The organism is Paraburkholderia sp. TE9906 (genome assembly GCF_056279605.1).
Genome location: NZ_JBWCCT010000006.1, coordinates 402,365 through 458,377, shown reverse-complemented (window position 1 = coordinate 458,377; position 56,013 = coordinate 402,365). Strand labels below are relative to the sequence as shown.

General features: G+C 64.2%; 53 protein-coding genes (1 of these 53 running past the window's edge). 21 read left to right on the top strand and 32 right to left on the bottom strand.

Annotated elements, in window-relative coordinates; genetic code table 11:
- The 5 genes from arsH to ACZ9H4_RS18950 all read right to left on the bottom strand — a co-directional run.
- Positions 1–585, bottom strand: partial view of an arsenical resistance protein ArsH gene (arsH, locus tag ACZ9H4_RS18970; RefSeq protein WP_408323998.1) — the 5' portion only. 180 nt of this gene lie to the left of the window's left edge; 585 of the gene's 765 nt are visible here — the first part of the coding sequence; it begins with the start codon at positions 583–585; its stop codon lies off the left edge, out of view.
- Positions 585–1,007 carry an arsenate reductase (glutaredoxin) gene (gene arsC, locus ACZ9H4_RS18965; RefSeq protein WP_408153083.1) on the bottom strand — a complete coding sequence of 141 codons (423 nt, stop codon included), beginning with the start codon at positions 1,005–1,007 and terminating at the stop codon, positions 585–587. Before arsC ends, arsH begins: the two co-directional genes overlap by 1 nt.
- A 12-nt stretch (positions 1,008–1,019) precedes the next feature.
- Positions 1,020–2,090 carry an ACR3 family arsenite efflux transporter gene (gene arsB / locus ACZ9H4_RS18960; RefSeq protein ID WP_408142629.1) on the bottom strand — a complete coding sequence of 357 codons (1,071 nt, stop codon included), beginning with the start codon at positions 2,088–2,090 and terminating at the stop codon, positions 1,020–1,022.
- 74 nt (positions 2,091–2,164) lie between these two features.
- Positions 2,165–2,497, bottom strand: coding sequence for an ArsR/SmtB family transcription factor (locus ACZ9H4_RS18955; RefSeq protein ID WP_408142631.1), 333 nt, complete (start codon positions 2,495–2,497; stop codon positions 2,165–2,167).
- Between the two features lie 293 nt (positions 2,498–2,790).
- Complete coding sequence (locus ACZ9H4_RS18950; RefSeq protein WP_476120241.1) at positions 2,791–5,058, bottom strand: SdiA-regulated domain-containing protein; 2,268 nt, start codon at positions 5,056–5,058, stop codon at positions 2,791–2,793.
- A 170-nt stretch (positions 5,059–5,228) separates the two neighbouring features.
- Between ACZ9H4_RS18950 and ACZ9H4_RS18945 the strand changes: the two genes are divergently transcribed.
- Positions 5,229–6,410, top strand: a complete 1,182-nt coding sequence (locus ACZ9H4_RS18945) for a serine hydrolase domain-containing protein (RefSeq protein WP_476120239.1) — start codon at positions 5,229–5,231, stop codon at positions 6,408–6,410.
- Between the two features lie 28 nt (positions 6,411–6,438).
- Here the strand turns inward: ACZ9H4_RS18945 and ACZ9H4_RS18940 are convergent, their stop codons facing one another.
- Positions 6,439–6,864 (bottom strand): cupin domain-containing protein, encoded by a 426-nt coding sequence (locus ACZ9H4_RS18940; protein WP_408153089.1) that lies wholly within the window; start codon positions 6,862–6,864, stop codon positions 6,439–6,441.
- A 77-nt stretch (positions 6,865–6,941) separates the two neighbouring features.
- Positions 6,942–7,769 carry an AraC family transcriptional regulator gene (locus ACZ9H4_RS18935; RefSeq protein WP_408142636.1) on the bottom strand — a complete coding sequence of 276 codons (828 nt, stop codon included), beginning with the start codon at positions 7,767–7,769 and terminating at the stop codon, positions 6,942–6,944.
- Between the two features lie 285 nt (positions 7,770–8,054).
- On the opposite strand from ACZ9H4_RS18935, the gene ACZ9H4_RS18930 reads away from it, so the two are divergent.
- The 5 genes from ACZ9H4_RS18930 to ACZ9H4_RS18910 all read left to right on the top strand — a co-directional run bounded on the left by ACZ9H4_RS18930 (position 8,055) and on the right by ACZ9H4_RS18910 (position 11,000).
- A complete protein-coding gene (locus ACZ9H4_RS18930; RefSeq protein WP_408142638.1) occupies positions 8,055–8,243 on the top strand; it encodes a hypothetical protein in 189 nt (62 codons plus the stop codon).
- A gap of 420 nt (positions 8,244–8,663) precedes the next feature.
- Positions 8,664–9,410, top strand: coding sequence for a GntR family transcriptional regulator (locus ACZ9H4_RS18925; protein WP_408142640.1), 747 nt, complete (start codon positions 8,664–8,666; stop codon positions 9,408–9,410).
- 17 nt (positions 9,411–9,427) lie between these two features.
- Entirely contained in the window at positions 9,428–10,300 is an 873-nt protein-coding gene (locus ACZ9H4_RS18920) for a sulfite exporter TauE/SafE family protein (RefSeq protein ID WP_408324007.1), read from the top strand.
- Positions 10,297–10,629: a DUF1634 domain-containing protein gene (locus ACZ9H4_RS18915; RefSeq protein WP_408142644.1), complete on the top strand. Its 333-nt coding sequence runs from the start codon at positions 10,297–10,299 to the stop codon at positions 10,627–10,629. Before ACZ9H4_RS18920 ends, ACZ9H4_RS18915 begins: the two co-directional genes overlap by 4 nt.
- Positions 10,630–10,733: 104 nt before the next feature.
- On the top strand, positions 10,734–11,000 hold the full coding sequence (locus ACZ9H4_RS18910) for a hypothetical protein (protein ID WP_408142646.1): 267 nt from the start codon (positions 10,734–10,736) through the stop codon (positions 10,998–11,000).
- Between the two features lie 81 nt (positions 11,001–11,081).
- Here the strand turns inward: ACZ9H4_RS18910 and ACZ9H4_RS18905 are convergent, their stop codons facing one another.
- From ACZ9H4_RS18905 to ACZ9H4_RS18880, 6 genes are all read right to left on the bottom strand, one after another.
- Positions 11,082–12,431, bottom strand: a complete 1,350-nt coding sequence (locus tag ACZ9H4_RS18905) for an ATP-binding protein (protein ID WP_408324009.1) — start codon at positions 12,429–12,431, stop codon at positions 11,082–11,084.
- Entirely contained in the window at positions 12,431–13,141 is a 711-nt protein-coding gene (locus tag ACZ9H4_RS18900; protein ID WP_476120234.1) for a response regulator, read from the bottom strand. The genes ACZ9H4_RS18905 and ACZ9H4_RS18900 overlap by 1 nt, the downstream gene beginning before the upstream one ends.
- 16 nt (positions 13,142–13,157) lie before the next feature.
- On the bottom strand, positions 13,158–16,313 hold the full coding sequence (locus ACZ9H4_RS18895) for an efflux RND transporter permease subunit (protein WP_476120232.1): 3,156 nt from the start codon (positions 16,311–16,313) through the stop codon (positions 13,158–13,160).
- A complete protein-coding gene (locus ACZ9H4_RS18890) occupies positions 16,310–17,377 on the bottom strand; it encodes an efflux RND transporter periplasmic adaptor subunit (RefSeq protein WP_476120230.1) in 1,068 nt (355 codons plus the stop codon). The genes ACZ9H4_RS18895 and ACZ9H4_RS18890 overlap by 4 nt, the downstream gene beginning before the upstream one ends.
- Positions 17,378–17,510: 133 nt before the next feature.
- On the bottom strand, positions 17,511–19,082 hold the full coding sequence (locus ACZ9H4_RS18885; RefSeq protein ID WP_408142655.1) for an efflux transporter outer membrane subunit: 1,572 nt from the start codon (positions 19,080–19,082) through the stop codon (positions 17,511–17,513).
- A 265-nt stretch (positions 19,083–19,347) separates the two neighbouring features.
- Positions 19,348–19,641 (bottom strand): EF-hand domain-containing protein, encoded by a 294-nt coding sequence (locus ACZ9H4_RS18880; RefSeq protein ID WP_408324019.1) that lies wholly within the window; start codon positions 19,639–19,641, stop codon positions 19,348–19,350.
- A 486-nt stretch (positions 19,642–20,127) separates the two neighbouring features.
- Here ACZ9H4_RS18880 and ACZ9H4_RS18875 point away from each other — a divergent pair, with 486 nt between their 5' ends.
- Both ACZ9H4_RS18875 and ACZ9H4_RS18870 read left to right on the top strand, forming a co-directional pair.
- Entirely contained in the window at positions 20,128–20,469 is a 342-nt protein-coding gene (locus ACZ9H4_RS18875; RefSeq protein WP_408153104.1) for a hypothetical protein, read from the top strand.
- Positions 20,470–20,530: 61 nt separating this feature from the next.
- Positions 20,531–20,920, top strand: coding sequence for a hypothetical protein (locus tag ACZ9H4_RS18870; RefSeq protein WP_476120227.1), 390 nt, complete (start codon positions 20,531–20,533; stop codon positions 20,918–20,920).
- Between the two features lie 63 nt (positions 20,921–20,983).
- Here the strand turns inward: ACZ9H4_RS18870 and ACZ9H4_RS18865 are convergent, their stop codons facing one another.
- Together ACZ9H4_RS18865 and ACZ9H4_RS18860 are read right to left on the bottom strand one after the other, a co-directional pair.
- Positions 20,984–22,231, bottom strand: a complete 1,248-nt coding sequence (locus ACZ9H4_RS18865) for an arsenic transporter (protein WP_476120225.1) — start codon at positions 22,229–22,231, stop codon at positions 20,984–20,986.
- A 112-nt stretch (positions 22,232–22,343) separates the two neighbouring features.
- On the bottom strand, positions 22,344–23,369 hold the full coding sequence (locus tag ACZ9H4_RS18860; protein ID WP_476120223.1) for a GGDEF domain-containing protein: 1,026 nt from the start codon (positions 23,367–23,369) through the stop codon (positions 22,344–22,346).
- A gap of 187 nt (positions 23,370–23,556) precedes the next feature.
- Between ACZ9H4_RS18860 and ACZ9H4_RS18855 the strand changes: the two genes are divergently transcribed.
- From ACZ9H4_RS18855 to dinB, 4 genes are all read left to right on the top strand, one after another.
- Positions 23,557–24,114, top strand: a complete 558-nt coding sequence (locus ACZ9H4_RS18855) for a cytochrome b (RefSeq protein ID WP_476120221.1) — start codon at positions 23,557–23,559, stop codon at positions 24,112–24,114.
- Positions 24,115–24,248: 134 nt separating this feature from the next.
- Positions 24,249–24,839: a YceI family protein gene (locus ACZ9H4_RS18850; protein WP_408153113.1), complete on the top strand. Its 591-nt coding sequence runs from the start codon at positions 24,249–24,251 to the stop codon at positions 24,837–24,839.
- A 49-nt stretch (positions 24,840–24,888) separates the two neighbouring features.
- Complete coding sequence (locus ACZ9H4_RS18845; RefSeq protein WP_408324024.1) at positions 24,889–25,467, top strand: YceI family protein; 579 nt, start codon at positions 24,889–24,891, stop codon at positions 25,465–25,467.
- Positions 25,468–25,644: 177 nt separating this feature from the next.
- Positions 25,645–26,811 carry a DNA polymerase IV gene (gene dinB, locus ACZ9H4_RS18840; protein WP_476120218.1) on the top strand — a complete coding sequence of 389 codons (1,167 nt, stop codon included), beginning with the start codon at positions 25,645–25,647 and terminating at the stop codon, positions 26,809–26,811.
- On the opposite strand, the gene ACZ9H4_RS18835 is transcribed toward dinB, so the two are convergent.
- The 6 genes from ACZ9H4_RS18835 to ACZ9H4_RS18810 all read right to left on the bottom strand — a co-directional run bounded on the left by ACZ9H4_RS18835 (position 26,778) and on the right by ACZ9H4_RS18810 (position 35,883).
- Positions 26,778–28,238: a heavy metal sensor histidine kinase gene (locus ACZ9H4_RS18835; RefSeq protein WP_476120216.1), complete on the bottom strand. Its 1,461-nt coding sequence runs from the start codon at positions 28,236–28,238 to the stop codon at positions 26,778–26,780. The two genes, dinB and ACZ9H4_RS18835, sit on opposite strands and share 34 nt — an antisense overlap.
- Positions 28,235–28,921 carry a heavy metal response regulator transcription factor gene (locus ACZ9H4_RS18830; RefSeq protein ID WP_042328199.1) on the bottom strand — a complete coding sequence of 229 codons (687 nt, stop codon included), beginning with the start codon at positions 28,919–28,921 and terminating at the stop codon, positions 28,235–28,237. Before ACZ9H4_RS18830 ends, ACZ9H4_RS18835 begins: the two co-directional genes overlap by 4 nt.
- A 79-nt stretch (positions 28,922–29,000) precedes the next feature.
- Positions 29,001–30,515 (bottom strand): efflux transporter outer membrane subunit, encoded by a 1,515-nt coding sequence (locus ACZ9H4_RS18825; protein WP_476120213.1) that lies wholly within the window; start codon positions 30,513–30,515, stop codon positions 29,001–29,003.
- On the bottom strand, positions 30,512–31,735 hold the full coding sequence (locus tag ACZ9H4_RS18820) for an efflux RND transporter periplasmic adaptor subunit (RefSeq protein WP_408324028.1): 1,224 nt from the start codon (positions 31,733–31,735) through the stop codon (positions 30,512–30,514). The genes ACZ9H4_RS18825 and ACZ9H4_RS18820 overlap by 4 nt, the downstream gene beginning before the upstream one ends.
- Before the next feature lie 29 nt (positions 31,736–31,764).
- Complete coding sequence (locus ACZ9H4_RS18815) at positions 31,765–35,061, bottom strand: efflux RND transporter permease subunit (RefSeq protein WP_476120211.1); 3,297 nt, start codon at positions 35,059–35,061, stop codon at positions 31,765–31,767.
- A 387-nt stretch (positions 35,062–35,448) separates the two neighbouring features.
- Positions 35,449–35,883, bottom strand: coding sequence for a VOC family protein (locus tag ACZ9H4_RS18810; protein WP_408142683.1), 435 nt, complete (start codon positions 35,881–35,883; stop codon positions 35,449–35,451).
- 163 nt (positions 35,884–36,046) lie between these two features.
- Between ACZ9H4_RS18810 and ACZ9H4_RS18805 the strand changes: the two genes are divergently transcribed.
- The 3 genes from ACZ9H4_RS18805 to ACZ9H4_RS18795 all read left to right on the top strand — a co-directional run bounded on the left by ACZ9H4_RS18805 (position 36,047) and on the right by ACZ9H4_RS18795 (position 38,182).
- The gene (locus ACZ9H4_RS18805; protein WP_408142685.1) at positions 36,047–36,931 is read left to right on the top strand and encodes a LysR family transcriptional regulator; all 885 of its coding nucleotides are present in this window, start codon (positions 36,047–36,049) and stop codon (positions 36,929–36,931) included.
- Between the two features lie 182 nt (positions 36,932–37,113).
- Positions 37,114–37,752 carry a LysE family translocator gene (locus tag ACZ9H4_RS18800; protein ID WP_408324032.1) on the top strand — a complete coding sequence of 213 codons (639 nt, stop codon included), beginning with the start codon at positions 37,114–37,116 and terminating at the stop codon, positions 37,750–37,752.
- 70 nt (positions 37,753–37,822) lie between these two features.
- Positions 37,823–38,182, top strand: a complete 360-nt coding sequence (locus tag ACZ9H4_RS18795) for a hypothetical protein (RefSeq protein ID WP_408142688.1) — start codon at positions 37,823–37,825, stop codon at positions 38,180–38,182.
- Between the two features lie 18 nt (positions 38,183–38,200).
- Here the strand turns inward: ACZ9H4_RS18795 and ACZ9H4_RS18790 are convergent, their stop codons facing one another.
- Positions 38,201–39,913: a SulP family inorganic anion transporter gene (locus tag ACZ9H4_RS18790; RefSeq protein WP_476120207.1), complete on the bottom strand. Its 1,713-nt coding sequence runs from the start codon at positions 39,911–39,913 to the stop codon at positions 38,201–38,203.
- Positions 39,914–39,942: 29 nt separating this feature from the next.
- On the opposite strand from ACZ9H4_RS18790, the gene ACZ9H4_RS18785 reads away from it, so the two are divergent.
- Together ACZ9H4_RS18785 and ACZ9H4_RS18780 are read left to right on the top strand one after the other, a co-directional pair.
- The gene (locus ACZ9H4_RS18785; RefSeq protein WP_476120205.1) at positions 39,943–40,269 is read left to right on the top strand and encodes a hypothetical protein; all 327 of its coding nucleotides are present in this window, start codon (positions 39,943–39,945) and stop codon (positions 40,267–40,269) included.
- Between the two features lie 471 nt (positions 40,270–40,740).
- Positions 40,741–41,598, top strand: a complete 858-nt coding sequence (locus ACZ9H4_RS18780) for a PA4780 family RIO1-like protein kinase (protein ID WP_408142692.1) — start codon at positions 40,741–40,743, stop codon at positions 41,596–41,598.
- Positions 41,599–41,706: 108 nt separating this feature from the next.
- Here ACZ9H4_RS18780 and ACZ9H4_RS18775 read toward each other — a convergent pair whose 3' ends face one another.
- From ACZ9H4_RS18775 to ACZ9H4_RS18750, 6 genes are all read right to left on the bottom strand, one after another.
- A complete protein-coding gene (locus tag ACZ9H4_RS18775; RefSeq protein WP_408142694.1) occupies positions 41,707–42,759 on the bottom strand; it encodes a LacI family DNA-binding transcriptional regulator in 1,053 nt (350 codons plus the stop codon).
- Positions 42,760–42,807: 48 nt separating this feature from the next.
- Positions 42,808–44,013: an ABC transporter ATP-binding protein gene (locus ACZ9H4_RS18770; protein ID WP_476120203.1), complete on the bottom strand. Its 1,206-nt coding sequence runs from the start codon at positions 44,011–44,013 to the stop codon at positions 42,808–42,810.
- A 9-nt stretch (positions 44,014–44,022) separates the two neighbouring features.
- Entirely contained in the window at positions 44,023–44,937 is a 915-nt protein-coding gene (locus ACZ9H4_RS18765) for a carbohydrate ABC transporter permease (RefSeq protein WP_408153125.1), read from the bottom strand.
- Complete coding sequence (locus ACZ9H4_RS18760) at positions 44,937–45,902, bottom strand: carbohydrate ABC transporter permease (RefSeq protein ID WP_476120200.1); 966 nt, start codon at positions 45,900–45,902, stop codon at positions 44,937–44,939. The genes ACZ9H4_RS18765 and ACZ9H4_RS18760 overlap by 1 nt, the downstream gene beginning before the upstream one ends.
- A gap of 10 nt (positions 45,903–45,912) precedes the next feature.
- The gene (locus tag ACZ9H4_RS18755; protein WP_476120198.1) at positions 45,913–47,151 is read right to left on the bottom strand and encodes an ABC transporter substrate-binding protein; all 1,239 of its coding nucleotides are present in this window, start codon (positions 47,149–47,151) and stop codon (positions 45,913–45,915) included.
- A 75-nt stretch (positions 47,152–47,226) separates the two neighbouring features.
- Entirely contained in the window at positions 47,227–48,630 is a 1,404-nt protein-coding gene (locus ACZ9H4_RS18750; RefSeq protein WP_408142704.1) for a GH1 family beta-glucosidase, read from the bottom strand.
- A 701-nt stretch (positions 48,631–49,331) separates the two neighbouring features.
- Between ACZ9H4_RS18750 and ACZ9H4_RS18745 the strand changes: the two genes are divergently transcribed.
- The 3 genes from ACZ9H4_RS18745 (at position 49,332) to ACZ9H4_RS18735 (ending at position 51,021) form a co-directional block, all read left to right on the top strand.
- Positions 49,332–49,634, top strand: coding sequence for a VF_A0006 family four-cysteine protein (locus tag ACZ9H4_RS18745; RefSeq protein ID WP_476120196.1), 303 nt, complete (start codon positions 49,332–49,334; stop codon positions 49,632–49,634).
- 198 nt (positions 49,635–49,832) lie between these two features.
- Complete coding sequence (locus ACZ9H4_RS18740) at positions 49,833–50,480, top strand: glutathione S-transferase family protein (RefSeq protein WP_476120194.1); 648 nt, start codon at positions 49,833–49,835, stop codon at positions 50,478–50,480.
- Between the two features lie 157 nt (positions 50,481–50,637).
- A complete protein-coding gene (locus ACZ9H4_RS18735; protein WP_408153130.1) occupies positions 50,638–51,021 on the top strand; it encodes a hypothetical protein in 384 nt (127 codons plus the stop codon).
- A 210-nt stretch (positions 51,022–51,231) separates the two neighbouring features.
- Here ACZ9H4_RS18735 and ACZ9H4_RS18730 read toward each other — a convergent pair whose 3' ends face one another.
- Both ACZ9H4_RS18730 and ACZ9H4_RS18725 read right to left on the bottom strand, forming a co-directional pair.
- Positions 51,232–51,690: a hypothetical protein gene (locus ACZ9H4_RS18730; RefSeq protein ID WP_408142713.1), complete on the bottom strand. Its 459-nt coding sequence runs from the start codon at positions 51,688–51,690 to the stop codon at positions 51,232–51,234.
- 258 nt (positions 51,691–51,948) lie between these two features.
- Positions 51,949–52,398, bottom strand: a complete 450-nt coding sequence (locus tag ACZ9H4_RS18725; RefSeq protein WP_408142715.1) for an ester cyclase — start codon at positions 52,396–52,398, stop codon at positions 51,949–51,951.
- Between the two features lie 427 nt (positions 52,399–52,825).
- On the opposite strand from ACZ9H4_RS18725, the gene ACZ9H4_RS18720 reads away from it, so the two are divergent.
- Entirely contained in the window at positions 52,826–53,068 is a 243-nt protein-coding gene (locus ACZ9H4_RS18720) for a hypothetical protein (RefSeq protein ID WP_408324042.1), read from the top strand.
- A 212-nt stretch (positions 53,069–53,280) separates the two neighbouring features.
- Here the strand turns inward: ACZ9H4_RS18720 and ACZ9H4_RS18715 are convergent, their stop codons facing one another.
- Both ACZ9H4_RS18715 and ACZ9H4_RS18710 read right to left on the bottom strand, forming a co-directional pair.
- Entirely contained in the window at positions 53,281–54,495 is a 1,215-nt protein-coding gene (locus tag ACZ9H4_RS18715) for a DUF2252 domain-containing protein (RefSeq protein WP_476120191.1), read from the bottom strand.
- Between the two features lie 241 nt (positions 54,496–54,736).
- Positions 54,737–55,684: a tetratricopeptide repeat protein gene (locus ACZ9H4_RS18710; protein WP_476120189.1), complete on the bottom strand. Its 948-nt coding sequence runs from the start codon at positions 55,682–55,684 to the stop codon at positions 54,737–54,739.
- Positions 55,685–56,013: the final 329 nt, after the last annotated feature.

Genomic DNA, 56,013 nt, shown 5'->3' with positions numbered 1-56,013 from the left:
GTCGACGACGCGATCGTAATAGGCCGACGGCTTCATCCGGCCACTTTCGTCGAACTCCTGATACGCCTTCGCCACCGAAGACTGATTCGGGATGGTCACCATCCGCATCCATCGGCCGAGAATGCGTAGCGCGTTCACCGCGTTGAACGATTGCGATCCACCACACACCTGCATCACCGCGAGCGTACGGCCTTGCGTGGGCCGAACACCGCCGCTTTCGAGCGGTAGCCAATCGATCTGGTTCTTGAATACTGCCGTCAACGTTCCGTGACGCTCCGGGCTGCACCATACGTGCCCTTCCGACCACTCCGAGAGTTTGCGCAGCTCGACCACCTTCGGATGATCGGCCGGCACGCTATCCACGAGCGGCAAGCCATGCGGATCGAAGACACGTGTTTGCGCGCCGAGATGGCGCAGGATGCGTTCGGCTTCGAGCGTGAGGAGCCGGCTGTACGACGTAGGGCGCAACGAGCCATAGAGCAGCAGAATCCGCGGAGCGTGTGAAGACGCCGTACGCGGTTCGAGCTTCTGCAGATCCGGTGTGTCGAGGTGTGGAGTGCTGACGTTGGGAATGTCCTGCGTCATTAGAGAATCCTCCTTCCTTCGCTATCGACGACCTGCTCGCCGTCCTCCTTCGTGAACGCGCCCTGCTGCCCGGCGGGCAGAATATCGAGCACGACCTCGGAGGGCCGGCACAGACGCACGCCACGCGGCGTGACAACGAACGGGCGGTTGATGAGGATCGGGTATTGCACCATGGCATCGAGCAACTGCTCATCGCTCAGGGAGGGATCGCCCAGACCGAGGTCAAGGTACGGGGTGCCCTTTTCACGCAGCGCGGCGCGCACTGTGAGGCCGGCACGGGCGATCAGATCCTGTAGTGTGCCCCGCTCCGGCGGCGTTTTGAGGTATTCGATAACCTCCGGCTCGATACCGGCATTGCGGATCAAGGCCAACGTGTTGCGCGACGTGCCGCAATCCGGGTTGTGATAGATCGTGACGCTCATATCCTTTGTCCTCTAACGCTGTGTTCTGGCTTCGTACCAGTGCTGCGAGCGGTTGACGACGCCGACCACGAACAGCATCACCGGCACTTCGATCAGCACGCCGACCACCGTGGCCAGCGCCGCGCCTGAATGGAAGCCGAACAGGCTGATTGCGGTAGCGACCGCGAGTTCGAAAAAATTGCTCGCACCGATCAGACTGGATGGCCCCGCGACACAATGCGCGACACCGAGCCTGCGATTCAACAGGTACGCGAGGCCGGAATTGAAGAACACCTGAATCAGGATCGGTACCGCGAGCATGACGATGATGAGGGGCTGCCCGACAATCGCCTGTCCCTGAAAGGCAAAGAGCAGCACGAGCGTTGCGAGCAGCGCACTGATCGAATAAGCGCCGAGCCGTGAGACCACCCTGTGAAAATGTGCGTCACCCTTCGCCATCAGCATTCGCCGCAGCAGTTGCGCGAGCACGACCGGAATGACGATGTACAAGCCCACCGAGATAATCAACGTGTCCCACGGCACGCTGATAGCCGACAGGCCGAGTAGCAGCGCGACGAGCGGCGCGAAAGCGACGATCATGATGGAGTCGTTCAGCGCGACTTGCGACAGCGTGAAGTACGGATCGCCTTTGCAGAGCTGCGACCAGACGAACACCATCGCCGTGCAGGGGGCGGCGGCCAGCAGGATCAGGCCGGCGATATAGCTGTCCAGTTGATCGGCGGGAAGCCACGGCGCGAAAATATGGCGGATGAAGATCCAGCCGAGCAAGGCCATCGAAAACGGTTTGACGAACCAGTTCACGAACAGCGTGACACCAATGCCGCGCCACTGCCGCTTGACCTCGCTCATGGCGGCGAAGTCGATCTTGATCAGCATCGGGATGATCATTACCCAGATCAGCAGGCCGACAGGGAGATTGACCTGCGCCACTTCCATGCGACTGATCGCCTGAAAGAGCCAGGGAAGCACCTGCCCGAGCAGGATGCCTCCCACGATGCAAAGTGCCACCCAAAGCGTCAGGTAGCGCTCAAAAAAACCCATCACCGCACGTGTGCCGCCGCGGGCCGTCTCAATGCTGCTCATCGCATTCCTGTGCGGATCTCATAGCGGCGCATGTTCGCCAAGGTTTTCAGTTGTGGAGTGACAGGGTGTCTGCTTCATCGGATAGTTCCACTGCAATCGGCGAGGTTGCTCGCGGCACATGTCGCGCCGCTGCAGCAGTTCTCCGTCAGGAAACCAATCAGCCCTGTCATCGCATCGAAATTAGCTGTGTAGATGACGAATCGTCCGTCCTGACGCGGCTTCACCAGGTCCGCGTGCGACAGATCCTTCAGGTGGAACGACAAGCTCGAGGGGGAAAGCCCGACCTGCTGCGCGATCTCGCCAGCAGCCATCCCATCCGGACCGGCAACGACCAGCAAACGGAAAATCGCGAGCCGCGATTCATGGGCGAGCGCGCCTAGCGCGCGTACAACGAGATTCGAGTCCATGGGCGCTACGATAGCCCATTCGTCGTTATATTTCAATAAATGTTGAAATGACGATGGGGCGCAGATTTCAGGTCGTTGCAGGCGACGGCACGGTCTGAGCACTCGGTGCGACTTCTGACTCGTAGACCCTGCGCGTCATGTAGCGCATGACGTGGAAGCTTCTGCCTGATCGGGAATCCTCCGCGTCAGAAGACTTAACGCCACCGCGAACTCACGCGTAAAGATCATAAAAAAAACCGCCCGACATAATCGGACGGTTCTTCTCCCTACTCATGCCGCAAAGCGGCGAAAAATTACTGCCCGGGCGAACCAATCGACGCAGGTTTAAGCGGCTCGACTATGCCGCCGTGCACGCCAACCACTGCGTCGACATAGTTCGGCGCCGTTGTCGAAACGGTATCCCACACCGCGGACACCTTCGCATTGCCGCCGACGAAGACGGCACCCGCATGATTTCCGGCGGCAACGAGGCTCGCATCCGCACCCAAGGCCGTTGGAATCGCTTTCGTCGTGCCGTCTCCCTGCGCTGCAGCGAGCGGTGCGCCGTAGTTCATGGCAGCCGCGACATTACCGTTCGCGTCATAGACGATTACCGCATCGCCCTTACCCAAACCAATCGGGTTCGCCGCATCGTTATTGACGTTCAACATCGCCACGACCGGAACCGTGCCAGCGAGGCCCCAGGTTGTACGGAACGTATTGTCGTCCGTTCCGGGCACGCCCGGGACAACGACCAGATGTTCACCCGGTGCGAGCATCGTACCGGCGACGAAGGCGGCGCTATTGTTGGCATCGTTGACGTCGGCATGACTGTCGCCCCACTTCCAGCCGGTCAGATCGATTGCCGTGCTGCCGTAGTTATAGATTTCAAAGAAATCCTGGCCCCCGTCTGCGTTCGAGTTCACCTCCGAGATCAACACGGTCGGCGCCGGAGCACCTGCTGCTGCAGTCGTGAAGCTCTGCGTCGTGCCCGCATAGGCGTTGCCATACAGGTCGGTGATCACGCCGCTAGCCAGTTTTACGGTGTAGCGCGAACTATCCTGCAACGGCGTCGTCAAGGTGATGCTCACCCGAGTGCCGTTGAATTTGGCCTGGGTTGTGTCGTCAACGGACACATTGCGCGTATCGGAGCCGTTGCTGATCACGATGTTACCCGTGCCCGCCTGCACGACTTCGTCGAACGACAATGTCATGTGGTTGCCGATGATGCCTGTCGCGCCATCGACCGGCGCAGTGCTTGTCAATGTCGGGGCTGTGTGGTCGACGGTACCGATCGCCTTGAACGAGAATGTCGACAAGTCGGACACGGCAGAGGTATCGCCGCCAGCTGCCGTCTTGATCGCCCCCGTTGGATACGTGATGTGGTAGGTGGTGCCCGCAACCATGTAGAACTTCGGATGAACCTTCACCACGTTACCGCTGAACGTCACCTGGGATGCGTCGCTCACAGGAATCGAGCGCGTATCGTCGGCGCCGTTACTGAGAACGACATTACCCGCACCCGCCTTCACCGATTGATCGAAGGTCAGGTAGAGGTTGCTGCCAATACCGACATTGCTTGTGCTGGTGGTTGGCTTGAAGACGGTCAGGCCTGGCAGGCTCGGCCCCGCGGCCTGTTCACCGACCGCATAAATGGTGCCGTCCGAGTCCATCGTCACGCCCTCGTTCTGGGCAGTGGCGCTCATGTACAAGCTGCTCAGCAAATTGCCGCTACGATCCATCTTGACGATCTTGCCATCCGGCGCGCCGATGATGATGACGTCGTCGTAATCCGGAGCCTTGGTCGGTGCGATATTCGACAACGAGAAAACGTCGTTGAACGCGGAAAGGCCTGTCCTGGCCGCATCGAAAAGCACCGGTGGATTATCCGTCGACGGCAGGATGGGCGTGCCGTCCGATGCTGTCGCCGACCCGCCTGCGAAATTGATTGCGGCCTGGAAGATGCTGGTGGGCTGCGATTGGCGCACGGCAATGTAGCCGCCTGTTTTGGTATCGAACGTCACGCCCTCGATACCGACGTTGGCCACCGTCGTACCCAGTTTGACGGACTGTACGTCTGCCCGGCGCAATGTTCCGCCTGGCACGTAGGTGAACAGATCGACCTGACGCAGACGCTCTTCCACCAGGACGAACTTGCCGCCGCCGACATAGGTGATGCCTTCGGTGTCCTCGAAGTCGCCGGCATTGAGCGTCATGGAATCGATCACGTGACCATCGCTCTTTGCAACCTGCACGACTGCGGTCGCACCATCGCCGACGACAAACAGCGAATCGGTATCCTTGTCATAGGTCACGCCCGATGCCTCTGCGTTCAACAGATTGGTGCCGGACGTGGCGTATTGCAGAGGAAACATTGCCGTCTGCGTGTAGCTGTTCAAATCATAGGTGCTTTGCGGATCGCTGAATGCGAGCGCAGGAATTTTGCTATCTACTACGGGCACAGCATTGCCGCTATTGCCGCCATTATTGCCAGCAGTGGTGCTGCCATTGTCACCCCCGCCCCCGCCACATGCACTAAGACCGGCTGCGAGAATCGCAGAAATTAAGAGTTCTTTTTTCACGGTACGGTAATAAGTTGAAAGGTTTATAAGAATTCGCGACCATATCGGGCTTTTGTTGCATCTTCGTGATGGATTTGTTGCAGGCAGCCCTTTTCGGCATACGGGTAAATGGTGATCGCAACCAGGTCTCCCCTACTATGTCGGCTGGACCGATCACGACGGAGCCCTCTATGCCCACTACCCCAGCCTCGTCATTGCAGCCTTCCGCCGATGCCGCGCTCGCCGAGCGCGTCGATGCGGTGCTGTCCCGCGCGCTCGACGCGCAACGTCTCGTCGGCGCGGTCGTGCTGATCGCGCGCGACGGACAGCTCGTCTATCACCGCGCGGCGGGACTCGCCGACCGGGAATCACGTGCACCGATGCGCGAGGACACGCTGTTCAGGCTCGCGTCGGTGACGAAGCCGATCGTCTCGACGGCCGCCATGGTGCTCGTGGCGCAACGCAAACTGTCTCTCGACGATGACGTCACCCGCTGGCTGCCCAATTTCCGCCCGGCCCTGCCCGACGGCCGCGTACCGACGATCACGGTGCGACAGTTGCTGACGCATACGGCGGGCCTTGGCTACCGCTTTGCGGAAGCCGACGCGAACGGCCCCTATGCGCGCGCGGGGGTATCGGACGGGCTCGACGGCGCGGCCATCACGCTCGGCGAAAACGTGCGCCGGATCGCGGGCGTGCCGCTGCTGTATGCACCGGGGACGAGTTGGACCTATTCAGTCGCGCTCGACGTGACCGGCGCGCTGATCGAGGCTGTCAGTGGGATGCCCCTCGCGGACGCTGTCGATGCACTCGTGCTCCGTCCGCTCGGCGTTCGCGACACGGCGTTCGTCGCGCTCGATCCCGCGCGGCTCGCGACACCGTACGTGAACGATACGCCGCAGCCGCACCGGCTCGCCGAGAACGAGACCGCACGTGCAGTCGAAGGCATTGTCGGTGTCACGTACTCGCCGGCGCGCGCACTCGACGCGCAGGCTTTTGCGTCGGGCGGTGCGGGGATGGTAGGCCGCGCGAGCGACGTGCTGCATGTGCTGGACACGCTGCGCGCGGGCGGCGGTGCGCTGCTGCCTGCCGCCCTCGTGGACGAGATGGGCCGCGTGCAGACCGGCAACCTCGACTTGCCGGATCGGCCGGGCGTCGGCTTCGGGATCGGCTTTTCGGTGCTGCGCGATCCGCGCGCGGCGGCGTCGCCGGAATCGCCTGGCACGTGGCGCTGGGGCGGTGTGTACGGCCACTCGTGGTTCGTCGACCGCGCGCGCGGGCTGACCGTCGTGTCGCTGTCGAACACGCTCTATGAAGGCATGAACGGCCAATACACAATCGATCTGCGCGACGCCGTTTACGGCGCCGGTTGACGACGTCCTGATACCGTCGAAGGCGGCCTCAAATCCATTGATCGTTCTCGACGGTACGCTCGCTCGCCGCACCGTCGCCCGTGTTCACCACGCCTCGCGGTTCGATCAGCAGCAGCTTGACTTCGGCGTTGGCACGCGGCTTGTGCTCGACGCCCTTCGGCACCACCGCCATCTGCCCGGCGCGCAGCACGATCGAACCGTCGCCCGAAGGTCCGGCCCGGAAATCGATACACAACTCGCCTTCAAGAACGATGAACGTTTCGTCGGTATCGGCATGCCGGTGCCACGGGAACTCGCCTTCGACCTTCACAACCTTGAACTGATAGTCGTTCATTTCGGCGACGACCCGCGGTTGCCAGTGACCGTCGATCTGGGCGATCTTGCCCCTCAGATCGATGGTCCGGCACTGGCCACGGTCGACGGGCGCTGCGGGCTTGTTCGAGGATTGAGACATCGTTCTCTCCGTTCAAAGGTTGACGCGTTGAGAATACGCATGCTCCTTGCGGCCGTATTGAACGATCGTGGGCGTTTTCAGCCGCGCTCGATGCCGCCCGCGACCTGGAGCCAGCGCCCCGGCGTCAGCCCGAATGTCTTCGAGAAGTGTCGCGTCATGTGGCTTTGATCGGCAAAGCCGGCGCTCGCGGCGGCATGAGCGAGCGAGGTGCCGGCGAGCAGCATGCGGCGCACCGCATCGAGGCGCCGCATCGTCAGATAACGGTAGGGGCTCGTCCCGTAGAACGTGCGAAAGTCGTGCGACAGGCTCCAGCGATCGCGGCCCGTCGCCGCTTCGAGTTCGTCGAGCGTGACGACGCGCGCGCAGTTCACGTGCAGATAGTCGTGTGCGCGGCGCGCCGCGAGGAAGTCGCCTTTCGAGCGCCGTGCGGGCACCCCGGCAACGGCGGCAAGCGCGTGCGCCACTTCGGCGAGCGCATCGCTCTGTTCGAGAGGCTCGAGCGTATAGCCGACGTGTTGCAGCAACGTCGCGGTTGCTGCCGCAAGGCGCGGATCGGTCGTCACGCCGCCTTCGAGGAACGGCAGCGCACGTCCGCCGAGCACGTCCTGAAAGATGGCGGGCTCGATGTAGATCATCCGGTATTGAAACCCTTCGGCGGTGCCCGCCTCGCCATCATGAGGCTCGTCGGGATGCAGCACGAGCGTGTTGCCGGGCAGGCTGTTTCGCTGATCGCGCCGATAGTTGAAACGCTGGACGCCGGCGAGCGTGCGGCCAATCGCATAGGTGTCGTGGCGGTGCATGGCATATGCATGGCCGTGAAACCAGGCTTCGATGCGCTCGACGCCTTCTATCGGCTCGGCATGCTTGACCCAGTCGCTGGACAAAGCCGGTGTTTGTCGACTCATGACAAATGACCCTGGATGGCCTGACATGTTGCGGGCTCTTCGTTTTTAAATAACCAACAAAAGATCCTGACGTGTCGGAATCGAACCCACATGCCGCCTACCTCGAATCGCTGCCAAAGGAGAGACGATGTCACAATTTTCAACTTAAACAGCAGGTTACGGTGTGCGTCGTGTGCTCGATGCGAGTTTGGCACAGATCGTGAGTAGCCGTTTAGCGAGCGCAAATCACAGCCGCTCAACTCAAGCCCAGATCTGGTTACCAAACTACTTTAAAGGTGAATTGAAATGAACACACTCACTATTGTCGACCTGCATCAGGAGGAGGAACTCTCCCGTTCCGCTATGGCGCATGTTGTTGGCGGGCACGATGTGGAAAAGGAAAAAGCACTCGTGGAACTCTATCGTGTCATTGCCGGGATGGGCGTGGATACACCCGACCCGCCCGTCCACGTATCGATGAAGTTGCCGGGATAATTATCGACCTTTGACAAACGGCGCCGGTAGAAAGCATGGACACGAATCCACGTAGGAGATTGCCATAAGGGCTGGGTTACCGGCCCTTATGTTTTGGCCACTGCCCGCCTCGAATGCCGCTTCCCCGCGAGGACAAAGACGTTAGCGAGCCAAATCGTCCAGCGCGCGAGCCACAACCCTTATTCCCCCAATTCCACTCCCTCACATCGAAATTTGGGCGGCGGCACGCCAACTGCGCGACGAAACGTACGCGCGAAATGCGATGGGTCCGCAAAGCCCGCGCGCTGGCCAGTTTGCGCGGTCGTGAGGCGCGAGCCGACGATCCTCGAAGAACTCGATTTGACAGAAAACCCGCGCGGCGGTGAGGCGCCTTGACCATCCGGCTTGACGCCACGACATCATGACGTCATGATGTCTACTATGACCGCCGACCCACCGAACCAACTCCCCCTCTACGCGCAAGTCGAAGCGGCGCTCGCCGCGCGCATTGCCGACGGCACTTACCCGCCGGGCGCGCAGTTGCCCAACGAGGCAAGCCTGCTGGAGAGCTTCGGCATCAGCCGCACCACGCTGCAAAAAACCGTGCAGAACCTGATTGCGCGCGGCCTGATCGAAATTCGCCGCGGCAAAGGCACGTTCGTCACGCAACCACGGCTGACGCAGCCGCTCACCGAACTGAGCGGCTTCGTCGAAGACATGCGCGCGCATGGCCGCCGGCCCAGCGCGCGGCTGCTCGCCAAGCGCGTCGAACGCGCGGGCGAAGCCGTCGCCGAAAAGCTCGCGCTCAAGCCAGGCGCGCAGGTCGTGCACATCCAGCGCGTGCGCATCGCCGACGGCACGCCGCTCTCGTTCGACGAAACCTGGCTGCCGAAAGACATCGGCGAAAAGATCATCGAAAACGATCTGGAAGCCGAACCGATCTTCGCGCTGCTCGAAGAGAAGTACGGCGTTCCGCTGATCGAAGCGGAATACCGGCTCGAAGCGATCGCCGCTGACAAGGCCGTCGCGCGCGCGCTGGAAATCGCGCCTGGCAGTCCGATCTTTCTGATCGAGCGCACGTCGTATTGCGACGGCAACCGTCCGGTCGACTATGAAAAGCTGTACTACCGCGGCGATCAGATCCAGTTCGTCACCCGCCTCGCGCGGCGCAAGGCGGGGGCTCGATGAGCGGCGCGGCGGCGGCCATGGATCTGCATGACACGGTGTGGCTGTTCGCGGTGTCGCTCGGCGCGAGCGCGTTGGGCGGCATGCTCGGCATGGCGAGCGGCATCTTCATCGTGCCGATTCTGACGATGTTCGGCCATCTCGACATTCACGTGGCGATCGGCGCGAGCATCGTGTCGGTGATCGCCTGTTCGTGCGGCGGCGCCGCGCCCTTCCTGCGCGGGCGCCTGACCAACGTGCGGCTCGCCGTGCTGCTGGAAACGGCAACCACGCTCGGTGCATTGTCGGGCGTGCTGCTGAGCGGATTCGTGCCGGTGCCGCTGCTCTATTTCATCTTCGGCGTGGTCCTGATCCTGTCGGCGCAGCAGATGCTCGCGCGGCGCGCCGATCCGGCGCTCGCCGTGGCCGGCCCTCGCGACGGCGCCGCCCGCGTGTGGGGCGCGTCGCTGCGACTCGATTCGAGCTATCCGGACCGCGCGCTGGGACGCGACATCGCGTATCGCGTGCAGCGCATCCCGCTCGGTCTCTCGCTGATGTACGGCGCCGGCCTGATTTCGGCGCTGCTCGGCATCGGCAGCGGCGTGCTGAAGATTCCCGCGATGGACACCGCGCTGCGCCTGCCGATCAAGGTGTCGTCGGCCACCTCCAACTTCATGATCGGCGTGACGGCGACGGCCAGCGCCGGGGCCTACTTTCTGCGCGGCGAGATTGTGACCGCGATCGCGGGTCCGGTGGCGCTCGGTTCGGTCGTCGGCGCGGTGCTGGGCGCGCGGGTGCTGATGCGCGTGTCGAACGACAAGCTGCGCGTGCTGTTCGTCGCGATGCTCGCCGCGCTGGCCGTGCAGATGCTGCTCGAAGCATTCGGCATCCACCTGTTCGGAGCATCCGCATGAACCGCACGCACCACCCACGCCACCTTGAGCGGGCCGGCGCGCGGCTCGAACATTGGCTCGCGAGCCTGTTGCACTATGGCACGTGGATCGCCACTGGCACGATCGCCGCCGGCCTCGGGCTCACGCTGCGCACGCACGGCGGTACCGGGCCGGCCACCATCGGCGCGTCGGTCATGACAGCCGGTATCGCGCTTTTCATTCTGTTGCCGATAATGCGGCTTATATTGATGTTAGGGGTGTTCCTGCATCAACGCGACTACCGGTTCGGCGCGATTGCCGCGCTCGTGCTGGCGATCGTCGCCGCGGGATTGCTGGTCGGCGCGGCGTGATCCGCTGGGCGGCGCCTCGGGCGGGTATGATGCCGGGCGTGCCCTCATCGGAGCAGCGGGCGCCGCCGCTCCTTATGCAGCATTTCCTAGTCACGAGAACCATCATGCCTGCCCAACACGACGAAACGCCCACCGCCAGCACCACGCCGGGCACGGCCAAGCGCAAGACGATGTCCATCACCACGCGCAATCTGCTGATGATCGCCGTCGGCGTGGCGGTGTTCGCGATCGTGGCCACCGTGGTGCTGTACAGCACGATCATGTATGGCGACCAGATTCCCAATTTCGGCATCATCCTGATGATGACCGTGCCGGTCATCGCAGGTGTGGCGTTTCGGGTCGGACTGGATGCGTGGCTGGATCGCGGCTGAGCAGCGCGAGCCGGCAAGCGCGGTGACGGCAGCGGTGAGGTCGACACGCCGGTGAATCGCATCGCGTGGCGCGCCCCGCCGTCAAACGGACGCCACCGGCAGCACCACCCAAACCTCCAGCCCCCCGCCCTCGCGCGAATGAAACTGCAAGCCGCCGCCATGCAGCCGCGCAATCCGCTCGACGATCGACAATCCCAGCCCGGTGCCGCCGCTATGCGCGCGCGCATTGCGGCCGCGCTGAAACGGCGCCTTCAGTTGCTCCAGCTCCTGCGCCGAGAGCCCCTTGCCGCGGTCACCGACCGCGACCGTCACCGTCTCGGCGGTGGCCCAAGTGCGCACCGCAAGGCCACTACCGCCGTACACGATCGCGTTCTGCATCAGGTTCATCAACAGCCGCATCATGCTGATCGGCCGGTACGCGAGCGCCGGCAGCGTCGCGAGCGATAGCTCGAACTCGTGCCCGAGTCCCGCGAAATCGCCCGCGAGCCGTTCGATCAACGCATTCAGGTCGCCGGGTTGCGGCGCCTCGCGTTCGCCGCTGCCCGCGTAGTCCATGAACTGCTGCAGGATCGTTTCGATCTGGTCCAGATACGACTCGGCGGCGACCACGAAGCTGCTGTCGCTGCCGTGCGGCATCGCCATTGCCATCGAAAGGCGCAGCTTGGTGAGCGGCGTGCGGATGTCGTGCGAGATGCCCGCCAGCATCAACGAGCGCGTCGCCTCCGCTTCCTGTAACGCCTGGGTCATCTGATTGAACGCGCCGCTCACTGCCGCGATTTCGCTGGGGCCGTCGGTCGGCAATGGCGCAGGCATTTCGCCGGCGCTCACGCGGCCTGCGGCACGCGTCAATTCCTGAAGCGGTTCGTTCAGGTGCAACTGGATCGCGTAGCCGGCCAGCGCGGCCAGCACGCCCAGACCGAGCGACAGGAAAATCGCCGCTTCGAGTCCGTTGCCCTGCGCGTCCTCGGGAATCGGCAACGCGATCCAGTACGGCGTTTGCGGCGCGCCGGCGGGCGCGTGCATGCGAATCCACAGGCGCTGCCCGCCTTCGGTCTGCCAGCGCGCCGGCATGTCGGCGGGCAGATGCGCGCGCAGGCTGTCGAGAAACACGTTGCGCTGATAAGTGCGATACGCGCGCACGAGATTGCGCGGCGGCGCTTCGGCGGATTCGGGCGGCGGTTGCGTGCGCGCGTCCAGGCGTGCGGTCAGCGCGGCGCGCGTGGCGGGCGGCGTGGCGGCCAGCAGCTCGTCGAGCGTGCTCACGTAGGTCGCGAACACGGTAGCCGCGCGCTCCACGCGAGGCCGCTGCACGTAATGAAGCAGCACGCCGAGTGCGCACACCTGGCTCAGCATCACGAGCACGATCAGCAGCGCGATATTGCGCGCGAGCAGCGTGCGCGGCAGCATCCTTCGCAGCAGCGAGCGCGCCATCACTCGACGTCCGCGGCCAGCATGTAGCCGACGCCCCACACGGTCTTGATGAAACGCGGTTTCGAGGGATCGTCCTCGACGATCTGCCGCAGGCGCAGCACCTGCACGTCGATGCTGCGATCGAGCGCATCGTGGTCGCGGCCCCGCGCGCGCGCGAGCAGGTTGTCGCGGCTCACCGGCCGGTTCGGCGACGACGCGAGCGCGACCAGCAGCAGCATCTGCGCGGAGTGAATCTCCAGCGGCGCGCCCGCGCGCGCCAGTTCCTGCTTGCCGACATCGAGCGTGAAGTCGCCGAAGCGCACGCATTGCGACGTCACGGTGACCTCGCCCGACGCCATCTTCTGGCGGCGCAGCAAAGCGTTGATGCGCGCCACCAGTTCGCGCGGCAGGAACGGTTTGGCGAGGTAATCGTCGGCGCCGGTTTCGAGACCCACCACCCGGTCGAGCGGATCGCCTTTCGCGGTCAGCATCAGAATCGGCAAGCTCTGGCCCTGCTCGCGCAAACGCGCGCAGATTTGCAGGCCGTCTTCCTCGCCAATCATCAGATCGAGCACCAGCAGATCGAACGGCTCGCGCTCCAGATAGCGGTCCAGCCGCTTGCCGTCCTCGGCGACGCGCACGTCGAAGCCGTGCCCGCGCAAAAACCGCTGCAGCATGTTGCGCAATTCGATTTCGTCGTCGAGCACGATGATTTTGGCGGGGCGATCCATATGAAAGCTCCTCGGTTTAAGCGTCCGGCGGCATGTCGGGTGACATCCCGGATGACGTCCGCCGCGCCGCGTGCCGTTCGGAAAGGCGCTGCAGCAGCACGTAGAACGACGGAATGAACAGCACGGCGATGCAGGTCGACGCGAGCATGCCAGAAAATACCGCAATTCCCAGCGAGCGGCGCGCGCTCGCGCTGGCGCCGGTCGCGATCACGAGCGGCACCACGCCGAGAATGAAGGCGAACGAGGTCATCATGATCGGCCGGAAACGCAGCCGCGCCGCTTCCACCGCCGCCTCGGCGATGCCCACGCCCCGTCCGCGCAGATGCCGCGCGAATTCGACGATCAGAATCGCGTTCTTCGCCGACAGCGCGATCAGCAGCACGAGACCGATCTGCGTGTACAGGTTGTTGGCGGCGCCGAGCAACGCGAGCGTGCCGGCCGTGCCGAGCAAGGCGAGCGGCACCGCGAGCACCACGGCCACCGGCAGCAGCCAGCTCTCGTATTGCGCGGCCAGCACGCAGAACACCAGCAGCACGCCCACCGCGAATACCCAGTACGCCGAATTACCGACCAGCTTCTCCTGATACGACATCGCGGTCCATTCATAGCCGATGCCGGCCGGCAGGATGCGTGCGGCTTCCTGTTCGAATGCGGCGATCGCGTCGCCGGTGCTGAAGCCGGCCGCCGGATTGCCGTTGATCGCCGCGGCCGGCGCGAGGTTGTAAAGCGTCGCAATGGCCGGGCCGATGCTGGGACGCGCGTCGATGAAGGTGCCCAGTTCGATCATGTGGCCGCTGTTGCTGCGAATCTGCAGACGGCGGATGTCGTCGGTCTGACGGCGGAACGCGCCGTCGGCCTGCACGAACACGGGGAACGTGTGGTTGAACGCGGTGAACTGATTCACGTAGCTGGACCCGACATAGTCCTGCAACAGATCGAACACGTTGCCCACCGTCACTTGCAGCGACTCGGCCTTCGCCCGATCCAGCGTCAGTTCGACGGTCGGCACCGCGGCGCGGAACGGGCTGAACACGCGCTGCAATTCGGGGCGTTTCGCGACGCTCGCGATCAGCGCGTCGGTGGCTTCCTGCAAACGCCGATAGTTCTGCGTGCCGTCGGTGAGAAACACCTGAAGTTGCACGCCGCCGCTGTTGCCGAGACCCTGGATCGGCGGCGGCACGATCACCACCGAGCGGATATCGGGCAGCGTCGCCAGTTCGTTATTCATGCGCAAATACAGCGAGCGCAGGTCCTCGCCTTTGCCGCGCTTGCTCCAGTCGTCGAGCGTCACGTAGATCAGCGCGGAATTCGGCAGCGACGCGTTGTTGTCGAGCGGCGAGATGCCGCCGATCGACACGACGTGGCTCACGCCGGGAATGGCGCCGATGCGCTTTTCGATCTGTTTGCTCGCCTCGCGGGTGCGCTCGAGCGAGGCCGCGTCGGCCAGTTGCGCGGCAATCAGCACATAGCCCTGATCTTCGAGCGGAATGAAACTGGTCGGCACGCGCGTCAGCAGAAAGGCGGACGCCGCGCCGAGCACGAGCGCAATCGCGAGCGCGAGGCCGCAGCGCTGCACGAACCACGACACCACGCGCACATAGACGCTTTCGACGCGCGCATAGCCCCTGTCGAACACGCGATAGACCACGTTCGGCTTGCCGGGCCGCGCGTGCCGCAGCCAGCGCACGCTTTGCACCGGCTTGAGCGTGACCGCGTTGATCGCGCTGATCACGGTGGTCGCCACCACCACCAGTGCGAACGCCCGGTACATCTGGCCGGTGACGCCACCAAGAAACGCCGACGGCAGGAACACCGAAATCAGCACCAGCGTGATGCCGACGATCGGCCCGAGCAGTTCGTGCATCGCGTCGATCGCGGCCTGCTTCGGCGTCTTGCCCTGCTCGATGTGCTGCGTGATGCCTTCGACCACCACGATCGCGTCGTCGACCACGATGCCGATCGCCAGCACGATCGCGAACAGCGTCAGCAGATTGATCGAGAAACCGAGCAGGTAGATCGCGCCGAACGTGCCGATGATAGTCACGGGAATCGTCGTGGCGGGCACCAGCATCGCGCGCCAGTTCTGCAGAAACAGCAGGATCACCGCGAGCACCAGCAAGGCCGCCTCGAAAAGCGTCTTGTATACGTCCACCACCGATTGCCGCACGAAGGTGGTCGTGTCGAACGGCAGTTGGTAGCTGATGCCCTGCGGCATGTTCTTTGCAAGACGCGCCATGGTCGCCTTCACCGCATTGCCCACCTCCAGCGCATTTGCTTCGGGCAACTGATAGATGGCGATGCCCGCCGCGGGCCGGCCGTCGAGATTGAAGAACTGTCCGTAGCTGGACGAGCCGAGTTCACTGTGCCCCAAGTCGCGAATCCGCACGAAACGGCCGCCGTCGGTCGGATCGGCCTTGATGATGATGTTGTCGAATTCAGCCGGCGTGGAGAGCGCGCCCTGCATCGTCACCGTGAGCTGGAATGCCGCGCCGCCGGCGTTCGGCTCGGAGCCGAGCTGGCCCGCGCTCACGTCCCGGCTCTGGCTCTGGATCGCCTGCATCACGTCGGCGGCGCTCAGATTGCGCTGGCTCAGTTTGCGCGGATCGAGCCACACGCGCATGCTGTACTGGCCGGAGCCGAACACGGTCACGTCGCCGACGCCCGGCAAACGCGCGAGCGTGTCGCGCAGATTGATCACCGCGTAGTTGCTGAGAAACAGCGAGTCGTAGCGCGGGTCGGACGATTCGAGCGTGTAGAGCTGCAGGATCGCGGTCGAGCGTTTGCGCACGGTCACGCCCTGCTGCTGCACCGCTTGCGGCAATTGCGCGGTGGCGGCTTGCACGCGGTTCTGCACCAGCACCTGGGCCTTGTCGACATCGGTGCCGACGGCGAACGTGACCGTGAGCGTATAGGTGCCGTCGTTGGTGCTGGTCGACTGCATATACAGCGCGTTTTCCACGCCGTTGACCTGTGATTCGATCGGCAGCGCCACGCGGTTGATCAGCGTCGCGGCGCTCGCGCCGGGGAAGCGCGCGACCACTTGCACGGTGGGCGGCGTGATCGGCGGATATTGTGCGATCGGCAGATTGATGAGCGCGACCGCGCCCAGCAACATCACGATCAACGCGATCACATTGGCAAAGACCGGCCGCTCGACAAAGAAGCGGATCATGAGCGTCCCTGCGCGGCGGCGGCGATCACCTGCACCTTGACGCCGGGCGACACCGCCAGCGCGCCGCCGGTCACGACCCGGTCGTTGGCGTCGAGGCCCGCCGTAATCGCGCGCAGCGCGCCGAACAGCCCGCCCGCCGTTACCGTGCGCCGCTCGATCACGCCCGCGCCGTTGACGATCAGCACGAACGCGCCGGCCTGTTCGCGCAGCAACGCGGTGTCGGGCATGAGCAGCACGTCGTGCGGCGCACCGGCGGGGATATGCACTTCGACCGACATGCCCGGAATCAGATGCGCGTCCGGGTTCGCGATGTCGGCGCGCAGTCTGAGCGTACCGCTGTCGGCATCCACCCGCGTATCGACGAATTCGAGCGCGGCGTTCTCGCCTGGAGCGGCGGGCGCGCCGAGGACGTTGACGCGCACCATGCGCGGCGGCCGCGTGAAGAGGCCAATGCGGTTCGCGTCGCGCTCGTTCAGCGTGAAATTCACATAGACCGGCTGGATGCGATCGAGCGTGGCGAGCTTCGCGGAGTCCGACGCGCCGACCACGTTACCGGCGTCGAAAGCGCGTGCGCCGATGCGGCCCGCGAACGGCGCGCGTATTTCCGTGTAGCCGAGATTGATGCGCGACATGTCGCGCTTGGCTATCGCCTGGTCGCGCGTGGTCTGCGCTTTCTGCAAGGTCGACTCGGAGGTCGCGTTGTCGGACGTGAGCTGCTTCTGGCGCGTCAATTCCTGTTCGGCGTTATCGAGCGCGGCCTGGTCGTACACGAGTTGCGCGCGATAAGTATCCGGCTCGATGCGAAACAGCAACTGCCCTTCCTTCACATAGGCGCCGTCGGTGAAGCCGATTTCCTTCAGCGTGCCTTGCACGCGCGCCACCAGCGTGACCGTGGCGGATGGCGCGACCGTGCCGTTCAGATCGATCTGTTCGCGTACCTGGCGGGCGAGCGGCCGTGTCACGGTGACTTGCGGCAACGCAGTTTGGGACGTCGGTGCGTTACCGTCGCGGCAGGCGGCCAGGGTCATCGCGAGTGCGAGGCAGAGTGCGGCGGTGAGCCGCATGGCGGGTGCTGCGTTGGGTATCGTGGTGGGCCGCGCATGCGCTTTGCCCCTCGTGCCACGTTCCGTTTCAACCCTTGCCCTCCCATACGTCCCCACCACACCGTGATGCTCAATGTCGTCATTCGCCATGTTCTTATTTCCCATTCTCAGGCCGCCCTCCACTCGCGCGCGCGAGCGGCGAATTCGCGGGCGGATTCAACAGCCTCCCCCAGTTCGTGCGCCGCGCCATCTCTTCGGCAACCTGTTCGCTGACCACCTGCTGCCCCTGCGCGACCTCCCATCCGCCGCCGAGCGCTCGATACAGCGACACCGCCGCGAGCGCGGCGAGGCCCTGGTTCTGCGCGAGCGAATCGCCGTCGCGCAACGCAGAACGCGATGCGTCGAGCACCGTGTCGTACGTGACCGAACCCGAGCGATACTGCGCATTCGCCAGCTTCAACGCCCGTTGCGATGCATCGGCTGCACGCGCGGACGCGGCCAGCGCATCGAGCGTGGTGCGCAGCCCCGAGATCGCGTCTTCCACTTCTTTCTGCGCTTGCAGCACCGTGTTCTGATAATCGAACACGGCTTCCTGAAACGACGCGTCCTGAATCCGCACCGCGTTTTGCAACTGATTGCGATCGAGAATCGGCAACGTGATGCCCGCGGAAAAGAGGCCGATCGTCTTGCTGCCCCATTGCGTGAGACCAATGCCATGTTGTTCGCCCGACGTCAGTCCGAACAGCCCGGTCAACGACAACGACGGGTACAGCTTCGCCTTGGCCGCGCCGATCAGCGCCGATTGCGCGGCCGCATTGAGCGCGGCCTGGCGCACGTCGGGCCGGCGCCGCAGCAGATCGGCGGGAATGCCGACGTCGATCTGCGTCGGCGGCACCGGGATCGACGCGCTGCCCTTGAGCTGCGCGTCGACCGCGCTGGGCGGATCGGCGAGCAGCACCGCCAGCGTGTCGCGATCCTGCGCACGCGCCTTGATGAGCGGTGGAATCTGCGCCTCGGTTTCGGCCACCAGCGTGGCGGCCTGTTCGACATCGAGCTGGCTCGACGCGCCGCGCTTATAGCGCACCTGGGTCAGCGTGAGGCTCTGCTGCACCGACTTCAGATTCTCCCGCGCGACCGTGATGCGCTGTTCAAGCGCGCGCAGATCGATGTACGCGTTGGCGACATCGCCGAACAGCGACACCAGCGCGTTGTCGTACGCGGCTTCCGATACGCGCAACTGCGCCCGGTCCGATTCGATCTGCCGGCGATATTTGCCCCAGAAATCGATCTCCCAACCGGCATTCACGTGCAGATGCTCGGCCCACAGATGCGCCGGCGGAATTGGCCCGACGCCGCTCGTGTCGATATGGCTCGCACCCAACGAGACGCTGCCCGACTGCGGCAGCAGATTCTGCTCGCTGATCGCGAGCTGCGCGCGCGCCTTGAAGATGTGCAGGCCGGCCACTTGCAGCGTCAGGTTGCGTTCGTAGGCGCGCTGTTCGAGCGCGGTGAGCACGGGGTCGTTGAACGCGGTCCACCAGGCCGCCTGCGCGGCGGGCGCGGTCGGTACGCCGCCCGGCAAACTCTCCAGCCACTGGTTTTCGAGCGTCACGTCCGGCTGTTTGAAATCCGGGCCGACGCTCACGCAACCGGTCAGCGCCGCACCGAGCGAGACGATCAGCGACGCGCTGACGATGCGCAGGCGGCGGGACGTGGCAAGTTTCATCGCGCGTTTTTGCAGGCTTCAAGGTGCGGCTGATGGTTCGACAGCATGGCGCGCAGCGCGCGCGGCACAGCGCAAGACGAAGCAGAACAGAACAAGACAAGGGCAAACGGCGGCGCCAGGTGAGCGGCGCGACGCGCCAGCCGTAAACTTCGCACGCTGACGGCCCGAGCGAATTAAGCGGATCGAGCGGCTAAGGCGGCTAAGGCGGCTCCGCACGCACGCTGCACCGCGCCATCCTCTACGATCCCGCCAATGCCCGCGCGGCTCAGTGCGCTGCCCCGCGTTCCTGCATGAATGCCGCGATTTGCGGCAACGTGACGTAGCCCGCCTTCTGTGTGTCGATTTCGTCGAAATGCTGCGCGACCCTCGGCATGCCCGCTTCGGCCTGCGCCCTGGTGAGCCTGCCGTCGTGCGTGGTGTTGGCGTTTGAAAAGCGCGTTTGCAACTGCTGCGCCATGCGCTCCATACGCTGCGGGTTCGCACCTTGCGGCGCGGCGCTCTGCGCAAACGTGACGGTGGAGGCGCAGCACAGCAGCATGGCGGCGAGCAACTTTTTCATGACCGACTCCTTCGACTGAGGTTGTGCCATCTTGCGTCGCCTGCCGATGCCGCGAGCCGTTTCGATGACAGGCCGAATTCTTGTGGATGCGCCCCCGGCTGGCAATTGCAGAATCATGTCGAGTTATGTCATGGGTTTTCGCGAGCGCCCGGGCGGACTTTCATGCGGCCATCGCGCGTACCTTCGCTCGGGCTTCCCGACAACGCACAGCACGTGCTTCAAGCAGACGAATACGAGGCCGCGCACCTGATCGCAGGCGGTCTCGTCGTGACATCGAATGAAATGAGTTTGTCGTGCCGTTTTTGCGCGCGCGTTGCGTATCTTTCGTCTGCCGGCGCAGCAGACCTTCGCAAGCGCCGCATGCGCCGCCGGCACCCTTAGCGCCACCAGCGCATTCACGGAACGGCCGGGCTTCCACGCGAATCCGGCCCATTCGAGCCGCCGCTTCGTCGGAAGCGGCGCGGCTCCACGCCTCAGGAGTACCAAGTGACTATTCGTCTCGTCTGTGCCTCTACTTTTACCGCCCTCGGTCTTGCCTGTTCGTCGACGGCATTCGCGAGGGTCGTCGTGTATATGCCCGCGGCCGTGGTCTACGCGCCGCCGCCGCGGCCGGTCTATTACGCTGTGCCGGTCAGTCCGGTGTATGTGACGGCGCCGCCTCCGGTTGCCGCGCCTGTGGCGGTGCCCGTCACGGCGGCTGTCACGGTGCCGCCGCTCAAGCCCGCGCCGATGACCACCACGGTCGTCGTGCCCCCGCCCACCACCTATGCGGTCGCGCCAGCTCCCGCCGTCAGCTACGCGCAACCGGTCGTGATGATGCCGCGCTGAGCGTGTGCCAGGTGTGCCCGGTCCAATGTATGGACTACTGCGAAAGACTGCTGGCACCCGCATGGAACAGGCGGTCCACCAACCCGCTGACAAATCGTTGCGACGGGAGGAGAGCCGCCACCGGCGTATGCCGCACGGGCTGGAATGGCACTTGCTGAGCTTCCAGACACCGTCGGCCATATCGGCATTCTTTTGGACACATCAGATGGGACATCAAGACATAGACAAGGAAATTGCGCACCTCGAAGTCGTCTTCGGGTTGATCTCGACGCGCGACCGCTTTCCGCTGTCGTACTGGCATCAGCGTCTACGCGCGCTGCACCGCGAGTCGATGATGCCGTCGCAACGGTTGCGCATCGCCCGGCTCGAAGCGACGCTGCGCCTGCTGAGGGAGGAGGAGGAAACGACCCGCACCGAGCGGCAGCGAGATTCGACCGCGACGCAGCGGTGACGCGCACGCCGAGGAGCGACGAACCTGCAATGCTCGGCCCGAACCGCCCGGCCGGTCAGCCGCTCAGAAGAGAAGCCGCGCGCCGAGCGCCAGCACGAGCGCCGGCACCATCACGAGCACGCCGACCTTCAGAAACTTGATAAAGCTCACGTCCTCGCCTTCCCGGCGAATCGCGTTGAGCCAGAGGATCGTCGCGAGCGACCCGGTGATCGACAGGTTCGGGCCGAGATCGACACCGATCAGGAGCGCGTCGATCACCCGCTCCGGGCTCTGCGCCTGAAGCACCGTCGAACTGGCGATCAGCCCGGCTGGCAGATTGTTCATCAGGTTGCTGCCGAACGCGATGATCGCGCCGGCCCAACCCGCCGTCGCGAGTTCGTTGTGTTCGGTCGCGCGCCGCAGCGTCGTGGCCAGCGCCGTGATGACGCCGGTGTGATCGAGCATCTCGACCAGCACGAACAGCGCGGCGACCAGCGGCAGCACGCTCCACGAGATTTCGCGGATCATCGGCAGCGGCGACTTGCGCTCCAGGATCAGCACGACCAGCGCAGTCAGCGCGCCGAGGATCGCAGTGGGCATGCCGAGCGGGACATCGTAGGCGGAGACCGTCAGCAGCACACCCGCCGTCACCGCGATGCCGGCCAGCGCGACGCGTCCGCTCGACGACAGTTCGACGGCCTCGAGATTCGCCTCGCAGATGCCGGCGAGCGCATCGCGCTGGGTCCAGCGCAACATCACATAAGTCGCGACGATCGACAGCACCGACGGCAGCGTGAAGCGCATCATCCACGCGCCGAGCGCGGGCGTGTGATTGCCGTACAGCACGATATTGGCCGGATTCGAAATCGGCAGCACGAAGCTTGCCGCGTTGGCGACGAACGCACAGACGAACAGCAAGGGCAGCGGCGGCGTCTTCGCTTTTTTGGCCGCGGCGAACACGGCCGGCGTGAGCACGACCGCCGTGGCGTCGTTCGACAGAAACGCGGTGATCACCACGCCGACCAGGTACACCAGCACGAACAGCCTGCGCGGCGAACCCTGCGCGTGGTTGACCGCCAGCACCGCGACCCAGTCGAACAGACCTTCGCGGCGGCCCACCTCCGACAGCAGCATCATGCCGAACAGGAACAGGTAGACGTCGGTGCCTTTGCCGATCGCCTCGAACGCGAGGTGCACCGGCAGGAGCCCGAGCAACACCAGCAGCAGCGCGCCGGCGACGGCCCACACGGCTTCGGGCCATTTGAACGGCCGCGTGATGACGCCGGCCGTGGCGATGGCGGCGATACCCCAAGACAGAAAAACGGAATTCACGGCATAGGCCCTGGATAATGAGTTGGGTGCGAACACAGGGGCGTCATGCCGAAGCCCCGGGCGTGCGCCAGCGCCAGCAGGTCTGCCCATGCCGGCGCCTGCGCCCGCGTGCTCATCCGGCCGGCTTGCCCGCCGCGATGCAGTCGCGCCCGTTGTCCTTCGCGCGATACAGTTGCGTATCCACGAAATTGACGAACGCGAGCGGATCGCCCGCGTCTGCGGGAATCACGCTCCCTACGCCGAAGCTCGCGGTCACGGTCTGGCGGAACGGCGAGCGCTCATGCGGGATCTTCGCGGCGCCGATCAGGCCGCGGCACCGCTCGGCCGCCTCGCGCGCCGCGTCGGCGCCGGTGTTGGGCAGGATCAGCACGAACTCCTCGCCGCCGAAGCGGCCGACGAAGTCCCCCGGCCGCGCCGCGTCGCTCAGCACGCCGGCAATCCGCTTCAGGCATGCGTCGCCCTGCACGTGTCCGTAATAGTCGTTGTACGACTTGAAGAAATCGACGTCGACCATGATCAGCGACAGCGGCGAACCATGACGCTGAGCAGCACTCCATTCACGTTGCAGCACCGCGTCGAACTCGCGGCGATTGCCGACCGACGTGAGGCCGTCCTTGAACGACAGCGCTTCGAGTTCGCGCTGCAACGCGGCCAGCTTCTCTTCGGTCTTCTTGCGCTCGCTGATGTCGAACATGAAACCGACCAGCGCCGACACCTCGCCGCGTTCGTCGCGCACCACGTGCACCACGTCGCGCAGCCACACGTATTCGCCGCGGCTCGTCAGCGCGCGGTAGTCCGCTTCGTGATCGGTGCCGGCCTTCGACTGCGCGACGCAGAACTCGACCACCTTGTCGCGGTCTTCCGGATGCATGCGCGCGGCCCAGTCCTGCACGTTCTTCCAGCTCGACGGCGCCCAGCCCAGCAGGGCTTCGATCTGCGGACCGACATAGGCGAACTCCATGCTGGCCCAGTCGATCTTCCACGGAATCGCCCGGGTCGATTCGAGCAGGGTCCGGTAGACGGCCGCATCGTGCTCCATGTAACCTTCGACGCCCGTCGCGCGAGGCGCCGCTTCCTGCAACTCGTGCCGCAAAAAATCCGCGCCGAGCGCGGCGGATTGCTTTCCAGTACTGGTCATCGGTGGTCGTTCCTCATTGCGAGTCAGCCGGAAAATTACCACAGCGCGAGCGTATTTCAATCACATTAGCGTCACCGCCACAACAATCTGTTCCCTTGCGCCCGTCTATTCAGTTTTCATCGGCCTCCCTACCATCCGCATTCACACGCGACATCCACGCAAGACCTCGCCATCCACGAGCACAAACATGCCATCACATCCGTCCGGTAATAAAGACCGCTACAACGGCGGCGCCATTGCGCTGCACTGGCTGATCGCGGTGCTGATCGTGTGCGGCTTCTATATCGGCTGGATCATGACCGATATCCCCGGCTTCACGCCCACCAAGCTGAAGTACTTCTCATGGCACAAGTGGATCGGCGTGACCGTGTTCGTGCTCGCCGTGCTGCGCGTGCTGTGGCGCGCGAGCCACCGCGCGCCGCCGCTCGACCATGCCACGCCCACGTGGCAGAAGGCGGCCGCGCATCTGGTGCACGGCCTGCTGTACCTGCTGATGCTGGCGATTCCGCTGTCCGGCTACTTCTACAGCTCGGCGGCGGGCATCCAGGTGGTGTATCTCGGCATCGTGCCGCTGCCCACGATCATCGGCCCGGATCAGGCGCTCAAGGCCACGCTGCGCACGCTCCACGTGTTGCTCAATTACACGCTGCTTACGCTCGTGGTCATGCACGTGCTGGCCGCGCTCAAGCATCAGTTCGTCGATCGCGACGGGCTGCTCGGCCGGATGATGCCGTTCCTCAAGTAACGATCACAGCGATTACGCCGTGCGCCGTGCGGCAACCGGCGCCAGCGTGGCCGCGATTGGCTACGGCTCATTGGTAATCTAATTCCCCGCGGTGTGCAATCAATGCACGCGGGTTCGATAGGATGCGTACCTCCATGAAATCAACCTCTACCCATACCATGCGTCTTCACTCTGTTCGCCGCGCGACGCTCGCCGGTCTCGCTTCCCTCTCGCTGTTCGGCGCGGGCCTCGCGCACGCCGACGTCGATCTGAGCAAAAGCACCGTCATCGCAACGACGAAGCAGATGAACGTGCCGGTCGACGGCAAGTTCAGGAAGTTCTCCGCACAACTGAATTTCGATCCCGCGAAGCCGACCGCCGGCAGCGCGAACGTGTCGATCGACACCGGCAGCTACGACCTCGGCGCCGACGACTACAACAAGCAGGCGCAAGGCAAGGAATGGTTCGACAGCGCGGCGTTTCCCGCCGCGACCTTCGTGTCGAGCGCGATCGCGCCGGCCGGCGGCAACCAGTACCGGATTACCGGCAAGCTGACCATCAAGGGCAAGTCGCAAACCGTCGTGGTGCCGGTCGCCATCGCGAGCCAGGGCGCCACGCAAACCTTCGACGGCGCGTTGCCGATCAAGCGCTCGCAGTTCGACGTCGGCACCGGCGAATGGAAAGACACGTCGATCGTCGCCGACGAAGTCGTCATCAAGTTTCACCTCGTCGCGGCAAAGAAGTAACGCACAACACCGAAACACCGCAGCACTTTTCTAAAACCTGGAGTACACCTTGAAGAAACAATTTCTGCTCGCCACGGGCGCGCTGGCCGCTGCATTGTCGTTCAACGCGATGGCAGCCGATACGTATCAGCTCGATCCGACCCACACGTCGCCGAGCTTCGAGACCGACCACTTCGGCGGCATCTCGATCTGGCGCGGCAAGTTCAAAAAGGCAAGCGGCACCGTCGTGCTCGATCGCGCCGCGAAGACCGGCACGGTCGACGTGACGATCGACATGAACTCGGTCGACATCGGCAATGACAAGCTCGACGCGGAACTCGTCACCGACAAGTTCTTCGACACCGCGAAATTCCCGACTGCCACCTACAAGGGCACGCAGATCCGCTTCGATGGCGACAAGCCGGTGGAAGTGATCGGCACGCTGACGATGCACGGCATCACGAAGCCGGTCAACCTGAAGATCGAATCGTTCAAGTGCTTCGTCAACCCGATGCTCAAGCGCGAAGTGTGCGGCACGGAATCGACCGCGACGTTCAACCGCGACGATTTCGGCATCGACTTCGGCAAGACCTACGGCTTCAAGATGCAGACCACGCTGCACATCCAGGCTGAAGGCATCAAGCAGTAAGTGCCTGCGCGGACGCGGCAAGGCACTCAAGGTAATATGACGGTTTGGCAGCGGGCGCGCGGCGAATCGTCTCGGCGCTGACCGCTGCCCGACGCAGCAGGCCATCCCGCACGGCAGCACGGCACGCGCATCGAATCAACTGTCCGCTGCCGTGGCCGTCATCCGTCGTTATCACCCATGAGTTCTCCCGTCCGCCGCATCGCGCACCTCGACATGGATGCGTTCTACGCATCCGTCGAGCTGTTGCGCTATCCGGAACTGCGCGGCCAGGCGGTGGTGATCGGCGGCGGGCGCAACGCCGCGCCGCAAACGCTCGAAGACGGTAGCCGCAGCTTCGCGAAGCTGCGCGATTACGCGGGCCGCGGCGTCGTCACCACCTCCACTTACGAAGCGCGCGCGCTCGGCGTGTTTTCGGCAATGGGCATGATGAAGGCGGCCGCGCTCGCACCCGACGCGGTCCTGCTGCCCACCGACTTCGATTCGTACCGCCACTACTCGCGCCTGTTCAAAGCGGCGGTCGCGGCGTTCACCGACCGCATCGAAGATCGCGGCATCGACGAAATCTATATCGATCTGACGGGCTTGCCGGGCGAGTCGAGCGAGATCGGCGCGCGCATCAAGCAGGCGGTCAATCAGGCGACCGGGCTCACCTGCTCGATCTGTGTCGCGCCGAACAAGCTGCTCGCGAAGATCGGCTCCGAACTCGACAAACCCGACGGCCTAACGATCCTCTCGCCCGCCGACATACCGTTGCGCGTCTGGCCGCTGCCGGTGCGCAAGGTCAACGGTATCGGCCCGAAAGCGGCGGAAAAGCTGACCGCCCTCGGGCTCGCCACCGTCGGCGATCTGGCGGCGGCGGACGCGGGCATGTTGCAGGACAATTTCGGGCGCAGCTATTCGGCCTGGCTGATGCAGGTCGCCCAGGGTTATGACGAGCGGCCGGTGGTGGTCGAATCGGAACCCAAGTCGATGAGCCGCGAGACCACGTTCGAGCGCGATCTGCATCCGCGCCACGACCGCCCTGCGCTGTCCAGTTCGTTCACCGGGCTATGCGTGCGGGTCGCGGAAGATCTCGTGCGCAAGGGCTATGTGGGCCGGACCGTGGGCATCAAACTGCGTTACGACGATTTCCGCACGGTCACGCGCGATCTGACGCTCGACGAGCCGACCGCGGACGCCATCGAAATCCGCCGCGCGGCGACCGAGTGTCTGCGGCGAGTGGAATTGAATCGCAAGCTGCGCCTGCTCGGCGTGCGCGTGAGCGCCTTGACGCCCGCCAGCGCACAAGCGCTGAAGCAGCGTGTGCCGGTTCAGGCCGACTTGCCTTTCGCCAGCGACGAGTAACCGCCCTCGACCGTCACGCCGGCATTCGGGCCATTCGGGCGTGCGATCTGCGCGTCGCCGCCGATCTGCGATACCGCGACCGAAAACGCAAACGTGTTGATCCCCAGCTCGCTGTGCGCCGACACGGTGCCGCGATGCATCTCCGCAATCGCCTTCACGATCGCCAGCCCGAGCCCATGGTTTTCGCGGCTGTTCGTGCGCGAGACTTCCGCGCGATAGAAGCGGTCGAACAGATGTTCGAGCACGTCCGGCGCAATCGGCTCGCCGGGGTTGGCCACCGCGACGCGCACCTGATCGCCGTTGCGCACGATCGTCACCTTGATCGTCGCGCCCGGCTCGCAATGCTGGATCGCGTTCATCAACAGATTCGCGCACGCGCGGCCGAATAGCGAGCGGTTCACGCGCGCCTGCGCATCGCCCTGCAAATTCGCGTACACACGCGCTTCTTCGAGCGGAATCTCCAGAAACTCCAGCGTGTGCGCAACCTCGGCGGCCAGCGATACCTCGATCAGCCCCGTCGCGCGCTCGCCCTGATCGGCGCGGGCGAGGAACAGCATGTCGTTGATGATCGCGCGCATGCGCTCGAACTCTTCGAGATTCGATTGCAGCGTATGACGCAGATCGTCGACCGAGCGGTTGCGCGTCAACGCCACTTCGGTCTGCCCGATCAGGATCGTCACCGGCGTGCGCAGTTCGTGCGCGACGTCCGCGTTGAACGATTCGAGGCGGCCATACGCGCCGTCCAGACGTTCGAGCGCGCCGTTGAAGGTGTTCGCGAGATCGTTCAGTTCGAGCGGCAGCGACGCCGTGTTCAGACGTTGCGAACGGTTGTTCGGGCTCACGGCGGACGCATCGCGCGTGAGCCGCGTGAGCGGCGCGAGCCCGAGGCGCGTCACCGAATAGCTGAGCAGCAGCACCGCGAGACTACCCAGCGCGGACAGTGCGGCGAGCGCCGAGCCGAACACGCGCATCGTGCGCACATTCGGCGAGTAGCTCGACGCCACCTGCAATTGCACTGGCGGGCGCGTGCCGTAAGCGGGAATGGTCTGCGTGAACGTGAGCATGTCCTGGCCGCCCCCGGGCGGAGTCACGCGCGTGTAGCCGCCGGGCCATTCCTTAACGACGGGGCCGTCGACCAGCTTGCCGTAGTTGTAGGACGGATCCATGCTCGACACCGAGTACACGGTGCTGCTGTCGTGCGGCGTCATGTCGGTGAGTTTTTCGCGGGCCATGCGCCATTTTTCCGGCGTCACCGCGTGATAGACGATGATGCGGGCGATCTGCGTGCGATCGTCGAGCGACTCGCGCAAGTGATGCTCGAGCTGCGTGCGCAGCACCAGAAACAGCCCGGTGCCGATCAGCGTGAACACGAACAGCGCGACGAGCGCGAACATCGATGCGAGGCGGCGGGCGATCGAACGGTTCATGACGATTCAGCCTCCTCGCGCACTTCCAGCACGTAGCCCATGCCGCGCACGGTGTGCAGCAGTTTCGAGGGGAACGGGCCGTCGAGCTTCGCGCGCAATCGTTTGATCGCGGTCTCGACCACGTTGGTGTGGCTGTCGAAATTGACGTCCCAGACGAGTTCGGTGATCGCCGTCTTCGACAGAATGTCGCCTTGCCGACGCGCGAGCACGCTAAGCAGCTGGAATTCCTTCGCGGTCAGGTCGAGGCGCACACCGTCGCGCGTCGCGCGCCGGCCGATCAGATCGACGAACAGATCGCCGACCGAAATCAGCGTGGATTCCTGCGAACGCGTGCGGCGCGCCAGCGCATGCAGCCGCTCCACCAGTTCGAGAAATGAGAAGGGTTTGGTCAGGTAGTCGTCGGCGCCTTCGCGCAGGCCGCGCACGCGGTCGTTCACGTGGTCGCGGGCGGTCAGCATGATGACCGGTGTCGACTTGCGCATGCGCAGCGCCTTGAGCACGCTGAAACCGTCGCGCTTGGGCAGCATCACGTCGAGGACGATGACGTCGTAATCGAATTCGGTGGCCAGATGCATGCCTTCCTCCCCGTCCAGCGCGACGTCGACGACCCAGCCCTGCTCTGTCAAACCGGAGCGCAGGTAGTCCACCACCTTGTGCTCGTCTTCAACAATCAGCAATTTCATGCGCGTCCCCTTGAGTGTCCATTATACGAAACGCCCTCGAATTCCTCCTGCGTGCGCGGATGCATCATGAACCGGCGGCTCATCTTGCGGGAGCCATCGCCTCCTGAGCGGCGGGCTGAGCGTCGTCCCGAGCGTCGTGAGACATGCCCGCGAGATCGGCGCCGGCCTCCCAGCCGCCGCCGAGCGCTTTCACCAGCGCAACCGACAAGGTCATCTGCTGGCCGTGAATCTGCACGTCCTGGCGCTCGCTGTTCAGCAGCGACTGCTGCGCGGTGATCACGTCGAGATACGCCACGAGGCCGCCCGAATAGCGGTCGGTGGCAAGCGACAACAGGCGCTGCGCATCGCCCACCGCTTCGTGCGACTGCTTCGCCGCGCCGTCCAGCACCGATAGCCCCGTGATGCCGTCCTGCACCTGCTGGAACGCGTCGAGCACGGTCTGCCGGTAGGTGGCCTCGGTGGCCTGATAGCCTTCGCTCGCGAACTTGACGTTGGCCGCGCGGCGGCCGCCGTCGAACAGCACCTGGCCGACCGTCGCGCCGAGCGTCCACATCAGCGTGGGCGCGCTCAGCAAGCTGGCGAACTGCGTGCTCTCCCAGCCGATGCCCGGCGTCAGCGTCAGGCTCGGAAAGAACGCCGCCTTGGCGACGCCGATCTGCGCGTTGGCCGCCGCCATCGCGCGTTCCGCCGAGGCGATGTCCGGGCGGCGTTGCAGCACGTCGCTCGGTACGCCGAGCGGGATTGCGGGCGCCTTCGCGTCGAGCACCTTCGGTTCGATCGCGAACTGCGGGGCCGGCACGCCGACCAGCGCGGCGATTGCATGTTCGAACTGCGCGCGCTGATTCAGCAGCAGTTGCGCCTGTACCTGCGTCGAGTCGAGCAGCGACTTCTGCTGCAGCACTTCGAGGCCCGACACTGAACCGAGGTCGTGCTCGGACGTGACGTAGTCGAGCGCCTTCTGCTGCAGCTTCACCGACTGGTTCAGCACGTCGATCTCGGCATCGAGCTCGCGCAGCGAGAAATAGTCAGTGGCGAGGTCGGTGGTGAGCACGAGCCGCGCATTCGCCAGATCATCCGCCGATTGCTCCGCCGAAGCCGTGGCGCCTTCCACTTCGCGACGTATCCGGCCGAATAGATCGGTGTCGTAGTTGATCGTCGGCCCGAGTTGCACACTGTTCTGCACGGTCGATTGAGTCGGCGTCGCGTAGTTGGTCAGCGGCCGGTTCTGCGAAATCCTGAAGCGCGAAGCCGTTGCGCCGAAATCCACTTCCGGCACGCGTTGCGCGCTGGTATTCGCGAGCGTCGCGCGAGCCTGCTCGTAGTGCGCGCTCGCCGCGACCAGCGTCTGGTTCTGCGCGAGCGCCTGGGTTTCGAGCGTCGCCAGCATCGGATCGCCGAATGCACTCCACCAGTCCGGCGAAATCGGCGCATGCGACGGCGCGGCCACGCGCCAGTACGAATCGGTGTGCCAGGTCGGCGGCACCTCGGCTTGCGGGCGCTGATAGTCCGGGCCGACCGTGCACGCGGCCAACAACGTGACACCCGCTACGCTCGCAATAGCGGTGAGCGCCCGGCACGGACCCGCGAACCTCACGACGCCTCCTTGCCGCTCTTCTGCGGCTGCGTGACCTGCACGTGATCGCCGTCCGCGATCGAATCGCTCGGGTTGATGATGATCCTGTCATCCAGCCCGATGCCGCTTTCGATTTCGAGCGTCTGCCCGAGGTCGCGCGCGATCACGACCTTGCGCAGTTCGACGTTGCCCTTTGCATCGACCACCGCGATGCGCGGACCTTCCGCGCGAAACAGCAGCGCGTTGCCCGGCACCGACAGTTCCGCATGCGCCGCCGCCGGCACCGCGACCTGCACGTATGCGCCGGGACGCAGCTTGTCGTCGGGATTGGGCAGCGTCACTTCGATCTGCAGCGAGCGGGTCGGCACGTCGATCGCGCCGGAAATATGCGTGACGGTGCCGTGAAACTGCTGGCCCGGCAATTCCGCCTGCGTGACCACCACCTTCTGCCCCACCGACACGTTCTGCGCGTACGCCTGCGGCAATTGCACATAGACGCGCAACGGGTCCGACTGCGCGAGTGCGAACAGCGCGCGGCTCGTGCCGCTGCCCGCGTCGATCAGATCGCCGACGTCGACATTGCGCTGCGTGACCACGCCCGCGAACGGCGCGACGATCCGCTTGAACGATTCGAGCTGCTGCAGGCGCTTGACGTTGGCATCGGCGGCGGCGAGGTTGGCGACGTCCTGCGTATAAGTGCTTTGCCGCTCGTCGAGTTCCTGCTGCGAAACCGCATCGCGTTGCCGCAGTTGCTGCCAGCGCTCCAGCGAGCTTTTCGCGAGACCGAGGCTCGAACTGGTTTGCTGACGCTGGGCTAAGGCCTGTGCGAGCTCCTGATCGATCTCGGGCGTATCGAGTTCGGCGAGCAGTTGACCCTGCTTCACGCGTGCGCCGATGTCGGCGTACCAGTGCAGCAGATAGCCGGTCGAGCGCGCGTAGATCGGCGACTCGACATAGCCGCGCAAGGTGCCCGGCAAGAGCGTGTTGCCGCCGCCCTCGGTCTGCTTCGGGCTCACCACGTCCACGTACTGAATGGCGTTCTGCTGCGTGGTCGCCTCGACGGAGCGGTTTTGCAGCCCGTTCGCGATCACGGTGCGCAAGGCGCCCAGCGCGAGCAGCGCCAGCACGATCCAGAGCGCGACCTTCGCGCGCTTCCATTCACGGTGGCGCGGCGGCAGCGCGTGCCCTCCTTCGGTTTCTCGCGAGGGGATCGCCAGCGATGCATGTGTTTTTTCGGTCATCTCAGTCAGCCATCTCAGTCAGCCGTCATTTAACTTGATGCGGGCCGGGGAGCACCGCCGTGGTCCGGCGCGGGGCCGTCGGGGTGGTCGTTGCCGTTGCCGCTATTGCCGTTCTTACCCTGGTCGCTCTGGTCGCCTTCGTCGCCGTTGTCGCCGCCATGACCCGCTTGATCCCCGTCGTCGTTGTGATGACGGCGCGCGAGGCGGGTATGGATGCCCGCGAACACGACCGGCACGAAGAACAGCGTGGACACCGTCGCGAACAGCAGGCCGCCGATCACCGCGCGGCCGAGCGGCGCATTCTGCTCGGCGCCTTCGCCGAGACCGAGCGCCATTGGGATCATGCCGATGATCATCGCGAACGCGGTCATCAGCACCGGGCGAATCCGGCTCGCGCCGGCTTCGAGCGCGGCCGTGAGCGGCGGCGCACCGGCGGTGAGGCGCTGACGCGCGAAGGCGACCATCAGAATACTGTTGGCGGTGGCCACCCCCATCGTCATGATCGCGCCGGTCAACGCCGGCACGCTCAGATGCGTGCCAGTCAGAAACAGCATCCACACGATGCCCGCGAGCGCCGCCGGCAATGCGCTGACGATGATCAGCGGATCGACCCACGACTGGAAATTCACCACGATCAGCAGATACACCAGCACGATCGCCACCGCCACGCCCAGGCCGAGGCCGAAGAACGAGCTGCGCATGGTCTGCACCTGGCCGCGCACGACAATCTGACTGCCGCGCGGCAGCGACGCCCGCACGTTATTGACGAGCTTGTCGACCTGATTGGCCACGCTGCCCAGATCGCGCTTCTCGACGCTCACGTACAGGTCGATCACCGGCCTGATGTTGTAGTGCGAGACCTCCGCGAACTGGTTTTGCGGCGAGACCCGCACCAGGTTGCCGAGCAGCTGCGTGGGCCCGGTGGCCGAACCCGACACCGGGGTACGCAACATTTCGTCCATCGACGACACCTGATACTGCGGCGTCTGCACCGCCACCTTGTACTCGACGCCGTTCTTGTTGTTGATCCAGAATCCCGGCGACGTTTGCGAACTGCCCGATAACGAAATGAGCACGTTCTGCGCGACATCGTTCGCACTGAGATTGAGCTGCTGCAAACGCGTGCGATCCATGTCGAGATTGATCACCGGCTCGTCCAGTTTTTGCTGGATATGCGTGTCGACCGTGCCCGGAATCACCCGCACCTGCTTCAGCAACTTGCGCGCGACCTCCAGGTTGCCCTGCTGGTTCGCGCCGGAAATCTGCACGTCCACGGCGGCAGGCAAGCCGAAGTTGAGAATCTGCGTGACGATGTCGGCCGGCTGGAAGAAGAACTCCACGCCCGGAAAGCGCTGCGGCAGGATGGTGCGCAGCTTGTCCATGTACATCTGCGTCGGCTTGTGGTCTTCGTTCAGCGCGATCTGAACCTCGCCGTCGAACGTGCCGATCGTGGCCGCGTTGCTATACGACAGGTTGATACCGCTATACGGCAAACCGAGGTTGTCGAGAATCGTGCCGAGTTCTTTCGGCGGCACGACCTCGCGGATCACCTTCTCGACTTCGTCGGCCAGACGCGCGGTTTCCTCGATACGCGTGCCGGTCGGCGCACGGAAGTGCAGACGGATATCGCCCGCGTCGACAGTCGGGAAGAAGTCTTCGCCAAGCACGAAGACCAGACCCATCGAGACGATGCAGAAGCCGAGAAACACGCCGCCGAACCTGCCGCGGCGCACCAGCAGGCTGCTGAGAATCACGATGTACGCGGATCGCATACGCTCGAAACCGCTATCGAAACGCCGGTAAACGCGCGTGAACAGATTCGGCTTCGCATCGGCTTTCGGCTTGTGCGCGTGACCCATCAGCAGCATCGCGAGCGTCGGCACCAGCGTGCGCGACAGGATGTACGACGCGAGCATCGCGAACACCACCGCTTCGGCGAGCGGCACGAACAGATAGCGCGCGACGCCGGTCAGGAAGAACATCGGCACGAACACGATACAGATACACAGCGTCGAGACGAGCGCGGGAATCGCGATTTCGCCCGCACCGTCGAGAATCGCATCGTGCAGATTCGTGCCCATATGCAGATGCCGTTCGATGTTCTCGATCGTCACGGTCGCATCGTCGACGAGAATCCCGACCGCCAGCGCGAGGCCGCCGAGCGTCATGATGTTGATGGTCTGCCCGAGCGCATGCAGCACGATCAGCGACGACAGGATCGACAGCGGAATCGAGATTGCAATGATGCAGGTGCTGCGCCAGTTGCCGAGAAACAGCAGGATCATCGCGGCGGTTAGCGCGGCGGCGATCAGCGCTTCGCGCACCACGCCCTGCACGGCCGCTTTCACGAACACCGACTGATCGAACAGCGCCGTGATGCTCAGGTCCGGCGGCAACGCGGCACGCGCGCTCGGCAACAGCCCTTTCAACGTGTCGACGATCGACAGCGTCGAGGCGTTGCCGTTTTTCATCACCGACATCAGCACGCCGCGCCGTCCGTTCTGCCTCACGATGTTGGTTTGCGGCGAGTAGCCGTCGCGCACGTGCGCGACTTCACGCAGATAGGTCGTCGCGCCGTTGAGCGTGCGCACCGGAATATTGTTGAGCCCCTCGAGCGTGTCTGGCGAGCCGTTCATATTGACCGTGTATTCCTTCGGCCCGATCTTGGCCGTGCCGGTCGGCAGAATCAGGTTTTGCGCGTTGAATGCGTTGACCACGTCGGTCGGCGTCAGCCCCTTGGCCAGCAACGCGCGCGTGTCGAGGTCGACCGAAATCAGACGCGACTTGCCGCCGTACGGATACGGCACCGCCGCGCCCGGAATCGTCACGAGTTGCGGGCGCAGGAAGTTCAGCGCGGTGTCGTTGAGATCCTGCTCCGAGAGCTTCGGGCTCGACAGGCCGAGCTGGATCACCGGAATGCTGGAGGCCGAATAGCTGATCACCAGGGGCGCGGTCGCGCCCGGTGGCATCTGCTTGAGCTGCGCCTGTTCGACGGCCACGGTCTGCGCGATCGCGGTCTGGATGTTCGCGTTCGGCTGCAGGAACACCTTCAGGATCGAGATGCCCGCGAGCGATTGCGATTCGATGTGCTCGATGTCGTTGACCGTGGTGGTCAGACTGCGCTCGTTGACCGACGTGATGCGGTTGGCCATGTCCTCGGCTGACAAACCCGTATACGTCCAGATGATGCTGACCACCGGAATATTGATTTCCGGCAGCACGTCGACCGGCGTGGTGAACAGCACGAATGGCGTCGCCAGCAAGATCAGAATGGCCATCACGATGAACGTGTATGGCCGTTTAAGCGCTACGTTGACGATCCACATTGAAACGCGCCCGAGAAAATGCAGGTAAGAGATGGGTAAGTAGCGCGTATGCTAGATCGATAGCGCCAACGCCTGCATGGCGCGAAAATGGCACAAATGTCAGGAAGGAAAACGTAAGCCGATGCGGCGTTTCAAAACGCGCCGGCATTTGGCGACAAGCAAACGTTTGTTGAGAAAAGATGCGCCCTGTTGCCGGCACGTTGCGTCGCGCGATACGTGGCGGCAGCCGGAAATAATAGGAAACATGCTTTCAGATTGATTTGCGCAAAGCAAATACGTTGCGAGGCGCAACGCGCTTTGCACCACATGTCAGATGAAAAAAACCGGCCGCCCCTTTCGAGGTCGGCCGGTTTTCTTTCGACGCGCGCGATGGTGGTTCGTGACGGCTTACTTGGCGAACAGCGACGACATATCGGCAAACGCCTTGAACTCCAGCGCATTGCCCGACGGATCGAGAAAGAACATCGTCGCCTGCTCGCCGACTTCGCCCTTGAAGCGCACATGCGGCTCGATGATGAAGTCGATGCCCGCCCGCTTCAGTTTGTCGGCGGCGGCCTGCCATTGTTCCATCGACAGCACCGCGCCGAAGTGGCGCACCGGCACCGCATCGCCGTCGACCTTGCTGGTTTGACGGTGGCCGGTCTCTTCCGGTGCGAGGTGCGCGACGATCTGATGGCCGTAGAAGTTGAAATCGACCCACTCATCCGAGCTGCGGCCTTCGGGGCAGCCCAGCAGTTCGCCGTAGAACTCGCGGGCAGCGGCGATGCTGTGAACAGGAAACGCCAGATGGAACGGCGGCACAACGTTTTCGGCAACGCTCATGATGGACAACTCGCTGACTGGAAGTGGGGGTGGGTGTAATCGGCCTGGTGCCGCGCAGGCTGCACACGTGAGGCCAAACTCAGCGTCGATTTTAACCATGACCAAAAGTGGTGAAAAGCGATATATATTTGACCTGACCATCACCCATTTCGATTAATCGATCATGCTCAGCGAGCTCAAGACCTTCCTCGCCGTCAGCCAGTACGGCACGTTTTCCGGCGCGGGCGCGCGCATTGGCCTCACGCAATCGGCGGTCAGCGCGCAGATGCAGCGGCTCGAAGCGGAACTCGGCTTCGCGCTGTTCGACCGCACCGGCCGCTCCGCGACGCTCAACGACGCCGGCCGCGAAACGCTCGCGCTCGCCGAGGAAATGATGACGCTCTACGCGCGGCTCTCCGAACGCGGTGCGGTCGCGGCGGAAAGCGGCATGCTGCGGGTGGGCGCGATCGCGTCCGCGCAAGTGTCGTTTCTCACCGACGCGCTCGCCCGCTTTCGCGACGACCGGCCCGGCTGGCGGATTCGCGTGGTGCCGGGCGTGTCGCTGGGTCTGTTGGGACAGGTGGATTCCGGCGAACTCGATCTGGCCGTCATCATCAAGCCGCCGTTCGCGCTGCCGTCCGAACTCGAATGGCGCACGCTCGTCAGCGAGCCGTTCGTGCTGCTCGTGCCGAAAAAGCTCGCGCGCGGGACGCGTTCCTGGCGCGAGCTGCTCAGGAGCGAGCCGTTCATCCGCTATGACCGCACGTCGTTCGGCGGCCGGCTGGTCGAGCGTTTTTTGCGGCGCTCGCGGCTGAACGTGCGCGACGCGATCGAACTGGACGAATTACAGGCGATCGTGCAACTGGTCGCGCGTGGGATCGGCGTGGCGCTGCTTCCGAATACGGCGGGGCTCGGCAAGTGGCCCGCGAGCGTCGCCGCGCTCGAACTGGGCGACGCGACGTTCCAGCGCGAGATCGGGCTCGTGCAGCGGCCGCGGCATAGCCGGCAGGCGGTGGCGGATGTGTTGGCGGAGTGTGTTGGTGTGGCCGCTGGCGGGCGTAGGGTTTGATGCAGGGCCTGGCGTTGCCGATTGTCCTGTCGCGCGGACCTTCAACTGTATCTGTAAGACCTGCGCCAGCGCGCGCAGAATCATCGCTCGCCCATCAGCTCACACGTTGAATCGCGAACCCGATCCGCCTACGCGCCCCGCCCCGTGCGTCGCCGAACCCGCCCGTCACCGAGTGCCCGCCCATGATCGCCAGCCCCTTTCTCAGCGCCGATGTCCTGATCGCCTACAGCGCCTACTTCGTCGGCACCGCGAGCCCGGGGCCCAGCAATCTCGCGATCATGTCGCTGGCGATGAGCTCGGGCCGCCGCTCCGCGCTGACTTTCGCGCTCGGCGTGGTGTCGGGTTCGTTCTCGTGGGCGTTGCTGGCGTCGCTCGGCTTGTCGGCGGTGCTCGCCACTTACTCGGAATGTCTGACGGCGATCAGGATTGCCGGCGGCGTCTATCTGCTGTGGCTCGGCTTCAAGTCCGCGCGTTCCGCGTTCAGCGCCGGCAAATTGCCCGCCGCGGCCGCGCGGCCCGACGAGCCGCTCAAGCGCCTCTATCTGCGCGGCCTGCTGCTGCATCTCACCAATCCGAAGGCGGTGCTGGTCTGGCTGTCGATCGTTTCGCTGGCCATGTCGCCCGCGGGCGGAGCGTCGCACGTGATGCCGGTCGTGCTCGGCTGCATGGTGATCGGCGTCACGGTGTTCAGCAGCTACGCGGTGCTGTTCTCGACCGAGTCCGCCCGCCGCATTTACGCGGCGATCCGGCGCTGGCTCGATGGCTCGCTCGCCGTCATGTTCGCGATTGCGGGCATCAAGCTGCTGAGCTCGAAAAGCTAGCCGCCTTCGGCGCGCGCCGCCGCTCTGCGATACTGATGCCGTGAAAGACCGACGCGGACCAGTGAACACGATGAGCGGCAGCAACAGGATGAACCCGGCGGCACGACGCACGCCCTGGCAAAAGCGCTGGTATCGGGCGGGCGCGGCCGTGCTGATCGGCGCATTGATCGCGGCGGCGCTGATCTATACGAGCGCCGCCCCGCCCGATGACGCGCTCGCGCGCTACAGCGCCGTCGATCCGCGCTATCAGATCGAATTGCAGCGCATCGGCGGCAATGCGGCGGTGCTGATGGCACAGCTTCATCAATGGTTCGACGGCCTGTGGCACGGCAGAGCGCTCGCCGCAACGGTGGCGGCACTGGGCCTCGCGGCCGCCGGCGCCTGCGTTTTCATCGGCTATTTTTTCGACGACGACGCGCCGCCCCGCTAACGCCGACAGCCCCCTTCGCTACGACTCGTGCTTCACCTGCGCGTCCGGCTTCTCGACGCCCGCCGCGCGCAACGCCTCATGCAGCGTGGCGAAGATACAGCGCGCCTCGACGAGCGGCGTGATGCCATGCCGGTCCATGTCCGAGCGCAGATAACGGTTCACGCGCGCGAAGATCACTTCGATGCCGCCGCGCTTGAGCGCCTCGCACAGCTCGCCCACCGAACGCGCCGCCGAATAGTCGAGATCGGTGATCGCGCTCGCGTCGATCACGAACCAGCGCACCGCGGTCGGCGCCCCTTCGATCAGGCGGCGGGTATCGTCGACGAAGAAATGATCGTTCGCATAAAACAGGTCGGCGCCGAAGCGATAGACGATCAGCCCCGGCGCGGTCTGGATGCCGGGCGCGGCCGGCACCGGCACCCACATGCCGTCGTCGCCGGGCGCGAGGACCATCGTGTGCGGCCGGTAGCTGTGCCGCACGTGCCGCAGCAGCGATAGCGCCACCGCCACCAGGATGCCGTGCTCGACGCCGATCAGCACCACCGCCGCCGCGGTGAACACGGCCAGTGCGAATTCGCCGGGGCTTTCGCGGCGAATCGCGAACAGCGTCTTCAGATCGACCAGGCCGATCGCGATCGTGAACACGATGCTGGCGAGAATGCAGTGCGGCAGATATTGCAGGTAGCGGCTGAAAAACAGCAGCACCACGACCACCACCGCCGCGAACGCGAACTGCGCGAACTGGCTGCGCGTGCCGGCGCGATCGGCCATCGCGGTCTGGGTCGGACTGCCGTTGACCACGAACGCACCCGACACCGCCGCCGCCGCGTTGGCCGCGGCGATGCCGAGCAGATCGGCGTTGGTGTCGACGGATTCGTGATAGCGCTCGGCGAACACGCGGCTCGCGGCGGCGCTTTGCGCGACGATCATCACGAAGCAGGAGGCCGCGACCGGCACCAGATCGAGTAGCTGCTGCCACGTCACCGAAGGCAGGCGCAGTGGCGGCAGGCCGCCCGCCACGGGCCCGAGCACGGCGATGCCGCGGGCCGCGAAACCGTAGAGATCGCTTGCCGCGATACCCGCCGCCACGGCGATCAACGGCACCGGCAGGCGCGGCAGGAAGCGCTTGCACGCCAGAATCGCGGCGACCACCAGCAGCGAAATGGCGAGCGTCGGCGGATCGATGCGCGCCGACTCGCGCACGACGAGCGTCAGTTGATCGATGCTGCGCGCCGCGTGGCCCGGCACGCCGAGCATGTCGCCCAGCATCGCGATGCCGACCTGCACGCCGACCCCGGCGAGAAATCCGACCAGCACGGTGCGCGACAGGAAATCAGCGAGAAAGCCCAGTTTGAAAATCCGTGCGATCAGCAGCAACGCCGCGGTGAGCAGCGCGACCATCGCGGCGAGCGACGCGTAGTCGGCGCTGCCCGCGGGCGCCATGGTCGAGAGCCGGCTCGCGAAAATCGTCGCGGTGGCGGAATCGGCGGCCACGACCAGATGCCGCGACGCGCCGAAAAAGGCAAAGGCGACGAGCGGCAGAAAGACGGTGTAAAGCCCGGTAACGGCAGGCATGCCGGCAATGCGCGCGTAGCCGAGCACCTGCGGAATATCCATCGACGCGAGCTGCACGCCGGCCAGCGCATCGCGCGCCGCCGCGGCACGGCTCAGAGGAAGCACGCCCTTCAGCACGCCGGCGCGCGCGGTGATATTCGCCAGAAAATCTCGCATACGCGATAGTGCCCCACACTTAGGTCATCGTGCATCGTGCCGCGACTCGGCACGCGAACGCAAGACCTGATGAGCAGGCGATCGCCGGCTGGAGAAAAAGCCGGGAGCGAATCAGCGCAAGGACCGCAAGCAGACAGCCGCAAGCCGGCATCGTCTGGCAAGACTGCTGCCAGCGCACCCGCTTCGGCAACGGCAGGGCATTAACGCTTGAAGTGACCTGTTTGCGGATCCACATGCCGCGCAAAACCAAACAGCGCGACGATGCAGATTGGACAGGCGAGCAGAACAACGGCCAACATCACACACCCCGTAACAAATTGTTACTGGTGAGTTTAAGCGATCTGCATGGAAATTGAATGCGGGAAACCGCAAAGCACTGTTGCCAAGAATTACAACTATTTTTGACAAATGCTCGAAGCGGGGACTGCGCGGACACGCGAAAAAACGCCGGAAAAACGCTGATTTTCTACAGAGAGAGGGGCACGGCGGCTTTAGAACGGCTCGCCAGATTGGCGGCCGCACCGGCAGTCTCCTGGCGGGGATTAGCTGAGCGCTTCCAGGGATTCCGGGGCCGGGGCATCAGCCGCCGCCATGGTCCGCGTCTTTCGCTCTCGCTGTTCGCCCGCCAAGCACGAGTGCGCAAATTTTGGTTCGGCAACCTCAGCCTCGAACCCGCCCTGACGAACACCGCTTGCCGCCTGGCACCCGTCCATCCGGCCGCATCGTCGGTCTCCCTTATAATCCGGCATGACCCGAATCCCCCCGCACACGCCCTCGCAGGCGCCCACCCTGCGCCGCCGCACCGCCCACCGCTCCCCGGCGGTCGCATGAAAACGCCGAAACGTCTACTCCCGCTGGTCGAAGAAGGCCTGATCGACGAAGTCATCTCGCAGTTGATGAGCGGCAAGGAAGCCACCGTCTACGTGGTGCGCAGCGGCGATTCCACCCGTTGCGCGAAGGTTTACAAGGACGCGAAACAGCGCAGTTTCCGCCAGGCCGCATCCTATCGCGAAGGCCGCAAGGTCAAGAACAGCCGTGAGCAGCGCGCGATGGAAAAAGGCAGCCGCTACGGCCGCGAAGTGCAGGAACAGGCGTGGCAGAACGCCGAAGTCGACGCGCTGTTCCAACTCGCTAACGCGGGCGTGCGTGTGCCGCAGCCCTTCATCTGCACCGACGGCGTGCTGCTGATGGAACTGGTGACGGACGCCGACGGCAACGTCGCGCCGCGTCTGAATGACGTGGATCTGAGCGAAGCACGCGCACTCGAATTGCACGCGCAGCTGCTCAAGGAAGTGGTGCGGATGCTGTGCGCGGGCATGATTCACGGCGACCTGTCCGAGTACAACATTCTGCTGGCCGCCGACGGCCCGGTGATCATCGACCTGCCGCAAGCGGTGAATGCCGCGGGCAATCTCGACGCGCCCGCGATGCTGGAGCGCGACGTCGACAACCTGGCCGCGTATTTCGGCCGCTTCGCGCCGGCGCTGCTCGAGGCCGGCTACGGCAAGGAAATCTGGGCGCTGTACGAAGCGGGCGCGTTGCACGTCGATACGACATTGACCGGTCATGTCGAACAGGACACGACGCCGGTCGATCTGGAAGCCGTGCTGCAGGAACTCGAAGATACGCGGCTCGATGAAGAGGCGCGGCTGCGCTACGAAGAGTCGCTGCGCAGCGGGACGTGACGCGCGCAAGCCGCTTCTGCCGTACATCAGGACGCGTCAAGGCCGCAACGTGAAGCGCCCCCGAAGCGCCCGTGAGCCGCACACGAGCGGCCCCACGAGGCAAACACGCTACGAAACGCGACCCGCTCGCTCCGCCTTCACCGAAGCCCCCGCCCCCGGCGCCCGCCCCATCGACTCCCGCATCGTCACGCTCACCGGAAACTCGCGAAATATCTCCCACGTGGTCCGGTAGCACTGGTTGACGAGCCAGCGCACCGCGTTCTGCGTCAGTTCCGCGGTCGGGATGTGCACCGACGTCAGCCCAGGCGCCGCGTAAGCGGCCGAGTAATCGTCGTCGTAGCCGATCACCGACATCTCGTCCGGCACGGCAATGCCCGCCTGGTGCAGGCGCGCGAGCGCACTCACCGCCATCGTGTCGTTCGCGCAAAAGAGGCCCGTCACGCGCCGCTTCGAATCGAGCACCTTCTGCGTGGCCGCGTAGCCGCCCTCCGGCGAGAAGTCCGATTCGATCAGCGTGACGTCGTCTCGCGCAATGCCGTCACGCGCCAGTTCGGCGAAGAAGCCTTCGAGCCGCGCCTGATTGTCCGACGCGCTGAACGGCCCCGAAATCACCGCGATGTCCCGGTGTCCGTAGTCGAGCAGCGTGCGCGCCGCCAGTTCGCCGCCGCGCCGGTGATCGGCGCAAAACGACGCTTCAGGCAACTGGTCGAACGCCCGGTTGAGGAACACCATCTTTGGATGCATGCGATGCAGCATGTTCAGGTCGTCGTCGTGCAGATCGTGGCTGATCACCACCACGCCGTCGCAATCGCGGCCAATCAGAAAACGCACTGCCTCGATCGCCTGCTCGCGCGGCGACACTTCCCCGCAACCGGTCGCCACCACGACGTGACGGCGCACCGCGCGCAGTTCGGCGTCAGTCTGTTTGAGAATCGTGCCGTAGTAAGAGCCGAAGAAGGTCGGCACGAAAATGCCGATCATGCCGAGCGACTGCGTCGCCATCGCGCGGCCGATCGACGACGGACGGAAGTTCAGCGCTTCGATCGCCGCCTGCACGCGAGCAGCGGCATCGGCCGAGATCGGCCCTTTACCGGAAATGGCGCGCGACGCAGTCGACATGCCCACGCCGGCCAGTGCCGCGACATCCTTGAGAGTAGCCACGCGGATCTCCGTCAAACCATGTTGATTCCAACGACACCTTCGCCGGCGCTACAGCCGCGCGCCGCCCGCGTCGTCGAACAGCGAGACATGCGCGGCGTCGAACGAGAACGCCACGCTGTCTCCTGGCGCGACCGGTGTCTTGCTCTGGTCGATCGATGCGACCTGCTCGCCATGATAGTCGAGCCAGATGACCCGGTGGTTGCCCATCGGCTCGACCAGCGTAACTTTTGCACGCTCGGGGAGCCCCTCGCCCACCCGCACGTCTTCGGCGCGCACACCGAGCACACACGGCTGCCCTTGCTGCGGCGCGCTCTTGAACGCATAGGCCGACACGTCGAGCCGCCAGTGCGCGCCGCAAAACCCGATCGACCCTTCGCGCGACTCCAGCGTGCCCTTGAGCAGATTCATCGCGGGCGAACCGAGAAAGGTCGCGACGAACAGATTGTCGGGGCGCGCGTAGACTTCGGCGGGCGTGCCGAACTGCTGGATCACGCCGCCGCGCATCACCGCCATGCGGGTGGCGAGCGTCATCGCTTCGACCTGATCGTGCGTCACGTAGATCATCGTCGCGCCGAGGCGCTGATGCAGTTGCTTGAGTTCGCGGCGCAATTCGGTGCGCAGTTTGGCGTCGAGATTCGACAGGGGTTCGTCGAACAGGAACACGTCGGCTTCACGCACGATCGCCCGGCCGATCGCCACGCGCTGCCGTTGCCCGCCCGAGAGTTGCGCCGGTTTGCGCTTGAGCAGCGGGCCGAGCTGCAGCATCTCGGAGGCGCGCGCCACGCGCCGCGCGATCTCCGCCTTCGGCGTGCCGTTGATGCGCAGTGCGAACGACAGATTTCGCTCGACGCTCATGGTCGGATACAGCGCATACGACTGGAACACCAGCGCGATGCGGCGGTCTTTCGGATCGGCCCAGGTCATGTCTTCGCCCGCGATCTCGATACTGCCGTCGCTCACGTCGATCAGCCCGGCAATGCTATGCAGCAAGGTGGATTTGCCGCAGCCCGAGGGCCCGAGCAGCACGACGAACTCGCCGGCGCGCACGTCGAGATCGAGACTCTCGATCACGGTGTTCGCGCCGAGGCGAATGGTCAGATTGCGCACCGCGACGTTGGCCGGGTTCGTGAGGCCCGCCGCGTCCGCGACGCCGGGCACGCTTGCCGCGTCGGCACCCGCCTCGTTTGCCGCATTCCCCAACGGATTGCCCAGTGCGTGGCCTACCGCATTGCCCACATCAGCCGCGTTTGTCATGCCCTTGCCCTATCCCTTGACCGCGCCCGACGCAATGCCGCGCACGAACCAGCGACCCGAAATGAAGTAGACCGCGAGCGGCACCATCGACGTCAGAATGGTCGCCGCCATGTTGACGTTATAGAGGCGCTCGCCGGTCGTCGTATTGATGATGTTGTTCAACTGCACCGTCATCGGCAGGTTTTTGGTGCCCGCGAACACGAGGCCGAGAATGAAGTCGTTCCAGATGCCCGTCACCTGCATGATGACCGCGACCACGATGATCGGCGTCGACATCGGCAGCATCAGCTGCACGAAGATGCGCCAGAAGCCGCCGCCGTCGACGCGCGCCGCCTTGAACAGCTCCTGCGGAATCGACACGTAGTAGTTGCGGAACAGCAGCGTCATCACCGGCATGCCGAAGATCGTGTGAATCACGACGATGCCCGGCAGCGAGCTGAACAGATGCACGCTCGCCAGCACGCGCACGAGCGGATAGACCATCACCTGCACCGGAATGAACGCGCCCATCAGCAGCACGCCGAACAGCAGGCCCGCGCCGCGCGGGCGCCAGAACGACAGGGCGTAGCCGTTCACCGCGCCGACCGCGATCGACAGCACTGTGCTCGGCACGACGATGCGCACCGAGTTCCAGAAGCCGACCCGGATGCCGTTGCAATCGAGCCCGGTACACGCGGACTGCCACGCGGCGCTCCATGCGTCGAGCGTGAAATGCGCGGGAAATGCCAGCAGATTGCCGAGCCGGATCTCGCTCATCGGCTTGACCGAGGTGACAAGCATCACGTAGAGCGGCAGCAAAAAGAACAGCGCCGCGCTCAGCAGGAACGCGTAGACGCCGAGACGCGCGGGCGTGAATGCCGTGCGCCGCCGTTTGTGCGCCCGGCTCGGCGTGCCGCTTTTCAGCGGCGAACTGAGCGTGTTCATTACACCTCCTTGCGCAGCGCCGCGCGGCCGCGGGCATAGAAGAACGGCGCGAGAATCGCGAGCACCGTCGCCAGCAAGACGATCGAAGCCGCCGACGCGAGACCGATATTGGCACGCCCGAACAGATAATCCATGATGAACTTGGCCGGCACTTCGCTCGCGGTGCCGGGGCCGCCTTGCGTCATCGCGACCACCGCATCGTAGAGCTTCACGACCATCACGAACAGCAGCACGAAGGCGGTGGAGATCGACGGCCCGAGCATCGGCACGACGATGCTCGCATACACGCGCCAGCGCGGAATGCCGTCGATGCGTGCGGCTTTCCACAATTCGTCGTCGATGCCGCGCAAGCCCGCGAGCAGCAGCGCCATCACCAGACCCGAGGCCTGCCACACCGTCGCGATGACAATGGTGTAGATCACCCAATCCTGATCGACGATCCAGTCGAAGCGCGCATGCGCGAAGCCGAGCTTGTGCAGCACGGCCTGCGCGCCCAACTCCGGATTGAGGATCCATTGCCACACGAGCCCGGTCGCGACAAACGACATCGCATACGGATACAGAAACACCGTGCGCAGCGCGCCTTCCGCCACCACGCGCTGATCGATGAAGATCGCCAGCAGCAGACCGATCACCATGCACGCGACGATGAAGCACGCGCCGTAGACCACGATGTTCTGCAGCGACTGCAGCCAGCGGTCGTTATGAAAAAGCCGCACGTATTGCGTGAAGCCCACGAGCGTGTCGGAAGGAAACGTGCGCGAATTGCTGAGCGACACGCGCGCGGTCCAGACCATCGTGCCGAGATACGCGAACACGACGGTCAGGATCATCGGCAGCAGCGCGAGCCACGCCGCGATGGAAAACCGCTTCTTCAGCGGCTTGTGACGCGGCTTCCGGCGAGGCCCGTTGCGGGGCGGCTCGCCGGACCCGGAGCCGTTGGCCGGCAGCTTGAGCGCGTGCATCGCCGCCCGCCTAGCTCTTCAACGCGCTGGCAAACGCTTTCTGCGCGTCGTCGACCGACTGGTTCTTGTTCCAGAAGTTGGTGACGACGTCGATCAGCGCACCCTGCGTGTCGGGCGAGATCAGCATTTCCGCATTCGGCAGCTGGCGCGACTTGTCCTTCATGATCGCGATGCCCTCCTTCGCGCAGATGTCGAGACTGCTGGCGTCCACGTCGGGACGAATCGGAATCGAGCCCTTCTTCGCGCTGAACGCGACCTGCGCGGACGGCGAGGTCATCACCGTGGCGAGCAGATTCTGCGCCTTGATCGTCGAAGGGTTGTCGGTCTTCGGGAACACGAACACGTCGCCCGTCACCAGATACGGCGAATGCGGACCGAAGCCGGGGAAGCAGCCGAAGTCCTTGCCCGCGCTCTGATTGGCCGCCGAGAACTCGCCCTTGGCCCAATCGCCCATGATCTGCACGCCCGCTTTGCCGGTAATCACCAGCGCGGTTGCGTCGTTCCAGTTGCGGCCTGGCGAACCCGGATCGACAAAATCGTGCAGACGCTTGAACGACGCGAGCACCTTCTTGAAGGCGTCCGAATTCACCGCCTTCATATCGCGGTCGCGGTACACCTTCATATACAGATCGGTGCCGCCCACTTCGGCGAGCACCGCGTCGAACGTGATCTTCTCCTGCCACGGCTGGCCGCCGAGCGCGAGCGGAATCACGCCCGCGGCCTTCAGCTTGCCGAGATCGGCGATGAACTCGTCGTAGGTCTGCGGCTCGGCGGTGATGCCGGCCTTCTGGAACACCGGCTTCGAATAGAAGAACCAGGCGAGCATGTGGATGTCGACCGGCGCCGCGTAGTAATGGCCCTTTATCCTGATGCTGTCGACGATCGACGGCGGGAGCATGGTGCTCCAGTTCTCTTTCGCGGCGACCTCGTCGATGTTGTTCAGCAGGCCCTGATCGATCAGGTCGTGAAACTGCTTCGACGTATTGAATTGCGCAGCCGTGGGTGGATCGCCGCCGACGATCCGGTTAATCGCGGTGGAGCGCGCCTGATCGGCGCCCGCGACCGCATTGTCGACCCACTGACCGCCTGCCTTGTTGTACGCATCGGCAAACTGGCGAATCGCGGCCGATTCGCCGCCCGAGGTCCACCAGTGAATCACGTTGGCCTTCAGAGGCTCCGCCTGCGCGACGACGCCATACAACGCCAGTGCCGCAACCACGCCTCGCAAGACCAATTTTTTGCTGTTCATTCCGTCTCCTCCAGGCTTTGCGCCCGTGTTTCAAGTCGACATGCCAACCAGCTCTACCTGCTGCTCCGTCAATCGTTACGTCCTCGCTCCCCGCTCCTTCAAAAACTTCGCGACCAGCTCCGCGCTGCGTTTGAGCGTGCGCTTCTGCGTCGCGTAATCGACATGCACGATGCCGAAGCGCCGCTCGTAGCCGAACGCCCACTCGAAGTTGTCCATCAGCGACCAGAGGAAATAGCCGCGAATCTCGACACCGGCCTTGATCGCCTCGTCGACCGCGGCGAGATGGCGCTTCAGAAACGAGATGCGCTGGCTGTCGTCCACCTTGCCGTCGATCACCTGATCGTCCGAGGCCATGCCGTTTTCGGTGATATAGATGGGCGGCAGGTTGGCGTAAGTCCCCTTGAAACCGGTCAGCAGGTCGCGCAAGCCGTCGGGATGCACTTCCCAGCCCATCTGCGTGCGCTCGACGCCTTCGAGCGGCACTTCCCTGAAACCGTGCGCGCCGTCGCTCGCGACGTTCGTGCGGAAATAATAGTTGATGCCGAGGAAATCGAGCGGCGCGGAAATCGTTTTCATGTCGCCGTCGAGCACGAGCGGCTCCGTGCCCGGCCACAATTCGAACAGGTCTTGTGGATATTCGCCCTTGAGCAGCGGGTCGAGAATCCACGCGTTGTGCTGGACTTCGAACAGATGCGCGGCGCGCTGGTCGGCCGCGCTGTCGCTATTGGCCGTGCCGCGGCCGATGTTGGCGACGATGCCCTTTTGCGAGCGCGGATCGTTGGCCCTCAGCACCGGCACGGCGAGACCGTGCGCGAGCAGCAGATGATGCATCGCCTGCGTCGCGAAGCGGCCGTTGGCGAGGCCCGGCGCATGATGGCCGTTGCCGTAGCCGAGATACGCGGAGCACCACGGCTCGTTGAGCGTTCCCCATGCATCGACCGAGCCGGCCAGTTCACGGCTCATCAGGTCGGCGTAGTCGGCAAAACGGTACGCGGTGTCGCGATTGAGCCAGCCGCCGCGATCTTCCAGATGCTGCGGCAAGTCCCAGTGATACAGCGTGACGAAGGTCGAGATGCCCTTCTCTTTCAGACGCGCGAGCAGGCGCTTGTAGAAGTCGATGCCCTTGCGGTTCGGCGCGCCCGCCGCGTCCATCACGCGCGGCCATGCGATCGATAGCCGATAGGCTTCGAGACCGAGCCCCGCCAGCAGGTCCACGTCCGCTTCCCAGCGATGGTAGTGATCGCAGGCCACGGCGCCCGTGTCGCCGGCCAGCACCTTGCCGGGCGTCGCCGAGAAGGTGTCCCAGATCGACGGCAGGCGGCCGTCTTCATGGATCGCGCCTTCGATCTGATACGACGCGGTGGCCGCGCCGAGCAGGAAGTTCTTGCGCCACAGCGACGAATCCGCGGGCGGCGTGAAAGGATCGGCGAGCGAATGGGGGGAGATCGGATCCAGTACTGCGGATGGGTCGTTTGCCATGGATTCTCCTGCGCTGAGGTCGTTGAACCGGGTGTGGCGGAGCCGTCGTTCGACCCATGTAAATGCTTGGGTGGAAGCGCTTCCACACTGACCAGCGAACGATAGCAGCGGCGGATTCACCGCAGCAATCAGGGTTTGTCTGGAGCGGGGCCGGCGTCTGGGTTCATGGGGTTCTGAAGCGTGTTCACTCGCGTCTGAACTCGGGCAGCGCAAGCTGTGCATAGCTTACGGTCCGATGGTTCGGAGCGCCGAGGGTTGGGATGGTTGAACGCCCTTCTTTTCATCGTTCAGTGACGACCGGAGGCATGCTCCTTGCAGATGGACGGGCAATTGCCATCGATAGATCGCCGCAGAATTTGGAAACGCGTCGGACTGTATGGTTTTGGGTTCAGGCTGATGGCTCTTACTACTCGCGGAACCGCGAAAAACCTGGCCGCATTGTCGTCTCGAGTAAAAGCATTTCAAGTGCAGGAATTTCGGGAACTACCGATTCAATCGCATTGCATAAAGCGATGATGTGAGACGGCAGTATCTGCGTCTCTTTTCGCATTTTTCCATATTGCCTGCATGTTCCTGATTCGCGGTTTCGGCCGGGTTTCAGCCGCGTTTCAGCCGCGTTTCAGCCGGCCATTACATCAAAAGCATCAAGAGGCAACGTGATACGATTTCCCGTCTCAATCGCTGCGTCTCGCCCAAAATCCATGCGCAAACTCGCCCGTCTGCTTTTCTTGCTCATAATCGCATCCCCGCTCCCGGTCCTGGCGCAAGGCATCAGCAATCCAGACTACGATCAATGCATCCTGCAATCGCTGAGAGATAGTCAAAGCACCATAGCGGCAAACGAGATCAGACGCTCGTGCGAAGCGCTTTACAGAAACGGCGCGCTGCTATTGCCTCGGGAACGGTCGTATCACGTGTGTGTCCTGCAGAATTTGCAGAGTGTGAGAGGCCAATTTGCGATTCAACAGATCCTGCGGGCATGCCAGCGCAAGAATCAGATGTAAGCCATAGTTCGTTACTCAGTAAGCCAACCCATCCGCGCGACGAGCGCGCTGGCCGCGCACGATTGGGATGCGAACGGCGAATGACCGTGCGGGGCGCCGCTGGTCCGTTGCATAGGCGCAGGTAGAATCGTCGATAGTCTTCGAGCAGGCATTCAACTAAGCAGGAGGTCGAACCGATCCCTCATGAACAAAAGCCCCATGAAGCTCTATTTCAGCCGCAACTACAACCCGCGCCTCGCCGTTGCCGTGGCGCGCTATCTGAACTCACCGGTCGAGTTCGAATTCGCGTCCCCCTTCTCCCCGGACGAGAGCGAGAAGTTTCTCAAGCTCAATCCAAACCAGGGCCTTCCCATTCTGGTCGAGGGGGAAACGACGCTGTGGGAAGCGGACGCGATCGCCTGCCGGCTCTCGCGCCTCGCCAGGTCCGACTTCTGGCCGACAGGCGACGCCATGCCGGACCTCATCCGCTGGATCAGCTGGGGCTACTGGAATTTCGTGCGTGCCTGCGATCAGGTTCATTTCGAACGGGTGACCAAACAGCGTTACGGCCTCGGTCCGGTGAGGCGCGAGGTCGTCGAGGAGGGCTTGAGCCAGTTCGCGTCCTCCGCCGCGATTCTGGAGCAGCATCTCGCGCACAGGGATTGGCTTGTCGGCGGCGAGCCCACCTACGCCGATTTTCGCGTCGCCTGTGTGTTGCCGTTCGCCGAACTCGCCGGCCTGCCGCTCGCCGATTTCTCGCGCGTCGAAGCCTGGCATGCGCGGCTCATGGAAATCCCCGCCTGGCGGGATCCATTCGCAGGGCTCGACGCGCCTGAACTGCCCCCGGTAAGAGCGCAAGCGAGATGACTCCCGGCGGCGTCCGTCATGGCGACGCCGCGCCCGCACAACACGACCTCGACGACTCGCGCTTGAGGGTTTTCCTTAGTCTCAGGCACGGCAACATGCTAATGGTTGGCCGTCGATGGACATGCTAGGATTTCTTCAAACAACTCCGGAAACTGCTATGCCGTTCATCTGCGAAAACGTTGAATGTCGTGCCGTGCTGGCTCGTGGGCAAGTCAGATCCACTCACGAGGACGAGAGGTGGTACTTCTACTGCCCGGACTGCAAAGCCAGGAACGAGTTGAAAAATATCGGCATACCTGGCGGTCCTGTCGAGTTGGTTCAGCCGGAAAGATCCGACCTTCCGCATAAGGTCATAGCGACTGCCCGGCCATTGGAAGACGGCAGGTACGCAGCGCAATTGCGCGTTCAAAGGGCGCTCAGTATGAAAGGCGTTTTCGCGGCCGAAGAGCACTGGGAGCAGCTCGGTGTCTTCCTCGACGCGCAAGAGGCCGTCGCGCATGCGAAGTCCAAGGCAGCAGACTTGCTGGAGCGAAAGGCCTAGTCTCGCGTGGCGCGTTTCATTGCGCCGCAGGAATCAATGCGCGGATCTTTACGGCCCATCACCGTGGATCCGCGTGACGGCGTCGTGCTGTACGGTGCGCATGCCGTGCAGAAACGATTCAGCTTTCCGTACGCGCCACAAAGCGGCATAAACGAATTCCGCATCTCTACGAAACACAATGTGAGTGGTGCGAATCGAATCAACCTTAACTCACGAAGCGCCACTCGCAGCAAGCTTGACAAATAGCCTGGCCGCTTCGTTGCCATGAGATAAGGCGCGCAATGCAAGGGAGAGCGCTAGCTGTGCGTCGTGAGAGACCGCGCTACGATCCTGATCGAAGAGCTTGACGGCGTGGCGCATATGCTGCGCCGCCTGCGTGTGAAGCTCCACGGCCGCCGCATGATGTTTTGCCACGTCCGCGGCACTGACGCTCGCGCCGCTCGATGGAGGCGTTATCGACGGTGTATTGGCGTTGTGCGCGCCTGCGTCGTGTGCCTGATCGATTGCATGCAGCGTGTGGCCGTGGGCCATCATCGCCTGATGTGCGGCGTGGGCAAAGTCTCGACCGTCCTCGAAATGACGCGCCGCCTCGCGGTGATGTCGCGCCGCCTGCTCGTGATGCGACGCCGCGGCTTCGAGATGACCCTTCTTGCTGTGCTTCGTGTTCATGCCGGCTCCTGTGCAATTCAGGACTGACTCCGATGGCGACCGGTTCGAAGACACTCGCGGGTCGCAAACTACAAGCCCCTAATCTACACGCACCCAGGCCTTCTGTGGCATTGGCGTGTCGTGGAAAATCGGCATCGTGTTGCGCCTGGATGCCGAACGGAGTTCGTGTGGTGAGCGAGCTTGCATTCGAGTGCGCCCGGCCTGCTGGGTTGCATGCGCTCCGCCTGTCTGAAGACTGCGCGAGCGCCGCGACTTCGATCACGCTGCGTTGACAAGTCCCAGTTGTTGCATCGCGGTCAAGCCATCGTCCAACCCGATTTCTTCGACTATCTTGCCGTCTTTGAGCCGTAGCACGGTTGTGCCGGTAAAGCGCATTGTCCGACCGGTCGCAGGCGGTAACGATCCCACGAGGAAATCGCCGAATGCCGGACCGGTATGTGTGCCGCCACCTTCCCAGCGGCCAACCACATATTCCCCCTCGGCGATGAGATCAGCGGCGCCCCAGAAATTGAGGTCCGGGAACGCTTCGCGGAAATCGGTCATGAATGCCTTGATGTCCTCGCGGCCACGGCGCGGTTCGTGAAGCGAGTATTGAAGCAGCATGTCAGGAGCAGCAAGCTCATCGACGATGTCGAGGTTGCATGTCTTGCCCCAGAAATCAGTGAACCAGCGGCCCACGACGGCCTTGTTGTCATCTTCCCTGGACATGGTGAATTCCTCGTTGAAAGTGGGTGAGAGAGGGAAACGCAATCGCTTCCCTCTGCATGAACACTATCGGCACAAGCATTCCGCTGCCCCCCGTTTCTTGCTGGAATACTCGATAAGCCAACACGCGGCCGATGGCGACGAGGGTGACGTGCCACTTCGGCGGCAGCGCATCGCGCACGCGCAAGCAAGGGCGACACGACGGCACAGCGGTTTGCGTTCGGCGTCCCCTGCACTCACCGCAAATAGACAGCAAGAATCGGAGTGCCGGCATCGATTCACTGCCATATCTTGTCCATGCGATCGCACCGTAGACGAGGCCGGCCCGGGAGCAATGGTGTGCTCGAATCACATATATCCCGCGGGCGTCCGGTCGCCAATCCGGCCTTCGCGCAGCGCGCGCCCGTCCTTCACTGACTGGAGTCAAACAATGTTGCCCTTTCTCTCGCTTCATGCACTCGCAGCCCAACGCGGCGATGGACTGCGCCCCGAACTCAAAGCCTTGTTCGAACACCATGCCGGGCTGGCGACCGGTCTCACCGCTGCTATCGAGCCTGTCGAAACAGAGTGTTTTTCTCAGCCCACGGGCGACGCTGGCAACGTTTCTCTGAAGGAGTGCGGCGCCGACGGGCCGACGGCGAGCGTTTCATGCCTGGGTGAGAGCGGACAGTAAGACGCGAACTTCTCAACGACCTGGAAGGGCCGACGAGAGCCAGTCGCCGGCTCTGTCACATGCCGGGTACAGGCGCAGTTCAACAGAAGCGGGGAGTCGGACGGGCCGCGCCGACTTTGCCGCCTATCGTTTCGCTGCGCTTTTCCGCGCATCGGTCCTCCCGGGAAGAATGGGCGACGGGGTGTGCCGAATGCCAACGCATCACTGGCCCCTCAGCCCTTCCCTCCTGCTTCAAACCCACCCCGATCAAAAGCCTCGCAATATACCTTCCAGTCGTCCCCAACCTGCGTCGCGCATTGCGTCGCAAGATCGATCAGCGGCAACTGCCAGTCTTTACGATTGCCGAACACAATCAGCTCGTCGGCAATCGACGACTTCTGCCGCCCGCCGCTGCGCAGATGCGCCCACGCGCTCAACTCGGCCATGCTGTTGATCAGCGCTTCGAGCCGCGGCAGTTTGCCGTTCCAGTCGCTCAACGCAACCCGGTCTTCCGACGGCTGCAGGCTGCGCAGCACATACGAACGCCGATTGAAATCGACCGCATGCAGGAACGCCTGCGAGACCGCCTGATTGCGCCGCTGCACTTCGACGACGCGCTGCGCCTCGGTCTGCCACTGCGGCTGCGGCGTGTGCAGATGCGGCGTGAGCGACGAAGGCAGCGCCTCTTTCAGATCGATCAGATAGTTGCCATCCGGCGACCCCTTGCCTTCGACGAGAATCACATAGCGGTCCACGCCGAGACTGCCCGTGCCGGCGATCCGCCGCGCCACGTCGAGGATGCGATAGAAGTCGGGATTGGGCTCGCTCGCGGCGAACCGTTGCATGAATTGCGTGACGGCCGCGCGCTGTTCGTCGGTCACGGGTAGCGCTTTCTTGCCGTCCACTTTCAGCACGCGTGTCTTGCCCTTGAGCACCGTGCGCCGCTCCAGATGCGCCGCGCGCGTGCGGCTTGCCAGTGCATCGAACAGATCGCGCACCATGCCGACCGCGGTCTCCGCCTCGATCCAGCGCGACTTGCCCACCGCGAGCGCCGCGCCGTACGCGTCCACCGCCGTGTGGCAGAGCGCCAGCGCCTGCGCGCGGCTCAGCTTGAGGTCGGCGGCGCCGACCAGCACGCTCGTCAGCAGACGCACCAGTTCGTATAGCGCGGGCGCGAGACAGGCTTCATCGAAATCGTTGTTGTCGAAGTAGATCAGGCGATTGTCGGCCTTGTAGCTGCCGAAATTTTCCAGATGCATGTCGCCGCAAATCCAGACCGGCGGCGCATCGTCGAGCACCTTCTCGCGCGGCAGACGTTCATAGAACAGATGACAGGTGCCGCGCAAAAATACGAACGGCGAACTGCGCATGGCTTTGTATTTCATCGCGAGCCGTTCGGGATCGCGCCCGGCGTTGAAACTGGCGATGATCTTCGCGATGTCGGGCATGGGCGTTCCGTTCGTTGAGCGCAATGCGGCTCGGTGGCAGGGAAGCGGCTTCATACGGTTTCATGCCGCCCGGTGCGGGTTCAGCGCATGCTCGATGCTCGCGCAGCGAATCATGCGGCCGCGTGGGATGGACCACGTCGTGTTCGCCGCGGGCGTCGGCCTCGATGTTGCCGACAGGCCGCCATCGCCGCCACCCCGCTCGCACGACCATTGCATGATAAGCGCCACCTGCACAGCCGCGCTAGCGCCCCGTCATCAGATAGTACCGCCCGTCGGCACTCACGTTGAACCCGAAACCGCACGCCGTCGGCGAGCCGCGCGTATGCACGTCGAGCGTTTCCGGCTCCGAAAGGCTGAACTCGATCAGGCATTTGTCGCCGCGCTGCTCGTACGGCGCGAGCGTGCCGATCTTCGCGGTGGCGTCGATCGGCCCGTTGCCGCCGGCCTCGGTCATCGGCACGCGCGCCACGCCGTCGAAGAACCGCACATAGGCCGACATGCTGCCCATGTTCGCGCTGGGCTCGCCGTCCGGGCCCACGGTGGGATAGACGAAATCGCCGTCGATCCGATAGACGCCGCGTCGCCCTTTCACCGGCTTCACGTCGATGCTGTTCCACGCGCCAAAGAACATATAGCGGCTAAAGCGCGCGCCGGGCGGCGGTATGCCCGTCACCACTGCTTTGTTCGAAATCGCTTCCAGACGCTGACGCGCGGCGGCCACCGCGCGGCCGAGCAGCGCGTCGCTCGGGTAGTCGTCGCCGCGGCTCACCGCGCTCCGGTAGTAGGCGCGCGCGTCGGGGAACGCGCCGAGCTTCTGTTGCACGTCGCCCTGATGGACCAGCGCCATCGCCACGCGCGAGCGCGCCGAACTGGTCGCCTTCGGCGAGTTCTCCTCGGCGGCCCGCATCGCGGCGGCCTCGGCGAGCGAGGCTTCCATTGCAACCAGCGTCTGCGCGTCCTTGATACGTCCCGCTTCGAGCGCGGCCACGCCGAGCGCCGCGCACGAAGCATTCGTGCGGCACGCGATGTCCTTGCCTGCCAGCAGGTTGCGTCGATACAACTCGGCGCGCGAATCGGCCTGCTGCGTTTGCGTTTGCGTTTGCGTTTGCGTTTGCGTTTGCGCCACGGCGAACGCCGGCATGAGCGCGGCACTCGCGCCCAGAACGGCAAGCATAGCCACGGCGAACATGGTTCTGACGTTCATGAACAGGAGAATACGACGGGGATCATGTGTTTCGGCGTTTCTTTTCGATGTGCCGCTTCGAACACATGTCTTGTGCCCGTGACATGCACGACTCACACCACCCGCGCTGACGCGGCCACTGCCCGTGATGCTGACAGAAAATCGGCGCCTGCGCGAATCCGTTCGGGCGCCGCCGGTCGCCGGCCTCGCATGCGACGGACAGGAAAACCGCAGCGCGCCACGCTCTATGTCGCGCGCATGGCGATCGCATCGCGTCGCGCCACGTCGATACATCGGCAACGCGCCACACCGCGCAGCGCCGGTTCGCGTTGCTG

Bases quoted from the DNA above. Each gene is read 5' to 3' on its own strand.
- arsC (WP_408153083.1), bottom strand. From the start codon at position 1,007: ATGAGCGTCACGATCTATCACAACCCGGATTGCGGCACGTCGCGCAAC.
- arsB (WP_408142629.1), bottom strand. From the start codon at position 2,090: ATGAGCAGCATTGAGACGGCCCGCGGCGGCACACGTGCGGTGATGGGT.
- ACZ9H4_RS18955 (WP_408142631.1), bottom strand. From the start codon at position 2,497: ATGGACTCGAATCTCGTTGTACGCGCGCTAGGCGCGCTCGCCCATGAA.
- ACZ9H4_RS18945 (WP_476120239.1), top strand. From the start codon at position 5,229: ATGCCCACTACCCCAGCCTCGTCATTGCAGCCTTCCGCCGATGCCGCG.
- ACZ9H4_RS18940 (WP_408153089.1), bottom strand. From the start codon at position 6,864: ATGTCTCAATCCTCGAACAAGCCCGCAGCGCCCGTCGACCGTGGCCAG.
- ACZ9H4_RS18935 (WP_408142636.1), bottom strand. From the start codon at position 7,769: ATGAGTCGACAAACACCGGCTTTGTCCAGCGACTGGGTCAAGCATGCC.
- ACZ9H4_RS18930 (WP_408142638.1), top strand. From the start codon at position 8,055: ATGAACACACTCACTATTGTCGACCTGCATCAGGAGGAGGAACTCTCC.
- ACZ9H4_RS18925 (WP_408142640.1), top strand. From the start codon at position 8,664: ATGACCGCCGACCCACCGAACCAACTCCCCCTCTACGCGCAAGTCGAA.
- ACZ9H4_RS18920 (WP_408324007.1), top strand. From the start codon at position 9,428: ATGGATCTGCATGACACGGTGTGGCTGTTCGCGGTGTCGCTCGGCGCG.
- ACZ9H4_RS18915 (WP_408142644.1), top strand. From the start codon at position 10,297: ATGAACCGCACGCACCACCCACGCCACCTTGAGCGGGCCGGCGCGCGG.
- ACZ9H4_RS18910 (WP_408142646.1), top strand. From the start codon at position 10,734: ATGCCTGCCCAACACGACGAAACGCCCACCGCCAGCACCACGCCGGGC.
- ACZ9H4_RS18905 (WP_408324009.1), bottom strand. From the start codon at position 12,431: ATGGCGCGCTCGCTGCTGCGAAGGATGCTGCCGCGCACGCTGCTCGCG.
- ACZ9H4_RS18900 (WP_476120234.1), bottom strand. From the start codon at position 13,141: ATGGATCGCCCCGCCAAAATCATCGTGCTCGACGACGAAATCGAATTG.
- ACZ9H4_RS18895 (WP_476120232.1), bottom strand. From the start codon at position 16,313: ATGATCCGCTTCTTTGTCGAGCGGCCGGTCTTTGCCAATGTGATCGCG.
- ACZ9H4_RS18890 (WP_476120230.1), bottom strand. From the start codon at position 17,377: ATGCGGCTCACCGCCGCACTCTGCCTCGCACTCGCGATGACCCTGGCC.
- ACZ9H4_RS18885 (WP_408142655.1), bottom strand. From the start codon at position 19,082: ATGAAACTTGCCACGTCCCGCCGCCTGCGCATCGTCAGCGCGTCGCTG.
- ACZ9H4_RS18880 (WP_408324019.1), bottom strand. From the start codon at position 19,641: ATGAAAAAGTTGCTCGCCGCCATGCTGCTGTGCTGCGCCTCCACCGTC.
- ACZ9H4_RS18870 (WP_476120227.1), top strand. From the start codon at position 20,531: ATGGAACAGGCGGTCCACCAACCCGCTGACAAATCGTTGCGACGGGAG.
- ACZ9H4_RS18860 (WP_476120223.1), bottom strand. From the start codon at position 23,369: ATGACCAGTACTGGAAAGCAATCCGCCGCGCTCGGCGCGGATTTTTTG.
- ACZ9H4_RS18855 (WP_476120221.1), top strand. From the start codon at position 23,557: ATGCCATCACATCCGTCCGGTAATAAAGACCGCTACAACGGCGGCGCC.
- ACZ9H4_RS18850 (WP_408153113.1), top strand. From the start codon at position 24,249: ATGAAATCAACCTCTACCCATACCATGCGTCTTCACTCTGTTCGCCGC.
- dinB (WP_476120218.1), top strand. From the start codon at position 25,645: ATGAGTTCTCCCGTCCGCCGCATCGCGCACCTCGACATGGATGCGTTC.
- ACZ9H4_RS18835 (WP_476120216.1), bottom strand. From the start codon at position 28,238: ATGAACCGTTCGATCGCCCGCCGCCTCGCATCGATGTTCGCGCTCGTC.
- ACZ9H4_RS18830 (WP_042328199.1), bottom strand. From the start codon at position 28,921: ATGAAATTGCTGATTGTTGAAGACGAGCACAAGGTGGTGGACTACCTG.
- ACZ9H4_RS18820 (WP_408324028.1), bottom strand. From the start codon at position 31,735: ATGACCGAAAAAACACATGCATCGCTGGCGATCCCCTCGCGAGAAACC.
- ACZ9H4_RS18815 (WP_476120211.1), bottom strand. From the start codon at position 35,061: ATGTGGATCGTCAACGTAGCGCTTAAACGGCCATACACGTTCATCGTG.
- ACZ9H4_RS18810 (WP_408142683.1), bottom strand. From the start codon at position 35,883: ATGAGCGTTGCCGAAAACGTTGTGCCGCCGTTCCATCTGGCGTTTCCT.
- ACZ9H4_RS18805 (WP_408142685.1), top strand. From the start codon at position 36,047: ATGCTCAGCGAGCTCAAGACCTTCCTCGCCGTCAGCCAGTACGGCACG.
- ACZ9H4_RS18800 (WP_408324032.1), top strand. From the start codon at position 37,114: ATGATCGCCAGCCCCTTTCTCAGCGCCGATGTCCTGATCGCCTACAGC.
- ACZ9H4_RS18795 (WP_408142688.1), top strand. From the start codon at position 37,823: ATGAGCGGCAGCAACAGGATGAACCCGGCGGCACGACGCACGCCCTGG.
- ACZ9H4_RS18790 (WP_476120207.1), bottom strand. From the start codon at position 39,913: ATGCGAGATTTTCTGGCGAATATCACCGCGCGCGCCGGCGTGCTGAAG.
- ACZ9H4_RS18780 (WP_408142692.1), top strand. From the start codon at position 40,741: ATGAAAACGCCGAAACGTCTACTCCCGCTGGTCGAAGAAGGCCTGATC.
- ACZ9H4_RS18770 (WP_476120203.1), bottom strand. From the start codon at position 44,013: ATGACAAACGCGGCTGATGTGGGCAATGCGGTAGGCCACGCACTGGGC.
- ACZ9H4_RS18765 (WP_408153125.1), bottom strand. From the start codon at position 44,937: ATGAACACGCTCAGTTCGCCGCTGAAAAGCGGCACGCCGAGCCGGGCG.
- ACZ9H4_RS18760 (WP_476120200.1), bottom strand. From the start codon at position 45,902: ATGCACGCGCTCAAGCTGCCGGCCAACGGCTCCGGGTCCGGCGAGCCG.
- ACZ9H4_RS18755 (WP_476120198.1), bottom strand. From the start codon at position 47,151: ATGAACAGCAAAAAATTGGTCTTGCGAGGCGTGGTTGCGGCACTGGCG.
- ACZ9H4_RS18750 (WP_408142704.1), bottom strand. From the start codon at position 48,630: ATGGCAAACGACCCATCCGCAGTACTGGATCCGATCTCCCCCCATTCG.
- ACZ9H4_RS18745 (WP_476120196.1), top strand. From the start codon at position 49,332: ATGCGCAAACTCGCCCGTCTGCTTTTCTTGCTCATAATCGCATCCCCG.
- ACZ9H4_RS18740 (WP_476120194.1), top strand. From the start codon at position 49,833: ATGAAGCTCTATTTCAGCCGCAACTACAACCCGCGCCTCGCCGTTGCC.
- ACZ9H4_RS18735 (WP_408153130.1), top strand. From the start codon at position 50,638: ATGCCGTTCATCTGCGAAAACGTTGAATGTCGTGCCGTGCTGGCTCGT.
- ACZ9H4_RS18730 (WP_408142713.1), bottom strand. From the start codon at position 51,690: ATGAACACGAAGCACAGCAAGAAGGGTCATCTCGAAGCCGCGGCGTCG.
- ACZ9H4_RS18725 (WP_408142715.1), bottom strand. From the start codon at position 52,398: ATGTCCAGGGAAGATGACAACAAGGCCGTCGTGGGCCGCTGGTTCACT.
- ACZ9H4_RS18720 (WP_408324042.1), top strand. From the start codon at position 52,826: ATGTTGCCCTTTCTCTCGCTTCATGCACTCGCAGCCCAACGCGGCGAT.
- ACZ9H4_RS18715 (WP_476120191.1), bottom strand. From the start codon at position 54,495: ATGCCCGACATCGCGAAGATCATCGCCAGTTTCAACGCCGGGCGCGAT.
- ACZ9H4_RS18710 (WP_476120189.1), bottom strand. From the start codon at position 55,684: ATGTTCGCCGTGGCTATGCTTGCCGTTCTGGGCGCGAGTGCCGCGCTC.